Origin of the sequence: Sorangium sp. So ce281 (assembly GCF_051527395.1) — a bacterium.
In the GTDB taxonomy this organism is placed as follows: domain Bacteria; phylum Myxococcota_A; class Polyangia; order Polyangiales; family Polyangiaceae; genus Sorangium; species Sorangium cellulosum_B.
The window spans coordinates 10416842-10472189 of sequence record NZ_CP150322.1 but is presented as its reverse complement, the minus strand read 5'-3'; the positions used below and the strand labels follow the sequence as shown (position 1 = coordinate 10472189).

General features: G+C 70.5%; 59 protein-coding genes and 1 pseudogene (2 of these 60 cut by a window edge). 37 read left to right on the top strand and 23 right to left on the bottom strand.

Annotated elements, in window-relative coordinates; all coding sequences use genetic code 11:
- Window positions 1-546: the start of a DNA translocase FtsK 4TM domain-containing protein gene (locus WMF27_RS40080; RefSeq protein ID WP_437763646.1), read on the bottom strand. Its footprint begins 2787 nt before the window's first position; only the first 546 of its 3333 coding nucleotides appear in the window; it begins with the start codon at window positions 544-546; its stop codon lies off the left edge, out of view.
- A 361-nt stretch (window positions 547-907) separates the two neighbouring features.
- On the opposite strand from WMF27_RS40080, the gene WMF27_RS40075 reads away from it, so the two are divergent.
- The 3 genes from WMF27_RS40075 to WMF27_RS40065 all read left to right on the top strand — a co-directional run bounded on the left by WMF27_RS40075 (window position 908) and on the right by WMF27_RS40065 (window position 5219).
- Window positions 908-2521: a hypothetical protein gene (locus WMF27_RS40075; protein ID WP_437763647.1), complete on the top strand. Its 1614-nt coding sequence runs from the start codon at window positions 908-910 to the stop codon at window positions 2519-2521.
- A gap of 118 nt (window positions 2522-2639) precedes the next feature.
- Window positions 2640-3788, top strand: a complete 1149-nt coding sequence (locus WMF27_RS40070) for an FHA domain-containing protein (protein ID WP_437763648.1) — start codon at window positions 2640-2642, stop codon at window positions 3786-3788.
- 72 nt (window positions 3789-3860) lie between these two features.
- Window positions 3861-5219: a L,D-transpeptidase gene (locus WMF27_RS40065; RefSeq protein WP_437763649.1), complete on the top strand. Its 1359-nt coding sequence runs from the start codon at window positions 3861-3863 to the stop codon at window positions 5217-5219.
- Between the two features lie 93 nt (window positions 5220-5312).
- On the opposite strand, the gene WMF27_RS40060 is transcribed toward WMF27_RS40065, so the two are convergent.
- From WMF27_RS40060 to WMF27_RS40020, 9 genes are all read right to left on the bottom strand, one after another.
- On the bottom strand, window positions 5313-5651 hold the full coding sequence (locus WMF27_RS40060; protein ID WP_012240589.1) for an ATP synthase F0 subunit C: 339 nt from the start codon (window positions 5649-5651) through the stop codon (window positions 5313-5315).
- Window positions 5652-5940: 289 nt separating this feature from the next.
- Window positions 5941-6708 (bottom strand): F0F1 ATP synthase subunit A, encoded by a 768-nt coding sequence (gene atpB / locus WMF27_RS40055; protein WP_272102099.1) that lies wholly within the window; start codon window positions 6706-6708, stop codon window positions 5941-5943.
- Window positions 6709-6908: 200 nt separating this feature from the next.
- Entirely contained in the window at window positions 6909-7373 is a 465-nt protein-coding gene (locus tag WMF27_RS40050) for an ATP synthase subunit I (protein WP_437742286.1), read from the bottom strand.
- Window positions 7363-7731 carry an AtpZ/AtpI family protein gene (locus WMF27_RS40045; RefSeq protein WP_437763650.1) on the bottom strand — a complete coding sequence of 123 codons (369 nt, stop codon included), beginning with the start codon at window positions 7729-7731 and terminating at the stop codon, window positions 7363-7365. The genes WMF27_RS40050 and WMF27_RS40045 overlap by 11 nt, the downstream gene beginning before the upstream one ends.
- 132 nt (window positions 7732-7863) lie before the next feature.
- Window positions 7864-8487, bottom strand: a complete 624-nt coding sequence (gene rdgB / locus WMF27_RS40040) for an RdgB/HAM1 family non-canonical purine NTP pyrophosphatase (RefSeq protein WP_437763651.1) — start codon at window positions 8485-8487, stop codon at window positions 7864-7866.
- Window positions 8484-9257 carry a ribonuclease PH gene (rph, locus tag WMF27_RS40035; protein ID WP_437763652.1) on the bottom strand — a complete coding sequence of 258 codons (774 nt, stop codon included), beginning with the start codon at window positions 9255-9257 and terminating at the stop codon, window positions 8484-8486. The genes rdgB and rph overlap by 4 nt, the downstream gene beginning before the upstream one ends.
- 70 nt (window positions 9258-9327) lie before the next feature.
- Window positions 9328-10332 carry a murein hydrolase activator EnvC family protein gene (locus WMF27_RS40030; protein ID WP_437763653.1) on the bottom strand — a complete coding sequence of 335 codons (1005 nt, stop codon included), beginning with the start codon at window positions 10330-10332 and terminating at the stop codon, window positions 9328-9330.
- Window positions 10329-11222 carry a cell division protein FtsX gene (locus WMF27_RS40025; protein WP_437763654.1) on the bottom strand — a complete coding sequence of 298 codons (894 nt, stop codon included), beginning with the start codon at window positions 11220-11222 and terminating at the stop codon, window positions 10329-10331. Before WMF27_RS40025 ends, WMF27_RS40030 begins: the two co-directional genes overlap by 4 nt.
- A gap of 41 nt (window positions 11223-11263) precedes the next feature.
- The gene (locus tag WMF27_RS40020; protein ID WP_012240581.1) at window positions 11264-12082 is read right to left on the bottom strand and encodes a cell division ATP-binding protein FtsE; all 819 of its coding nucleotides are present in this window, start codon (window positions 12080-12082) and stop codon (window positions 11264-11266) included.
- 104 nt (window positions 12083-12186) lie between these two features.
- Between WMF27_RS40020 and WMF27_RS40015 the strand changes: the two genes are divergently transcribed.
- The 4 genes from WMF27_RS40015 (at window position 12187) to WMF27_RS40000 (ending at window position 17988) form a co-directional block, all read left to right on the top strand.
- Window positions 12187-13035 carry a methionyl-tRNA formyltransferase gene (locus WMF27_RS40015; protein WP_437763655.1) on the top strand — a complete coding sequence of 283 codons (849 nt, stop codon included), beginning with the start codon at window positions 12187-12189 and terminating at the stop codon, window positions 13033-13035.
- Window positions 13036-13159: 124 nt separating this feature from the next.
- The gene (locus WMF27_RS40010; RefSeq protein WP_437763656.1) at window positions 13160-14332 is read left to right on the top strand and encodes a hypothetical protein; all 1173 of its coding nucleotides are present in this window, start codon (window positions 13160-13162) and stop codon (window positions 14330-14332) included.
- Window positions 14333-14356: 24 nt separating this feature from the next.
- Window positions 14357-17407 carry a BamA/TamA family outer membrane protein gene (locus tag WMF27_RS40005; protein ID WP_437763657.1) on the top strand — a complete coding sequence of 1017 codons (3051 nt, stop codon included), beginning with the start codon at window positions 14357-14359 and terminating at the stop codon, window positions 17405-17407.
- Window positions 17408-17466: 59 nt separating this feature from the next.
- Window positions 17467-17988: a hypothetical protein gene (locus WMF27_RS40000; protein WP_437763658.1), complete on the top strand. Its 522-nt coding sequence runs from the start codon at window positions 17467-17469 to the stop codon at window positions 17986-17988.
- A 164-nt stretch (window positions 17989-18152) separates the two neighbouring features.
- Here WMF27_RS40000 and WMF27_RS39995 read toward each other — a convergent pair whose 3' ends face one another.
- From WMF27_RS39995 to WMF27_RS39980, 4 genes are all read right to left on the bottom strand, one after another.
- On the bottom strand, window positions 18153-18332 hold the full coding sequence (locus WMF27_RS39995) for a hypothetical protein (protein WP_044967002.1): 180 nt from the start codon (window positions 18330-18332) through the stop codon (window positions 18153-18155).
- Between the two features lie 325 nt (window positions 18333-18657).
- Window positions 18658-18963: a hypothetical protein gene (locus WMF27_RS39990; protein WP_157907252.1), complete on the bottom strand. Its 306-nt coding sequence runs from the start codon at window positions 18961-18963 to the stop codon at window positions 18658-18660.
- A gap of 423 nt (window positions 18964-19386) precedes the next feature.
- Complete coding sequence (locus WMF27_RS39985; protein WP_437763659.1) at window positions 19387-20670, bottom strand: penicillin-binding transpeptidase domain-containing protein; 1284 nt, start codon at window positions 20668-20670, stop codon at window positions 19387-19389.
- Window positions 20671-20829: 159 nt separating this feature from the next.
- A complete protein-coding gene (locus WMF27_RS39980; protein ID WP_437763660.1) occupies window positions 20830-22281 on the bottom strand; it encodes a porin in 1452 nt (483 codons plus the stop codon).
- A gap of 536 nt (window positions 22282-22817) precedes the next feature.
- On the opposite strand from WMF27_RS39980, the gene WMF27_RS39975 reads away from it, so the two are divergent.
- A complete protein-coding gene (locus tag WMF27_RS39975) occupies window positions 22818-23930 on the top strand; it encodes a PhoH family protein (protein ID WP_437763661.1) in 1113 nt (370 codons plus the stop codon).
- A 55-nt stretch (window positions 23931-23985) separates the two neighbouring features.
- Here WMF27_RS39975 and WMF27_RS39970 read toward each other — a convergent pair whose 3' ends face one another.
- A complete protein-coding gene (locus WMF27_RS39970) occupies window positions 23986-24609 on the bottom strand; it encodes a hypothetical protein (protein ID WP_437763662.1) in 624 nt (207 codons plus the stop codon).
- Window positions 24610-24785: 176 nt separating this feature from the next.
- Window positions 24786-25097 carry a methyltransferase domain-containing protein gene (locus WMF27_RS39965; RefSeq protein ID WP_437763663.1) on the bottom strand — a complete coding sequence of 104 codons (312 nt, stop codon included), beginning with the start codon at window positions 25095-25097 and terminating at the stop codon, window positions 24786-24788.
- A 1251-nt stretch (window positions 25098-26348) separates the two neighbouring features.
- Here WMF27_RS39965 and WMF27_RS39960 point away from each other — a divergent pair.
- Window positions 26349-26921 carry a hypothetical protein gene (locus WMF27_RS39960; protein WP_437943442.1) on the top strand — a complete coding sequence of 191 codons (573 nt, stop codon included), beginning with the start codon at window positions 26349-26351 and terminating at the stop codon, window positions 26919-26921.
- 99 nt (window positions 26922-27020) lie between these two features.
- Here WMF27_RS39960 and WMF27_RS39955 read toward each other — a convergent pair whose 3' ends face one another.
- From WMF27_RS39955 to WMF27_RS39945, 3 genes are all read right to left on the bottom strand, one after another.
- A complete protein-coding gene (locus tag WMF27_RS39955) occupies window positions 27021-28448 on the bottom strand; it encodes a hypothetical protein (protein ID WP_437763665.1) in 1428 nt (475 codons plus the stop codon).
- A 354-nt stretch (window positions 28449-28802) separates the two neighbouring features.
- Window positions 28803-29699, bottom strand: a complete 897-nt coding sequence (locus tag WMF27_RS39950; protein ID WP_437763666.1) for an SUMF1/EgtB/PvdO family nonheme iron enzyme — start codon at window positions 29697-29699, stop codon at window positions 28803-28805.
- A gap of 322 nt (window positions 29700-30021) precedes the next feature.
- Window positions 30022-30750 (bottom strand): hypothetical protein, encoded by a 729-nt coding sequence (locus WMF27_RS39945; protein ID WP_437769951.1) that lies wholly within the window; start codon window positions 30748-30750, stop codon window positions 30022-30024.
- Between the two features lie 630 nt (window positions 30751-31380).
- Here WMF27_RS39945 and rplV point away from each other — a divergent pair.
- The 24 genes and pseudogenes from rplV to rplQ all read left to right on the top strand — a co-directional run bounded on the left by rplV (window position 31381) and on the right by rplQ (window position 43602).
- Window positions 31381-31719, top strand: coding sequence for a 50S ribosomal protein L22 (gene rplV, locus WMF27_RS39940; RefSeq protein ID WP_012240567.1), 339 nt, complete (start codon window positions 31381-31383; stop codon window positions 31717-31719).
- Between the two features lie 17 nt (window positions 31720-31736).
- Complete coding sequence (rpsC, locus tag WMF27_RS39935) at window positions 31737-32429, top strand: 30S ribosomal protein S3 (RefSeq protein ID WP_020740980.1); 693 nt, start codon at window positions 31737-31739, stop codon at window positions 32427-32429.
- A 12-nt stretch (window positions 32430-32441) separates the two neighbouring features.
- Window positions 32442-32855 carry a 50S ribosomal protein L16 gene (gene rplP, locus WMF27_RS39930; protein ID WP_012240565.1) on the top strand — a complete coding sequence of 138 codons (414 nt, stop codon included), beginning with the start codon at window positions 32442-32444 and terminating at the stop codon, window positions 32853-32855.
- Between the two features lie 8 nt (window positions 32856-32863).
- Window positions 32864-33067, top strand: coding sequence for a 50S ribosomal protein L29 (rpmC, locus tag WMF27_RS39925; RefSeq protein ID WP_012240564.1), 204 nt, complete (start codon window positions 32864-32866; stop codon window positions 33065-33067).
- Between the two features lie 53 nt (window positions 33068-33120).
- Complete coding sequence (gene rpsQ, locus WMF27_RS39920) at window positions 33121-33420, top strand: 30S ribosomal protein S17 (protein WP_272102908.1); 300 nt, start codon at window positions 33121-33123, stop codon at window positions 33418-33420.
- A gap of 4 nt (window positions 33421-33424) precedes the next feature.
- The gene (rplN, locus tag WMF27_RS39915; protein WP_012240562.1) at window positions 33425-33793 is read left to right on the top strand and encodes a 50S ribosomal protein L14; all 369 of its coding nucleotides are present in this window, start codon (window positions 33425-33427) and stop codon (window positions 33791-33793) included.
- Entirely contained in the window at window positions 33793-34110 is a 318-nt protein-coding gene (gene rplX, locus WMF27_RS39910; RefSeq protein WP_437763667.1) for a 50S ribosomal protein L24, read from the top strand. Before rplN ends, rplX begins: the two co-directional genes overlap by 1 nt.
- A gap of 2 nt (window positions 34111-34112) precedes the next feature.
- Window positions 34113-34838 carry a 50S ribosomal protein L5 gene (rplE, locus tag WMF27_RS39905; protein ID WP_437763668.1) on the top strand — a complete coding sequence of 242 codons (726 nt, stop codon included), beginning with the start codon at window positions 34113-34115 and terminating at the stop codon, window positions 34836-34838.
- A 10-nt stretch (window positions 34839-34848) separates the two neighbouring features.
- A complete protein-coding gene (locus tag WMF27_RS39900; RefSeq protein WP_012240559.1) occupies window positions 34849-35034 on the top strand; it encodes a type Z 30S ribosomal protein S14 in 186 nt (61 codons plus the stop codon).
- A 4-nt stretch (window positions 35035-35038) separates the two neighbouring features.
- A complete protein-coding gene (gene rpsH / locus WMF27_RS39895) occupies window positions 35039-35434 on the top strand; it encodes a 30S ribosomal protein S8 (protein ID WP_012240558.1) in 396 nt (131 codons plus the stop codon).
- Window positions 35434-36051 (top strand): 50S ribosomal protein L6, encoded by a 618-nt coding sequence (gene rplF, locus WMF27_RS39890; protein WP_437763669.1) that lies wholly within the window; start codon window positions 35434-35436, stop codon window positions 36049-36051. The genes rpsH and rplF overlap by 1 nt, the downstream gene beginning before the upstream one ends.
- Window positions 36052-36098: 47 nt before the next feature.
- Window positions 36099-36458 (top strand): 50S ribosomal protein L18, encoded by a 360-nt coding sequence (gene rplR, locus WMF27_RS39885; protein ID WP_437763670.1) that lies wholly within the window; start codon window positions 36099-36101, stop codon window positions 36456-36458.
- A gap of 79 nt (window positions 36459-36537) precedes the next feature.
- A pseudogene (rpsE, locus tag WMF27_RS39880) lies at window positions 36538-37017 on the top strand (30S ribosomal protein S5); the annotation flags it as partial.
- A 134-nt stretch (window positions 37018-37151) separates the two neighbouring features.
- Window positions 37152-37355 carry a 50S ribosomal protein L30 gene (gene rpmD / locus WMF27_RS39875; protein WP_437295775.1) on the top strand — a complete coding sequence of 68 codons (204 nt, stop codon included), beginning with the start codon at window positions 37152-37154 and terminating at the stop codon, window positions 37353-37355.
- A gap of 50 nt (window positions 37356-37405) precedes the next feature.
- The gene (gene rplO, locus WMF27_RS39870; protein WP_012240553.1) at window positions 37406-37897 is read left to right on the top strand and encodes a 50S ribosomal protein L15; all 492 of its coding nucleotides are present in this window, start codon (window positions 37406-37408) and stop codon (window positions 37895-37897) included.
- 44 nt (window positions 37898-37941) lie between these two features.
- Complete coding sequence (secY, locus tag WMF27_RS39865; RefSeq protein ID WP_437763671.1) at window positions 37942-39270, top strand: preprotein translocase subunit SecY; 1329 nt, start codon at window positions 37942-37944, stop codon at window positions 39268-39270.
- Between the two features lie 10 nt (window positions 39271-39280).
- Window positions 39281-39922: an adenylate kinase gene (locus WMF27_RS39860; RefSeq protein ID WP_437763672.1), complete on the top strand. Its 642-nt coding sequence runs from the start codon at window positions 39281-39283 to the stop codon at window positions 39920-39922.
- On the top strand, window positions 39919-40170 hold the full coding sequence (infA, locus tag WMF27_RS39855) for a translation initiation factor IF-1 (protein ID WP_012240550.1): 252 nt from the start codon (window positions 39919-39921) through the stop codon (window positions 40168-40170). Before WMF27_RS39860 ends, infA begins: the two co-directional genes overlap by 4 nt.
- A gap of 31 nt (window positions 40171-40201) precedes the next feature.
- Window positions 40202-40318, top strand: a complete 117-nt coding sequence (gene rpmJ, locus WMF27_RS39850; protein WP_012240549.1) for a 50S ribosomal protein L36 — start codon at window positions 40202-40204, stop codon at window positions 40316-40318.
- A gap of 43 nt (window positions 40319-40361) precedes the next feature.
- A complete protein-coding gene (gene rpsM / locus WMF27_RS39845) occupies window positions 40362-40742 on the top strand; it encodes a 30S ribosomal protein S13 (RefSeq protein ID WP_437763673.1) in 381 nt (126 codons plus the stop codon).
- A 20-nt stretch (window positions 40743-40762) separates the two neighbouring features.
- The gene (gene rpsK, locus WMF27_RS39840; RefSeq protein WP_437277599.1) at window positions 40763-41173 is read left to right on the top strand and encodes a 30S ribosomal protein S11; all 411 of its coding nucleotides are present in this window, start codon (window positions 40763-40765) and stop codon (window positions 41171-41173) included.
- Window positions 41174-41184: 11 nt separating this feature from the next.
- Window positions 41185-41814: a 30S ribosomal protein S4 gene (gene rpsD, locus WMF27_RS39835; protein ID WP_272102129.1), complete on the top strand. Its 630-nt coding sequence runs from the start codon at window positions 41185-41187 to the stop codon at window positions 41812-41814.
- A gap of 208 nt (window positions 41815-42022) precedes the next feature.
- Window positions 42023-43063 (top strand): DNA-directed RNA polymerase subunit alpha, encoded by a 1041-nt coding sequence (locus tag WMF27_RS39830; RefSeq protein ID WP_020740962.1) that lies wholly within the window; start codon window positions 42023-42025, stop codon window positions 43061-43063.
- A 20-nt stretch (window positions 43064-43083) separates the two neighbouring features.
- The gene (gene rplQ, locus WMF27_RS39825) at window positions 43084-43602 is read left to right on the top strand and encodes a 50S ribosomal protein L17 (protein WP_437763674.1); all 519 of its coding nucleotides are present in this window, start codon (window positions 43084-43086) and stop codon (window positions 43600-43602) included.
- Between the two features lie 146 nt (window positions 43603-43748).
- Here rplQ and WMF27_RS39820 read toward each other — a convergent pair whose 3' ends face one another.
- The gene (locus WMF27_RS39820; protein WP_437763675.1) at window positions 43749-45824 is read right to left on the bottom strand and encodes a hypothetical protein; all 2076 of its coding nucleotides are present in this window, start codon (window positions 45822-45824) and stop codon (window positions 43749-43751) included.
- Between the two features lie 5 nt (window positions 45825-45829).
- On the bottom strand, window positions 45830-46108 hold the full coding sequence (yccX, locus tag WMF27_RS39815; RefSeq protein WP_012240542.1) for an acylphosphatase: 279 nt from the start codon (window positions 46106-46108) through the stop codon (window positions 45830-45832).
- Window positions 46109-46527: 419 nt separating this feature from the next.
- Here yccX and rho point away from each other — a divergent pair, with 419 nt between their 5' ends.
- The 4 genes from rho to WMF27_RS39795 all read left to right on the top strand — a co-directional run bounded on the left by rho (window position 46528) and on the right by WMF27_RS39795 (window position 52797).
- Window positions 46528-47775 (top strand): transcription termination factor Rho, encoded by a 1248-nt coding sequence (rho, locus tag WMF27_RS39810; RefSeq protein ID WP_012240541.1) that lies wholly within the window; start codon window positions 46528-46530, stop codon window positions 47773-47775.
- A 120-nt stretch (window positions 47776-47895) separates the two neighbouring features.
- Window positions 47896-49983: a GAF domain-containing protein gene (locus tag WMF27_RS39805; RefSeq protein WP_437763676.1), complete on the top strand. Its 2088-nt coding sequence runs from the start codon at window positions 47896-47898 to the stop codon at window positions 49981-49983.
- Between the two features lie 49 nt (window positions 49984-50032).
- On the top strand, window positions 50033-51121 hold the full coding sequence (locus WMF27_RS39800; protein WP_437763677.1) for a (Fe-S)-binding protein: 1089 nt from the start codon (window positions 50033-50035) through the stop codon (window positions 51119-51121).
- Window positions 51118-52797 (top strand): ATP-binding protein, encoded by a 1680-nt coding sequence (locus tag WMF27_RS39795; RefSeq protein WP_437763678.1) that lies wholly within the window; start codon window positions 51118-51120, stop codon window positions 52795-52797. Before WMF27_RS39800 ends, WMF27_RS39795 begins: the two co-directional genes overlap by 4 nt.
- Window positions 52798-52866: 69 nt before the next feature.
- Here WMF27_RS39795 and WMF27_RS39790 read toward each other — a convergent pair whose 3' ends face one another.
- Together WMF27_RS39790 and acs are read right to left on the bottom strand one after the other, a co-directional pair.
- Entirely contained in the window at window positions 52867-54429 is a 1563-nt protein-coding gene (locus WMF27_RS39790) for a serine/threonine protein kinase (RefSeq protein WP_437763679.1), read from the bottom strand.
- Between the two features lie 267 nt (window positions 54430-54696).
- Window positions 54697-55348, bottom strand: the end of a protein-coding gene (acs, locus tag WMF27_RS39785; RefSeq protein ID WP_437763680.1) for an acetate--CoA ligase. 1316 nt of this gene lie beyond the right edge of the window; only the last 652 of its 1968 coding nucleotides appear in the window; its start codon lies beyond the right edge, outside the window — the gene reads right to left on this strand; it ends in the stop codon at window positions 54697-54699.

Genomic DNA, 55348 nt, shown 5'->3' with positions numbered 1-55348 from the left:
GTAGGACCCGATGTTCGAGAAGAGCGCGCGCAGCACCTCCCCGAACAGCTCGCCCACGGCCCCGCCGAGCGGCATCGCGCCGAACGCGACCGCGCTCGGGAACGCGACGTGCGCGAGCGCCGCGAGCACGATGACCACCACGATGTCGCCGCTCAGCCGGAACAGGCTGGCGATCGAGCGCTTCGCCCCCAGGAGCGGCATCGCGAGCAGCGCGAGCTCGAGCGGGACGAACCACGCGACGACGCCGATCGCCTCGATCGACGTCCCCGCGAGCGCAGCGCCCACGGGGCCCACCCAGTCGTCGCCGGACACCTCCGGCCGCAGCGGATCCCCGCGAAAGGACGCGAGCGCCAGCGCGCTGTACAGGGCGGAGACCAGCAGAACCAGCGCCGCCGCATCCCGGGCGTAGCTATGGCCTGGCGGCACAGCAGGACCCGCGATCCCTGCTGGGCTGGTCCGCGCGGCGCCGCGCGCCCCGGACCGCAGGGGCTCGCCAAGGCCGGCGGCGGGCTGGGCGCGGCGAGGAGCGAACAAGGGGACGTGCATACCTACCTGTACCTACTTTGCTCACATATGCGCACTGCGCTCGGGGGGCAAGAAGTATGGGAGGACTGCAAGAAGTGGAAGAGACCGGAAGAGGCGGGGCGGACAAGGAAGGGGCGAGGCGGCGTGAGCGCTGCGCTGCGCGCGCGGGCTTGGCTCGCCCGGGAAGGCGAAACGCAGCCGCTTTCGGGCAGCGTGGGCGAGGGGGAGGGCGCCGGGAGGGCGGGGATCGCCGGCCGCCTGCGCGCTGGAGTTCTGGCCAGATTTCGCGCAGACTTTGGAAAGGCTCCTCGCTATTCCGGCCTTGAAATTCTTTCAAACAGAGCGCTGCGGGCGGTACCATCCCGACCCTCCTGGGACGTGCATGGAAACTGTCGAACGAGCAGGGCGGCGCGTCGGCGCTGCGGGCCTTCTTTTGCTGTGCCTCGCGACCGCGGGCGCAGGGCTCGCGACGAGCGGGTGCCGCGTCAACGAGAACGACATCCACCGGTGGGAGAGCACGGCGCACGGCCCGGACAAGCTCAGGGCGGTGCTGTTTCACGATAAGTACGACAGCTCGCTCCGCGTCGAGGCGGCCACCTCGCTCATCCGCATGAAGCCGCGGCAGGGCCGGCGCGTGGGCATCGGCATCATGGTCGAGACCCTCGCGACCCTGGCGCCGGAGGCCCGGCAAACCATCGTGGCGGCGCTCGTTCCGTCGATCATCGCCGAGCTGAGGAAGCCGCCGCCCGTCGCGCAGCCAGGGCAGCCGCTGCCGCAGGACACGTCGTTCCCTTACAAGGACGCGGCGTACGCCATGCTCACGTCGGATCGGACCGTGATCATCGCGGACGAGGGGCTGAAGGAGGGGCTCAAGGCCGCCCTCATCGACTGGGCGATGGCGGACTTCGAGCACCGGCTCGAGGACCGCTCGCAGGCCTACGGGATGGAGCAGCTCCTGCGCTTCATCGGCCCCGCCGCGGTGGCCGGCCTGCCGAAGCTGATGACCCGCGAGGCGAAGCGGCTCGACCAGCTGGCGTCGCTCGTGGCCGAGTACGGCGACCCGCCGACGAAGGAGGCCGCCTCGGCGAACCTGGTCGCCATCGCCAGGTTCGTCACCTCCGGCGAGTGGACCGCCGTCAAGAAGCCCGAGCTCCAGGCGGCGAACGCCGCGTCGAAGCTCGCGCCGACCGAGAAGCAGTTCGAGGCGCAGCTCGCGCAGTACCAGGAGGAGGAGCTGTTCCGGGTCTTCGGGTCGATGAAGAAGCTCGGCGGCCGGCCGTCGGTGGACTTCCTCCTCGGGTTCGCGGCGGACAAGGAGCAGCCGGAGAAGCGCCGCCAGGCCGCCCTCGCCGCGCTCGAAGGCCGGCTCGATCGCAACAACCCGAGCGACATCCAGCGTATCCTCGAGATCGCGACCGCGGACGCGCCCGACGCGGTGCTCGACCAGGCCTTCCGCCGCGTCGGCGAGATGCCGCGCGAGCTCGTCGTCGAGAAGCTCTACGGCCTCTTCAAGACCGACAAGTGGAAGATCCGCCGCGCCGCCGCCGCGACCATCCTGAAGATGTCGACGGTGAAGCACATCGACGAGTTCATGAGCAGGCTCCCCGACGGCAAGGACAGCAAGGGGTTCGCCATGCCGGAGGCGCTCACGTACGGCGCGGCGCTCGGCGACCTGAAGGAGGGCTCGCCCGTCGAGGCGCTGAAGAAGCACTTCGCCGCGGGCCCGGCGGCGGCGCGGACGAGCGCGATCGCCTACTACTTCACGTTCGGCACGGCGGCCGATCTCCCGGCGGTCAAGCCGCTCGAGGGCGACACCACGCGCGTGCCGGTCTGCGAGGCCGACCCGGACTGCAAGTGGGCGTGCGAGGTGCAGAAAGAGGGATCGACCGAGCGTGAGCTCAGGGACGTGAAGACCGTCGGCGAGTTCGTTCAGTACTGCATCGAGCCGGCCATGCAGGACAGGAAGCCGGAGCTCGAGAAGGGCGAGAAGAAGTGACGCGCTTCTTCGTCCGCCGCGCGCGTCACGCGCGGCCCAGAGCCGTCAGTTGCTTGCAGGGAAGAGGCCGGGAGGAGGCTTCCCAGCGCAATTCATCCTCCATTATCGTTGGGTAGAGATGAGCGCGGATCCGAACAAGAAAAGCGCACGGACGTTCCAGTGTCGCGATGTCCTTTGGGAGACGTTCGAGCAGATGGCGCGCGAGCTCGAGTGCTCCATCGACTACCTCATCAACGAGTCGATGAAGCAGTACGCGCGGCAGCGAAGCTACAGCCCGCGCACGCCGTTCCCGCCGCCCGCCAGGGGCGACGCGGTGCCCCCCTCCGGGCACATGGCGGTCCCGCACGCTCATCAGGCCAGCGCGCCACCTCCCCTCGCGACGTCCCAGCCGCCCGGGCTGGCGATGTCCGGCTCGGCGCCGCCCCTGGGAGGCTTGCAGCAGCAGCCTGCAGCCGGGATGCCCTACGGCGCCTCGGCGCCTGCGTATGGCGCGCCGTCGCCGCAGTACGGCGTGGCGCCCGTCGGGCCAGGGCCGACGCCGGTCCCGGCGATCACGCCGCCTCCTCCGCCTCCGGGGCAGGTCCGCCCGGGCGCGCCGCCGCCGCCCCCGCCGCCCCCCGGCAGCAGCAGCGCGGGCGGCAAGCGGCCCAGCCTGCCTGTGCCGCCGCCCATTCCGGGTCGCGTCGGCGGCCCGCCGCCTCCACCGACCAGCGTGACGCGCCTCGGCGCGCCGCCGCCGCTCCCGTCGCAGGTCACGAACCCCGGCGGGCGCCAGAGCCTCCCCGGCGCCTCGGCGAGCCGCTCGGGGCCGCCGCCGCCGCCGCTGAGCAACGCCGGCGGTTATGCCTCGCCGATGGGGCCGCCGGTGGCGCCGCCCCTCGCGCCCCCGCTGTCGCCGCCGCCGTATGTCGCTCCGCCGCAGGCCTCCAGCAGCGTGCCGGGGCCGCCGCCGATGGCCATGGGGATGCCGAGTCAGGTCCCCATCGGCCCGACGCTCGCCGCGTTCTACGCGGGGCAGCGGTTCGTGGTGAACAAGGATCGGTTCATCATCGGGCGCGGCAAGCAGTCGAGCGACCTGACGATCAAGGACCCGAACGTGTCGCGCCAGCACGCCATGGTCGAGTTCCTGAACGGCCAGTACTACATGGTCGACATGGGCTCGACGAACGGCGTCGAGTACAACGGCCAGCGCATCGCCCGGAAGGCCATCGTCGAGGGCGATCTCTTCCGGATCTGCGATCACGAAGTGCGCTTCTCCTACCGCTGAACCCGCCGGCCGCGGGCGCGCAGGCGGGAGTTTGGCTGGAGCGCAGGCGAAGGCTTAGGATCTCGCCGCAGGATGACGAAGCGTGGATGCGCCGAGGCCGGCTCGCAGGAACGGCGGCGCGGCGCGCTGCGACGAGCGCGCCGCGGCGCGCTGCGCGGCGGCGCCGCGGCGCTCGCCCTCGGCGTGGCGATCTGGGGCGGAGCGGTCCTCGCTTCGCAGCTGCCGCCGTGGGTCGCCGCGGGCGACGCCCCGCTGCCGGCGTGGGTCAGGAGCGCGCGCGTGCTCAAGCGCGACCAGCCGCTGTTCGACGCCCCCGGCGAGGGCGCGCGCCGGCGCGGCTCTGTCGATCGCAACGTGCAGCTGCCCCTCTTTGCGGCCAGGCGCGCCGGCGGATGCCTCGGGCGCTGGCTCGAGGTGGGCGCCGCGGCCTGGGTCTGCGACGACGCCGTCGAGCTGTCCGCCGCGGGTCCGATCAGCCCGCTGGTGCGGACGTGGCGCGAGATGCCCGATGGGCTCCCTTACCGCTACTACTTCGTCGGCCCCGACGGGACCTTCGGCTACCGGCGGGCCGAGGCGGCCGACATCGACGCGCCGGACGCGCAGCTCGAGCCCGGCTTCGCGGTGGCGATCGTCGAGGAGCGGAGCGAGGGAGGCGCCCGGTACGGCCGCACGAACAGCGGCTTCTGGTTGCCGATGCGCGATCTCGTTCCGGTGCGCGCGTTCGCGTTCCACGGGGTGGACGTCGCGCCGGGCGCCGCGCAGATCGCGGCCGCGTGGGTCGTGTCGGAGCGGGCTCCGCTCTACACGCGGACGGGGGCGGGCTTCACGCGGACCGAGGAGAGCAAGGTGCGGTTCGAGGTCGTCCCCTACCTGGAGGAGGCGCAGGGCGCCTCGGGGAAGCTCGCGCGCGTCGCGGAGGGCGACGTCGCGGCGTGGATCTCGACCCGCGATCTCCGGCGCCCCTCGGTGGCGCCGCCGCCCGAGGTCGACGTCGAGGCGGGTGAGCGCTGGATCGACGTCGAGCGCTCGACGCAGACGCTCGTGGCCTACGAAGGGCCTCGTCCCGTGTTCGCGACGCTCGTCTCGACCGGCAAGGGCGCGCCCGGGTCGCAGCGCGCCACGCCCGCCGGCACCTTCCGGATCTGGGCCAAGCTGCTCACCTCGGACATGGACAACCTCGAGGACGAGGCCGCCGAGCGGTACTACCGGATGGAGGACGTCCCCTACGTCCAGTACTTCTCGAAGGGGATCGGGCTTCACGGCGCGTTCTGGCATCGCTCGTTCGGCCAGGTGCGGAGCCACGGCTGCGTGAACCTGGCCCCGCTCGATGCGCAGCGGCTGTTCTGGTGGACGTCGCCCCGGCTCCCCGCCGGCTGGACGGCCGTCCTCCCCACGGCGCACGAGCCGGGCACCGTCGTGCGCGTGAGGTAGCGGCAGGCGCGAGGCCCGTCAGGGTGGCGGGGAGGGGGGAGGGGGCGGGAGGGAGCAGCGGAGCCGGGCGCGGTAGGCGCGGCGAGCGCTGGCTCAGGGGGCGATCTTGCCCTGGAGGAAGAACGCGATAACCCAGGAGAGGAGCACGAGCGACTCGATGAGCGCCAGGCCGAGGATCATCGGGGTCTGGATCCGGGCAGCGGCGCCCGGGTTCCGGGAGATGCCCTCCAGGGCGGCGGCTGCCGCGCGCCCCTGGCCCATGGTGCCGCCGAGGGCAGCGATGCCGATCGCGAATCCGGCAGCGACGGCGAGCCACGAGTTCGCGTCGTACTTGTTCGACGCCGCGCCATCCTGCGCCAGCGCCATAGCGGGAACCAGTACCAGCGCAGTGCCGACAACGGCGGACAGCGACAGCTTGCTCTTCAGCGACATCCGAATCTGCTCCTTTCAAGCCACACAGCCCGCGGGGCTGCATGCGAAACATCTGCTTGGGTCGGGGGCCGCGGGGCGGTCCCCCATCGAGATCCGGGGATCGCTCCAGGGACCTCTGCTACTGCTCGGCAGGGGCCGCGCTTCCGCGATCCACCACCGCTGTGGGGCAACCCATCGACAGCGGGGCCCCTCTAATCCGATTTTCGAGGGCTGGCTAGCCTTCTCTTCACCTCCAGCGCCATTCTCCGCGGCGCCGGTGGGCGGCTGACCAGGCGGTCAGGCGAAGCGGTCAGTGGTGGTCTGCCTTCTCGGTCGCGAGCCCGATGTAGATGCAGCTCAGCAGGCAAAACACCAGCGTCTGCACGACGATGACGATGATCGCCAGGAACATCAGGGGCACCGGGACGAACAGCGCGACGAGCCCCAGGAAGATGCTCGCCACGAGGTGATCGACGCCGATGTTGAGCATGAGCCGGATCGAGAGCGTGACCGGGCGGACGCAGGTGGAGATGACCTCGATGGGGAAGATGAGCGGCGCCAGGTACCACTTCGGCCCGGCGAGGTGAGCGAGGTAGCTCCAGCCGTTCTCCTTCAGCCCGTAGTAATTGAACAGGACGAACACCACGACCGCGCACCCGATCGTGATGTTCAGGTTCGAGGTCGGCGGGTTCACCCCCGGGATGAGCGCCGACGCGTTCGAGAAGAAGATGAACGCGGCCGAGCCCCCGATGAGCGGGAAGTACCGCTTCGCGTTCGCGGGCCCCATCACGTCCCGGGCCATGCCGTAGAAGTAGCCGAAGAACGCCTCGAAGAACGTGCGCAGCGTGAGCTTGTCCTCCGGGATCACGGACTCGTTCAGGCGCCGGTACTGGCCGCGGACCTCGCTGGCGAGGAGCACGAACAGCACCATGATCAGAAGGCTCATGAAGATCGGCTCGGTCCCGCGGTAGTCCACGGTGTGGTGACCGATGAACGTCTTGCCGATGTTGCGAGCGTTCTCCCGGAGTCCGGGGAGCTGCGCCAGGAGGTACGTGAGGAACCCTGTGTGCTCAGGCATGGCTTTCGTCGTCGATGCGCCGCGCCGGCAGCCGCGCGGCTGTGCCGGCACGGCCGCGAGCGCTGGCGCGCCTTGTGGGAGTTCGCCCTCGATCGAGGGGCCTCGCCTCTACCACAACTCGTTTACGGTGGGCACCCTGGAGCGCTCCAAGTCGCCTCACGCCGCGCGGGTCGCTCCCGGAGGCCGGTTCCAGCGGGAGCTCAGCCGTGAGCGCCCGGCGGGCTTCCGTCCGCCGGGGGCTTCGGTCCGAACAGCGTCCCCAGGGTGATGCCGACGACGAGCGAGGCGTAGCCGACCATCAAGGCGACGCCCGAGACCACGTCGCTCTTCAGGAGGAGCCACACGCCGCCCATCAGGCCGAGCAGCTTGATCATCGCGATCAGCGTCCACGACACCGTGTGGCCCCGGCGCGAGAGGAACGCGTCGACGATGCGCGCGAAGACGTACAGGTTCACCGTCGCGATGGCGCCTCCGATGCACACGCCGAGCGCCGCGCGCGCGCCGTACGCGAGCAGCGCGGCCACGGACAGGACCGCGGCCGTGCCGGCGACCCAGCGGAGCACAGACCGCATGGTGGCGTCCCCGACGCCGGGCCGCTCCTCCGCGTCGGGCTCCTCGTGCGGCGGGTCGCTACCGGGCGCCCCGGGCCTTCGCTCAGCGCTCATCGTTCCCCTTCGCGTCCTGCAGCCCGTCGGGATCGCGGACGCCGTCGCTCGAGTCTCTCCGGCGCTCGTCGTCCGGCGCGCGCTCGTCCTGCCGTGCCTTCCGGTCGTCGAACCTCGGCGCAGGGTTCCCCTGCTCGCGCTCCTCGCGCTCGGCCACGGCCTGCATTTCCTTCCACGCCCGGAAGACCGCCTTGCCGGCGGCGCCGAGCCCGAAGAAGAACCAGAGCACCGAGAGGTACGGATCGGTCCCGAGCTTCCCGTCGAGCCAGCGGCCGATGAACAGGCCGACCAGCATGCACAGCACCACCTCGAGACCGACGGTCCCGTAGCTTCCGACGGCCTTCCAGTCCTGCTTCATCAGGGGATCCGATCACCGGGCAGTACGTGGGTGCCTCCGGTCGCGATTACAAGCGGTCCCGGACGGGGTCAACCGCCGTCCGGGGCCGCTCGATCGGCACCCACCGCGCACCGCCTGTCGTCCTACCGTCGCTTACCGTCGCGCGACCAGCGCCTCGAGCGAGGAGCGCATCTCCCGCGCGGCCTTGCCGCGGTGGCTCACGAGGTTCTTCTCGGCCTCGCCGAGCTCGGCCATCGTCCGTCCGTAGTCCTCCACGACGAACAGCGGATCATATCCGAAGCCGCCCGCGCCCCTGGGCTGCCTGCCGATCCGCCCCTCGCAGCGCCCTTCGGTCACGATGGGCTGCGCCTCGGACCGCGGATCGAGCAGCACCATCACGCAGCGGAAGCGCGCTCGGCGCCGGTCGTCCGTGACGTCCGCGAGCGCCGCGAGCAGGGCCTCGTTGTTCTCCGCGTCGGTCGCGCCCTCCCTCGCGAAGCGGGCGGACAGGACGCCCGGCCGCCCGTCGAGCGCGTCCACCTCGAGCCCCGAGTCCTCGGCGAGCGTCACCATCGCCGACCGGAGCGCCCCGGCGCGCACCTTGAGGAGCGCGTTGTCCAGGAACGTCGCGCCGTCCTCGACCACCGGCGGCGCGCCCGGCAGCACCTCCGCCAGCGAGAGCACCTCGATCGGGAGGTCGGAGAGCAGCGAGCGCAGCTCCACGAGCTTTCCTCGGTTCGAGGTCGCGGCGAGCAGGCGCAGCGGCTCTCGGCTCACGCGACCCTCCAGCGATCCGTCTGGAAGAGCGCGGAGAAATCGACGCCGGCGCTCGACAGCGCCCGGTGCTGCGCGCTCGCGAGCGACGCCACGCCCGCGAGCGCGAGGTCGGTCATGCGATCGAGCTCCGCCCGGGGGATGGCCTCGTCCTCGGCCGTCGCCTGGACCTCGACGATCGAGCCGACCGCCGTCGCCACGACGTTCATGTCGACGCGCGCCGAGCTGTCCTCGGTGTAGACGAGGTCGAGCGCGAGCCCGCCCGGGAGGTGGCCCACGCTGATCGCCGCCACCTGATCGCGGAGCACCGGCGCATCGAGCGATCCGGCCGCGCGCATCCGATCGAGCGCCAGCGCGAGCGCCACGAACCCGGCGGTGATCGACGCGGTCCGCGTGCCCCCGTCCGCCTCGAGGACGTCGCAGTCGATCGCGATCGTCTGCTCGCCGAGCTCCTTGAGATCGATCGCCGCCCGGAGCGCGCGGCCGATGAGCCGCTGGATCTCCTGCGTGCGTCCGCTCGGGGCCTTGCCCCGCCCGTCGCGCGGCTCCCTGCGGGCTGGGCTCGATCGCGGGTGCATCTGGTACTCGGCCGTGAGCCAGCCCGCGCCCTTGCCCATCATCCAGGCGGGCACGGTGGGCTCGACCGACGCCGTGCAGAGCACGACCGTCCTCCCGGCGCGGTAGAGGACGGATCCCTCTGCGTTGCGGTGGAACCCGAGGATCATCTCCACGGGGCGGTGGACATCGAGGGCGCGGCCGTCAGGGCGATTCACGGGGCCGCCTTAGCACACTTCGCGCGTCGCGCGGGCTCGCCTCGCGGCGGCGCGCTGCGGGCCCGGGCCGCTACATCCCGAACCAGGGGCCCGGGTCGATCACCTCGGCGCCGCGCCTCAGCTCGAAGTAGAGCTTCGCGCCGCCCGGTCCGCTCGCGACCGTGCCCACCCGCGCCCCGCCCGCGAGCTGATCGCCGGCGCGCACGTCCGCGGCGCCGAGGTTCGCGTACACCGAGTAGAGCCGCTCGCCGTGATCGACGATCACGGTGAGCCCGTAGTCCGCGTACGTGTCGGCGAAGGCCACTCGCCCCGCGGCCACGCTGCGGACCGGCGCGCCGTCGAGCGCGGTGAGCTCGACGCCGGGGCCGCCGGCGCCGCGGCGCGACACCTTGCGCACCTCCGCGCGGCCGGCGATCGGGAAGGGGAGCCGCCCCATGAGCGAGCGGAAGCCGGCGCGGCGATCGAGCTCGGCGGGCCCGGTGTCCGCGCCGTAGATCGCGAGGTAGTCGGGGCGCACGCTCGTCTCGAACGCGCGCGAGAACGCGGCGCGGCGCTCTTCCTCCTGGGCCAGCGCGACCCGGGCGCGGTTCATCGCCTCGCGGTGCACCTCGAGGGGCGCCCGCTCCGCTCCGAGGTGCGTGAGCCGGTCCGCGAGCTCGGCGCTGCGCCGGGTCAGCTCCGCCTCGCGGGCGAGGTCGCGCTCGAGGGCGAGCCGGGTGCGCTCCACGCGGGCGGCGTGGTCCACCAGCGCGTCGAACCCGCCGCCCACCGGGAGGAAGCCGGCGCGGACGTGGCGGTAGTACGCGCGCCCGCGCGCGATCATCCGGCGGCGGGTGAGCTCCAGCGCGGGGCCGATCGCGTCGAGCTCCGCGCGCAGCGCCTTCTCCTCGGCGTCGAGTTTCGCGAGCAGGCGATCGAGATCGTTCTCGGCCAGCGCGGAGCCCGGGCGCGCCGCCGGGGCCCTGGCCGCCCAGGCGGACGTGGGCGCCGGGGCGCCCGGCACCTCGGCGCCGCTCGTGGCGGCGCCGGTGAGGAGCGCCAGCGCGAGCGGCGCGAGCCGGGCGCGGCGCCTCACACGGCCACCATCTTGCGCAGCGTGAGCAGCGCGGTCGTGGCGCCGAGCGCGGCCCCGAGGGTGATCATCCCGAACGCGACCTCCCACGGCAGGAACGACGGCGAGACGCCGAGCAGGTTGGCGAGCTCGTGATCGAAGCGGCCGCGCACCATCATGAACAGGGCGCCCAGCACGAGCAGCGCGCCGACCGCGCCCGCGGCGCCCTGCGTGGCGCCCTCGACGATGAACGGCCGGCGCACGAAGCCGTCGGTCGCGCCGACCAGCTTCAGCACCTCGACCTCCATCTTCCGGCGATGCAAGAGCAGGCGCATCGTCGAGCCGATGACGCTCACGACGGCGCAGAGGACGATCGCGGCGAGGCACGCGCTCGCGGCGACGCCGCCGCTGAGGAGGGACGACAGCCGCTCCGTCCAGCGCTGGTACGTCTCCACCGTGTCCACGGCCGGCAGGGCGCGCAGCTTCACCGTCATCGAGGCGAGCGCCTCGTCGGACACCTCCTCGGTGAAGCCGACCTCGAGCGACGCGGGGAACGCGCTCGGCGGGAGCGCGGCGAGGGCCTTGTCGCCGTCGTCGTGCACCACCTCGCGGCGCGCCTCGGCGCTCGTCACGAGCCGCACCTTCTTCACGCCCTCGGTGCCCTCGAGCGCGCGGGTGAGCTCCGCGGTCTGCGCCTCGGTCGCGTTGTCGCGCAGGTAGACCGTGGCGCGGCCGGCGCGCGACCAGCGATCGCGCACCGCCATGAGGTTCGTGACCACGAGGAGGGCCGACGCGAGGCAGACGAACGCGACCGCGAGCGAGAAGATCGACAGCGCCTGCAGCCGCCAATCGCTCCTCCCTGCCCGCCAGGTGCGAAGCCATCTCCGCCGATCGTCACGCTCGCTGGTCTGCATCCGGTTCCCTCTATCCGTCTCGTGAGGCGGAGCCCTCGGCGCTACGCCGCGCCGCGCACGCCGCTATCCATCTCGTCCTCGTCGCCGTCCGCGAGCTCGCCGCCGGACCCGAGGCCGTGCGGTACGTCGGTCGCCTTCCCGTCGTCGAGCACGACCACGCGCCGGGGGCGCACGTCGAGCAGCGTCCGATCGTGCGTCGCGAACAGGACGGTCGTGCCGGTCTCGTGGATGTCCTCGAACAGCCCGAGCAGATCGATCGCGAGCTGCGGGTCGAGGTTGCCCGTCGGCTCGTCCGCGAGGATCAGCGTCGGCTCCCCGACGATCGCCCGCGCGATCGAGACGCGCTGCTGCTCGCCGCCGCTCAGCACCTGCGCTCGGTCGCCGCCGCGCCCCGCCAGGCCGACGCGCTCGAGCGCCTCGCCGACCCGGGTCCGGAGCAGGCGCGACGGGAGGCCGAGCACCTCCAGCGTGATGGCCACGTTGTCGAACACGGTCCAGCTCGGGACCAGCTTGAAATCCTGGAAGACGAAGCCGATGTTGCGCCGGAGCGCGGGGATCGACGCGTCGGTCAGGCGCGCGATGTCCCGGCCGAGGAAGAGGATCCGGCCATCGTCGACGCGCTCGGTGCGGTGCACGAGGCGGAGGAGCGTGCTCTTGCCCGAGCCGCTCGGGCCCGTGATGAACACGAACTCGCCGCGCTCGATCGAGAGCGACATCCCGCGCAGCACCGGCTGATCGGCGCGGTACGACTTGTAGACGTCCTCGAAGACGAGGATCGGCCGGCGCGCGGCGGACGCGTCGTAGCGGTGGCCGGGCCGGAGCGCCGGACGAAATGAGCCTTGCAGAGGGGGCGCCGCCATCGGAGCCTTCACCTATCAGCCTGCTCGCACACGGAAAACTTTTCGGCCGACGCTCGGGCGAGCGCCCTCTGCGGGTCGCCTTTTTTGGCCTCCCGCTGGCGGCGTTGCTGCTCCACGGCGACGGTCACGAGATCGCCCTCGCCGCGATCAGCCGCGCCGACGCGGTGGGGCTCCGCCGGGCCCGCCGGCTCTTCGGCTCGCGCCTCCTGCTGCGTCCCGACGTCGATCGCCCGGAGCTCGCGTCGCGCGTCGAGGCGCTCGCGCCCGATCTCCTGGTGAGCTGGTTCTGGACCACGCGCCTGCCGATGTCGCTCGTGAGGGCGGCGCGGCTCGGCGGGATCGGCGTGCACCCCTCGCTGCTCCCCCGTCATCGCGGGCCGGACCCCACCTACTGGGCGATCGCCTCGGGGGACGCCGAGAGCGGCGTCACGGCGCACCGGATCGAGGCGGAGTACGACACCGGCGACATCCTGGAACAGGAGAGGCTCCCCATCGATCCGGGGTGGACCGCGTGGCAGCTCGCCCGGGCGCTCGACCGGCCGAGCCTCCGGGTCCTGCGGCGCGCGGTCGCCCGGTTCGCGCGCGGCGAGGAGGTGGCGGGCCTCGCCCAGGATCCGGCGCTCGCGACGCAGGCGCCTGCGCCGGACGACGAGGCGTGCGCCATCTGCTGGTCCTGGCCGACGGAGCGCGTCCTCCGGCACGTCCGCGCCCTCGCGCCGGCCCCGGGAGCGTGGACCGAGATCGAGGGCGCCTGCGTCATCGTCCTGCGGGCCGCGCCGGCGGCGGGCTTCCCCGAAGCGCTCGCGCCCGGCGAGGCGGTGGTCGAGGGCGGGGTGGTCCTGGTGCGGACCGGCGACACGGCCGTCGCGCTGCTGGAGGGGGAGATCGACGGAGAGCCGGCGTCGATGGGTGAGCTCGCGGCCCTCGTGGCGTCGGGGGCGTCGCGCGGGTGACCGCCGGCAGGGGGGCGCTTGGCGGCCGGCCGCGTCGCCGGCGGGGTCGCCTGGCCGGCTCGCGGCCATCGAATCCTGAACCGATGCGCGCGCGACCGCGTAGGATGCGCCCTTCGGAGGATTCATGTCGGAACCCGCGCAGCTTGCGAAAAGCGCCCGCGAACTGCTCGCCGCGGCGCTCAATGCGCTCCAGTCGAACGGGGGGGTGTCGCCTGAGATCGAGGCGCTCGCCGAGCCGATAGCGCAGGCGATGGGCATCATGCACCGCATCGAGCGCTCCGGGGGTCAGGCCCTCGACGGCAGCGAGATCGCGCTCGGCCATGTGCGCGACGTCCTGAACCGCCTGCAGAGGATCACCGCGGCCGATCCGGTGGTGGACGTGCTGATGGAGCACGTCGCCTCCTCGCTGAGCAAGGTCAACGCGCTGAGCAGGGCGCAGGCCGCCGGCGCCTCCGCGCAGGCGCGTGCGCCCGTAGCGGCGGCCGCGCCGGCGCCGGTCGCGCCGGCGCCCGTCGTGGCGGTGGCCGCGCCAGCGCCGTTCGCGCCTGTGCCCGTCGCTGCGCCGCCCGCGCCTGCACCTGCGGCGGTGGCCGCGCCCGCGCCGTTCGCGCCTGCGCCTGCACCCGCGGCGATGGCTGCGCCCGCGCCGTTCGCGCCTGCGCCTGCACCCGCGGCGATGGCTGCGCCCGCGCCGTTCGCGCCTGCGCCTGCACCCGCGGCGATGGCCGCGCCCGCGCCGTTCGCGCCCGCGCCTGCGGCGGTGGCCGCGCCCGCGCAGGTCGCTCCTGTGCCCGCGGTGGCCGTGTCTGCGCCCCTCCAGCACACGCTCCCCTCGCCGCAGCAGCCGCGGCGTGCGCCGGCGCCCGCCTCGCCCGCTTACGCCGCCGCATCGCACCCGGCCGCGGACCCACGCGGCGCTCCGCCGCCCCAGGCCATGCCGCAGCCCGTCGACCACCGCGCGCACGCGGCGGTCGTCGATGTCGAGCTCGGCGCTCTGACACCGTCGAATTTTTACAAGGGACTGGCAGGCAACGACGTCATCGAGCACGGGGGCATCTTCGTCGCGACCTACAAGATCCCGCCGACGGGCTCCGTCGTGACCCTGCGTGTCCGCCTGCCGGGCAACTACGAGTTCACCGCGCAGGCCGCGGTCCGGTGGACGCGCGAGGCAGGCGGCTCGAGGGACTCGGCCGAGCCAGGCTTCGGCGCCCGGATCACGCAGATCTCGGCGGAGGGCCGGCAGCTCGTGTCCCGGTTCACGCGGAACAGGGAGCCGCTCTTTTACGACGACCTCTGAGGTCGCCGCGCCGCCTCGGTCTTGGTGAACTCTTCTCCCGTGCGCGCCGGCTCGAGAGCGACCCCGCCGCTCCACCGCGCAGCGTCCGTCCTCTCTGCCGTCGCCCTCGCGGCGCTGCTGCTCCTCGCGCCGCGGCCGGCCCGGGCGACGGGCGACCCCGATCTCGCCTTCTGGACGTTCGAGACCGCCCACTTCCGCGTGCACTACCCGCAGGGCCTCGAGCCCATCGCGGCGCGCATCGCCTCGCTCGCCGAGACGATCTACGGGCGCGTCGAGGACGCGCTCGGCTACGCCCCGCAGGGCCGCACGGAGATCCTGATCACCGACGACTCCGAGATGGCGAACGGGTCGGCCGGCACGCTCCCCTACAACTCGATCCACCTCCTCGCATCCGGTCCGGACGACCTGTCGACGCTCGGCGACTACGACGACTGGTACCTCGATCTCCTCACGCACGAGTTCACGCACATCGCGCACATCGATAACACGTCGGGGATCCCGGCGATCCTGAACGCGATCGTGGGCAAGACGTTCTCGCCGAACCAGGTGCAGCCGCGGTGGATCATCGAGGGGCTCGCCGTGGTGAGCGAGAGCCACCACTCGAGTGGTGGCCGGATGCGCTCGAGCATGTTCGACATGTACCTGCGCGCCGACGTGCTCGAGGACAACATCGCGGGGCTCGATCAGATCTCGAGCTCCGCGTACCGCTGGCCGCAGGGGAACCTCTGGTATCTCTACGGATCGAGGTTCCTGGGCTGGATCATCGACGTCTACGGGCCCAACACGATGCGCGCCGTCTCCGCCGACTACGGGGCGTCGCTCCTCCCGTGGGGGATCAACCGCGCCATCCGCCGCGTGACCGGCAGGACCTACGTCGAGCTGTACGAGGGCTGGAAGGACCACCTCCGCCGGCTCTACCGAGAGCAGATGGCGGCCGTCGAGGCGCGCGGGCTCCGCGAGGGCGCGCGGCTCACCTACCACGGGCGCAACGTGCTCTACCCGCGGTTCGTCCCGCCCGCCGCGCGCCGGACCGCTGCAGACGAGATCGTCTACTTCCGCGACGACGGCAGGGAGCGCCCCGGTATCTACCGCGTCCCTCTCGCCGCGCCCGCGCCCGGGAGCGAGCGCCACGAAGCGCTGGTCGCGCGCACCAACGCGCCCTCGCGACCGGCGTTCACGCCGGCAGGTGACCTGATCTTCACGGCGCTCCTGCCGTGGCGCAACCACTACTACCGAAACGATCTGGTCTCGCTCCCGCGCGGCGAGGCGGCGCCCGACGGCGACGAGCCCTGGCGGCGCCGGTTGACGCACGGCCTCCGATCCGCGGCCCCGGACGTGAGCCCGACCGGAGATCTCGTCGCCTTCTCCCTCAACAGCAAGGGCACCCGCTACCTGGAGATCGCGCGGCTCTCCAGGGATGGCGCCCTGTCCGAGCGGCGCGATCTCGTCCCGAGCGCCCGCTTCGAGCAGGCCTACTCCCCGTCGTTCTCGCCCGACGGCAAGCGCCTCGCGTACAGCGTCTGGACCGCCGGCGGCTATCGCGACATCCGCGTGGTGGACGTCGCCACCGGCGGCTTCCGACAGGTGACCCGCGATCGCGCCATCGACATGAACCCCGTCTGGTCGCCCGACGGCGAGACGCTCTATTTCACCTCCGATCGCACCGGCATCCACAACGTCTACGCCTACGGCGTCTCGTCCGGCGCGTTGCGCCAGGTCACGAACGTGAGACTCGGGGCCTTGCACCCGGCGATCAGCCCCGATGGCAAGACGCTTGTCTATGTCGGATATACCTCTCGGGGCCACGACCTCTTCGCCATGCCGCTCGATCCGGCGCGCTTCCTCCCGGCGCCGCCGCCCCCGGGCGATCGCCCCGATCCCGCCGCCGAGCCTTCGGCGGCGCGGCTCGAGCGCGTCCCTTACAACCCGCTTCCCACGCTCGCGCCGCGCGCGATCACGCTCGACTACGCGCCCGGGAGCTATGGCTCGAACGCGCTCACGGTGAGCGTGACCGGCACCGACATCGTCGGTCGCCACACGATCTTCGGCGAGCTCACCGTGCAGCCGGACGCGCCGGCCCCGAACGTCCTGCTCGGGTACAACTACGGCCGGCTGCCCGTCGACCTCGGCGTCCGCGCGTACCACAACATCTCGCCGCGCGGCGGCTACCGCCTCAACGGCCGAAACGTCGTCTACGACGAGCGAACGATCGGGATCTCCTCCGGCATCAGCTATCCGATCCGCGGCGAGTTCTCTCGGCATACCCTGAGCGCGTCGTTCGGCAGCGCCGCGTTCAAGGGGCAGCTCCCCATCGGCGACAAGCTCGACCCGTACGCGCCCCGGACCATCCTCCCGCCGCGGGGCACCCTGAACCTCGCGCACCTCGGCTACGCATTCTCGAACGCCGAGGGCTCGCTCGACGCCGCCGGCGCGTCGCGCGGGGTGTCGCTGAGCGCTGGGCTCGATTACGCCGGCCCGGAGACGGGCAGCAGCTATACGACCTACGCGTTCTCGACGGGCCTCACCGCCTACGTCGCCATGCCCTGGTCAGGCGATCACACCCTCGCGTTTCGCGTCGCCGGGGCGGTGTCTGGCGGCAACTTCCCCCGGGGCGCCAGCTATGGCGTGGGCGGGTACGATCTCGAGAACCTCACCCTCGTCGACACATTGCTCACCGGGGTCACGAATAGCTCGTTCACGCTCCGTGGCTACGCGCCGGGCGCGATGTTCGGCCGCTCCTACTTCTCGCAGACGTTCGAGTACCGCGTGCCCGTCCTGCAACCCGACCGCGGCCTCGTGACGCTGCCGATCTACCTGCGCCGCGTCGACGCGAGCCTCTTCCTCGACCACGGCGGCGCATTCAACCGCTTCGACATGGACGACCTCGCCCTCTTCACGCGGAAGAGCCTGCTCTACTCGCCCCAGCTGCACGCCTCGGTCGGCGGCGAGCTGTGGCTGAGCTTGAGCATCGGGTACGTCCTCTCCTCGCAGCTGCGCTTCGGGTACGCCTACGGCCTGAGCGATCCCGCGATCCCTGGCGGTCAGTTTTACTTCGTCGCGACGAACTCGTTCTGAGCGCCGCGCGCTTGCTGGAAATTTTGCCCGCGCCGACCCCTTCGCCCAGGGTGCTCGGCATGCGCCGCATCCTCCTCGCCCTGAGCCTCTTGCCCCTCGCCGGCTGCGGCATCGCCCCGAGCACGTCCCAGCGCCTCACCGAAGCGGCGCTCGAGATGAACACGGCCGCCCGGTTCGGCCGCATGGATGTCGCGCTCGAGCGCGTCGGCTCGAGCGCGCGCCAGGATTTCATGAATCGTCACGCCGGTTGGGGCACGCGCCTCCGGGTCGTCGACGTGGAGTTCGGCGGCTTCGAGATGACCCAGCGCGAGGAAGCCGAGGTCTACCTCGACGTCCTCTGGCTGCGGAACGACGAGGCCACGGTCCGCAGCACCCGGGTGGCGCAGCGCTGGCGCGACGAGCGGGGCCATTGGGAGCTCATCGGCGAGGAGCGAAGGGAGGGCGACACTGGGCTCCTCGGCGAGCCCCCGGCCAAGGAGCCCCAGCCCACGCAGAATGGGGCTGGCGATTCGGCGAGCGGGACCGACATGGGCCGGCAGCCCGGCCTGAGCCTCCACACGCGCGTGATTCGCGACGAGTGAACGCCGCCGCTGACGAGGTGTGCGGCCGCGCGCCGAGGGCGCGCCGGGCCGAGCACAACGCCGGCGTGCGACGACGGTGAGCGACGGGATCGCAACAGCGCGGCGATGCGATAGGTGGCGCGTGGCGCGTGGCGCGCGGTCGATCGACCGCGCCTCGCACCACGTCAAGCAGCCGGCGAAGGGCTCGCAGGAGCGGCGCTCTTGGGAGCGCGGGGCTTCTTGGCCTTGCCAGCGACCTCCGCCGGGGCCTTCGCCAGCTTGCTGCGCTTGGCGCGCTCCTTCTTGGCAGCCTGCGCCTTGCGGCGCCTCATCTTCATCGACTGGCGGCGATCGCGCTTGCCCATCTGCTTCAATCTCCTCACGGTCGGGGGCGCGGCATCATGACGACAGCTCGCCAGGCGAGCCCCATCCTGCACCGGTGGATGGCCTACCGCGGGGCCCCTCAAAGGGAGCGGGACTCTGCCCAAGAGCGAATGGAAGCGCAAGGGGCAATGCGCGCGGACATGCAGTTCTCGTGCTAGACGAGTGTGCAGTGCATCGCGCCGTCGTGAGGCGTTAACCTCGGCCTCCCCGCGCGGTCACGTCAGAGGCGCGTGGTCACATCAGCGGCGCGCGCTCGTTCTGAAGGATCCGGAGGATCCGCGCCGCCCGAGCCGCACCTGGCAGGGCTCAGCCGCCGACCGCGCCGTCCAGCGCGACTTCGCGGCCGCGCACCTCGAGGCGGTACCGGGAGTTCACGGTCTCTATGTAGAAGACCTCGCGCCCGGCGAGGCGCAACACGCGCTTGACCGGCGTCGTGACATATTCATGCATTCCGTCGGAGAACTCGATGACGATGACCGAGCCTTTCCGTGGTGCACGGACGAGCCGGCCAACGACTGCGCGTGATCCCCGGCCGAGCTTGCGGAGCACAACCTGCACAACAGAGATGCTAGCACGCGGATCTCGGCCGAGCACAAGCTGCACAAGCAGCACCGCTCGCAACTAGGTCCCACCCTGGCCCAGGGTGTCCGGCTGCATCGGAGCCGTCCGGACCTTCGCGCCGCGGACGGCGAGCCGGCGGGAAGGGTCGCCCCCCCGGCGGAAAGTTTCCATGAATCGATCGCCGCCGCGGCCTGTACGTTGAGCCTGCACACCTGCCGCAACCAGGCAGGCACACAGGTCCATGACGCACCGTCATCGCCGGATCCTGGTGAGGGCGGAAATCACGACGAACGATTTCGGCCTTACGGAGGCCTCGTGAAGGCTGCGCGGTGGTCCTGCTGACGGGCCGACAATGCGCAGCCGTCGTCGGCCGAGGGACCTCGCCGGGGGCACGGCGCCGCGTTCAGGTGCATCTGCGCAGCGCGGCGCCGATCGGCCTGGCGCGCTGCGGCTCGTCGGCTCGTCGGCCCCGCGTCAGCGGCGGAGCGCTGTCGCGCCCGTCCGGTTGTTCGGATCGCGCACGCCGGGCGCGCCCTTGTCGGCGAAGTAGGTGCGGAGCATGTCGCAGGCGACGTTCGTCGCCTTCACCCGCCATTTCGCGCCGTTGGCGACCATCACGGAGATGGCGACCTCGGGCTTGCGGCTCGGCGCGAACCCGACGAACCAGGTGTAGAAGGGCCCCTCGGGCGTCGGCTTCGTGAGCGTCCCCGTCTTGCCCGCGACGCGGATATCCGGGAGGTAGGGGCGGCCGTTGCGATCATGGAACGAACGGTAGCTCGTGCCGTTATCCACCGTCGCCTCCATCATCGCGGTCACCGCGTTGGCCGTGCTCTCGTCCATCACCCGCTTGAGCACCTGGCGCTCGCTCGGGCCCTGGTAGATGTCGCCGATCTCGTCCTTGACGCTCGACACGACGTGGAGCCGGATCATCTCGCCGCCATTGGCGATCGTGGTCGCCAGGTTCGCCCCCTGGAACGGCGACAGCGTCGTGTTCCAGAAGCCCGCCGCGGTCCGCGCGAAGCCGAGATCGTCTTCCGGGAGCGAGATCGTGCTCGTCGCGACCTTCACGTCGAACGGCGTGTCCTGACCCCAGCCGAGCTTCTCGGCCACGGCGCCGAGCTTCTCGTGGTCGAGGTTCTTCGCGGCGAGCCGCGCGAACACCGTGTTGATGCTCCGGCCCATCGCCTGCGCGAGCGTCGCGCAGTACTTGTCGCGGCGCTTGTTGTCGACCATGTCCGCCGGCCGGATCGAGTGCTCGCCGCCCGAATAACACTGCTTGGTGTTCGGGCTCAGGCCCGCCTCGACGAGGGCGGTGCCGGTCACGACCTTGAAGACGCTCGCCGACGGCGCGGTGGCCTCTGCGGCGACGTCGTGCATCGCCCCCTCGTTCACGTAGCTCGCCCAGACCAGCACCTTCCCGGTGCGGATATCGGTCATGACGACCGCGCCCTCCGGGACCTGGCCTGCCCGCAGGAAGCCGAGCGCCGCCCGCTGGTACAGCGGGTCGACGGTCAGCTCCGCGACGCGGTCGCCGTGCGCCGGCGCCGTGGGCGGGGTCCTCCGGTCGTCGATGCGCGTCAGATCGAGGTCCGTGAGCGGCGGCGGCGTCACGGTCCGCGTGATCGTCGGGCCCCCGGCGGTCGTCTTCTTGGCGAGCAGCCCCCCGAGCCGGACGTCGTGCTCGCGCAGCATGGGGAGGGTCACAGCCACGAGCCCCACGGCTGCACCGACGGCGATCCACTGACGCATGTCGCGCATGGCCCGACGGGTACCCCGCCGCGCTGCCCTGGGCCAAAATTGAGGCGCGCGACCTTGTCGGCGAGGCGCCCGCGCTGGAGCGCCCGCGGCGCGGATCGTTGGAGGCCAAAAGGATGAGGGGCGCGGCCGGGACGCCGGCCGCGGTGGGGCGGGGGCGCGTCAGAACGACATGCCGAGCCTGGCGCCGAGCTCGTGCAGCGCGTGCGCGTCCGGATCGGCGGGGGTCACCGTATTGCCGGGCACCCGGAGGAGGTTCTCGCTGGAGCCGCTGCCGGGCGTCAGGTAGGCGCTGTAATTCACGCCGAGCCGTATGTTTTTCGTGTACCAGTAGTTCGCGGCGAGGCCGATCTGCATGACGTTGAGGTCGGTGCCCGGCCCCCCGTCGGCGCCCGGCGTCTTCTCGTCGTACGCACCCCCGCGCGACGCGCCGTCGTACGTCGCGTTGATCCCCGCGAGGAGCGCCGCCACCTCGAGCCCCGACTTCGGCTTCTCGAGCTCCTTCGACAGATCGACCTTCGTGGGGCGCGGGGAGAACCCTGGATCGCCGCTGACGAAGGCGTGGCCGACTGGCCACGCCGAGAGCTGCACGTACCAGCCGAGCCCCTTCACCTGCCCGAGCCGTTCGGTGTTGGTCAGCTGAAAGCCCTCCACGGCCTCGCGCGTGTCGTTCGCGACGTAGTACGCCTCGGCCCGGAGCTCGACCATCTCGATGGGCAGCCGGAGCTCGCCGCCGATCGCGGCCTGCGAGGCCGACGGGATGACGTGGATGGGGCGCTTCAGCGAGTCCGTGTAGCCGGCGCCCCAGAGCGTATAGCCCTGCGCCGTCCTGATGGGCGCATAGTCGTAGCCCACGTACCTGTGATCGCGGTCGCCGTAGCGCGCGCTGACGCCGATCTGCGCCTTCGCGAGCAACCCCTTCTTGTCGCTCGCGAACGGGCGCGCGACCACGCGGCCGATGAAATCGAACTCGCTGTCGACGCCCGGCCGGTTCTGCCCGTCGCCGCCGACCATGCTGACGCCGTAGACGACCATCCTGTCGGCGACGTCGCCCCAGATCGTCAGGCCGATGTCCTTGCCCTCGGGGTAGGCGAAGCTCCGGGTCGCGATGTTGCGCTCCATGAACGTCGTGCTGTTGTCGCTCGTCTGGTTATCCATCGAGAAGAACGCCTGGTGCTGCCCGAACAGGAAATTGAGCGCGGGCATGACCGAGTAGTTGATCCAGGCGTCGGCGAGCACGGCGTTCGCGGTGGTGCTCTCGACGGGCGCGAAGCGCGCGGTCTCTGCGGTCGGCGCTTGCCCGGCCGCGGCGGCCGCGTTCTCGCTCCGGCCGTTGGCGTTCGCGAGCCCCTGGCCGCCGAAGTCGACGTCGACATCGAAGGAAAACCTCTTCAGGAACTCGCCGGCCACCTCGAGCCGCGCGCGGCGGATGAAGAAGCGCGGCTTGAGCGCGCTCCCACCGCCCGCTGCCGACACGTCCGACACGCCGGCGCCGAAGCTGCTGGCGAAGTCGAAGTTCAGCCTCCCCTTCGGGTAGAGCCGGAAGTTGTCGTTCGCGTCCCGGAGGAAGAAGCCGCCGTGCCAGCCGGCGAGCGGCCGCTGCTCTTCTCTCACGATGGCGGCACCGGCGGTCGGCGCGAACACCTGCGCAGGCGGAGGAGGCGGCGGCGCGGCGGTCGGTGCGGCTCCAGGGGGCGGGGGCGGCGGCAGCTCCTCGGCGGGCGGCGCCGCGTCGGGCGTCGGAGCGGCAGCGGCAGCGGGCGTCGGAGCGGCAGCGGCAGCGGGCGGAACCGCGCCGGCAGGGGCCGCCGGGGCAGCGGCTGGAGGCGGCGGTGGGGCAGGTTGCGCTGGGCCCGGAGGTCCAGGCTGTGCTAGCGCCGAAAGGCCCGACAGCGTAACAGTCATGCCCAGCAGCGCCGATGTAGCTAACCTCATGCAGTTCTCCCTGTGTGCGGCTCGCCCGCTCGCCGGATCTCGCATGCACTGCGACGCGAAATTATGACCAGGACGTTACGATTCTGTGTAGGCCATACGGCGAGCGAGCGCGACGTTCGAGCGGGATGTGAGCCGCGTCAAGGTCCTGCTCATGGAGTGGTGGCGGCACATGCCGGCGACGGAGCGCCGGGGCAGAGGCGGGGAAGGATCACGGGATGACGACCAGCGTGCGGATCACGGCGGATGTCGAGGTGCTCGACAGCACCACCTTGGTGGCCCTCGCCGGGCCGGGAAACGAGCATCTCAAGCTCATCGCGCGCACTCTCGGCATCGAGTCGGGCGTTCGAGGCAACACGATCCGGCTCGCCGGGGACGCCGACAAGGTCGCGCTCGCCGAGCGGTGCCTGGCAGAGGCCGCGCAGATGTTGAGGAGCGGCGCGGTCCTCGATCCCCAGGACTACGTGCGCGGAGTGCAGGCGCTCCGGGACGACCCGGGGATGACCTTGCGGGAGCTGTTCGAGGACGTCGTGCTCATCTCGGCGCGCCGCCGGCCCATCTCGGCGAAGGGGCTGGCGCAGAAGCGCTACATCCAGGCGATCCGATCGCACGACATGACGTTCGGCATCGGGCCGGCGGGGACGGGCAAGACCTACCTCGCGATGGCCATGGCGGTGCACGCGCTGCTCGAGCGTCGCGTGAAGCGGATCATCCTGACCCGTCCTGCCGTCGAGGCGGGAGAGCGGCTCGGCTTCCTCCCCGGCGATCTCGCCGAGAAGGTGAATCCTTACCTGCGCCCGCTCTACGACGCGCTCCATGACATGATGGATGCGGACAAGGCGCAAGGCCTCGTGACGCGCGGTCAGATCGAGGTCGCGCCGCTGGCCTTCATGCGCGGCCGCACGCTCAACGATTGCTTCGTCATCCTCGACGAGGCGCAGAACGCGACGAGCGACCAGATGCGCATGTTCCTCACCCGCCTCGGCTACGCCTCCCGCGCCGTGGTGACGGGCGACGTCACGCAGGTCGATCTCCCGCACGGCGCGCGCAGCGGCCTCGCGGAGGCGCGCGAGCTGCTCGCGGGGATCGACGGGATTGCGATCTGCTCGTTCACCGAGGTCGACGTCGTGCGCCACCCGCTCGTGCAGCGGATCATCGTGGCGTACGAGCAACGGGACGCCGAGGTGGCACGCCAGCGCGAGGAGCGGCGGGCGGAGGCGGGTCGCGGCGGCGCGCGCGGCGGCGCCGCGGGAGAGGCCGGGGCTGCGCCGCAGGAGCCGCAGGGCCGCGCGCCGGCAGGCGAGCCGGGAGGAGCCGGCGCGGCGAGCTGACGCGCGACGCAGCCGGGCGAGGCGCCGGCGTCGGCGTCTCGCCAGGCTGCGCTGATCATTTCTTCTTCAGCTCGATGGGGGACTCGCGCACCAGGAGGGCATCGGGCCCGGTCACCCGGATCCTGCCGTGGATGGCGTTCTCCTTCAGCTCGCCGACCAGGACGCCGGTCATCGCGTTCGGCGCGCGCGGATCGTCGGGGAAGACCGATGCGCGGACCATGCCTTCCTCGACCTTTCCCACGAGCGTCGCGTCGCCGAGCGCTCCCTTCGCGGTGCCTTTCAGCTCACCGCTCGGCTCGATGGTCAGCGTCACCGTCCCAGGGCCGGTGACCTGCTTCCCGTCGTCCTTCTGGCGCGCGGCGTCCTTGACCTTCGGGGGCATCACGACGCTGCCTTTCTTGGCGTCGTAGCGCCCTTCCCAGGTCCCTTGCCATGCGGGCGTGCCCTTCGGCTCGCCCGCGTCTCCCGGCGCGCTTGCGCTCGGGGGCTCTGCTGCGGCCGAGCTGGCCGCGGGCGGCGCGAGCCCCGCGCTCGGCTGGGGCGGCGGGGGCGCGGGCCGCTCCGGCTCGCTCGGGCGAGGCGGGTTCTCCTCGCATGCCGCGAGGACGACGGCGAAGGACAGGAAGAGCGCGGAGGCAACGCCGCGCGCGCGGCGAGCTCGTGTTCCGGTGGCGTTCACGTGGACGCTTTTATTACGAGCCGGGCTGGCCGTCGCGTCGATTTGACGTGCCCGCGCCGCGCCCCGGATCGGCGCGCGGCGCCTCCGGATCAGGAGGCCCTGCGGAGCGCGAGGGTCCGGTGCCGGTCGCTCGTCACTTGAGCGCATTCGGGGGAATCCGGAGCGAGCGCAGCATCTCACGCACCTCGTCGAGCGAGCGCGCCGCGCGCAGCCAGCCCGGCCTGCTCGACATGACGGCGCGCGAGTTCGAGCATCGCCGCGGAGAGATCGATCGCCTCGATCCGCGCGGCGGGGGCGCGCCTGCAAAGCGCGATGGGCAACAGGCACGTCCCTGCGCCGACGTCGAGGGCGGTTGCGAGACCGGGGTTGTGGGAGAGGAGCGCGTCGCAGAACGCCGTGTTCGCGGCGGCGTGGTCCATGCTGTCGTAGGCCCGCGCGTCCTCGTCGGTATCCATGGCCTCTGGCTCGAGCACGCGCACCAGCGACATGCGCGCATCCTTCTCCGCGGCCGAAGCGCGTGTCAACCGATTGTCGGCGGCTGGTCAATCTCGGCCGCCGGTCGGACGGAGGTCGAGCGGGGGCGGGGTGGATCCTGGGCGTCGTAGATATGGACAGGAAGGCGTTTGAAGAAGTCGAGGCGGAGCCGGCCGGCTCCCCGCCGTCGTCCTCCCATTGGAGCAGGCGCCAATGTCGTAGAGGACGTGCCCCCACGGTGGACGCGCGGACGCGCGGACTCGCGCTCGCGAGCGTAGGGCCGAAGGCTGAGCTCTCTCGGAAGGGCTCGATCGGAGAGGCCGAAGAGGACGATGAGCGCGCCTCCGCGCTCTGCTATGTAACGAGGTGTCTTGCGGGATGAGCCTGAGCCGCGCGCGCACGCCGGTCCGCCGGGCACGACGGCCTTCAGGCGCCTACCCAGCGGGAGCGGCGGGCGGCGGCCGCGCGCGTGATGTTGAGAGCGGCACTGCGCGGCCCGAGCGCGCCTCCGGCGGCGGGACCGGCGCCGAGTCGTCATTTCGAAGAGCTCGGCGGGTTGGCGCGCGATCGGGCGGTCAGCGTGGGTCCGCGCAATCCCGGGCGTGATGAGCGGATGTCGTGTCGAGAGCTCGACCCGGACTCCCGTCCCGCCGGCGCTCATAGCGAAGCGTCCGTGCTGCGCCCCACCGCCGAGCGGGGCATCCTATCACGCCTCCGCATAGGTCAGTCGTGCGCCCGGGGCGTGCAATGTAGCCACGCGCCGGCCGCCTGTGGTCGCCAGGCGGTCGCACCCTGCGTGAGGCGCTTCAATGATTGGGGGTGGCGAGGCTCGCGCCGGGTCGCTGCGCCTCGCGGATGTGCGCGCGCCCGCATTGCCGCCCGTGACGGGCGCGGCCCGAGGCGCGGGGTTGCTCGGTTCTCGGACGGTGCTTACCTGACCAGACCCGAGCACCCGAGACACGCAATGCCGCGGTGCATCGTCAAGGGGGCCGAGCGAGGATTGGCGCGGCCCAGGGGCCGTCCTGCGCGGGGGAGGGGTCTCGGCCATCAATCGACGCTGGCGGGCTTCATCGCTCGGCGCCTGTCGAGCAAAGCAGCCCAGCCGTTCGGGGCCGTCCCGTCCAATGAGCTCTCCGATTGAGCCCGCCCGCAGCGCCTATTGAAAGAAAAGACGGCCCTCTATCCTCAATTCGCTTGACCAGGCAAGTGGCAACGGCATAGTCGTATCCAACCGCCGAGCTGGATTCGGCGACGAGGGAGAGCACATGGCAACGGACGCCTTTTCACAGCAGATTGTAAACCTCGTGCGGAAAATGCCGGACGAGGCGATCCTCGCGCTCGTCAAGAATCAGCTGGGCGCCGTGACAGGGGAAGCGCCGTTGGTTCCTCCTGCGGCCCCGCGCCGCAGCCGCGCGCGCGCCCGCGCTGCTGGAGCGGTCCAGTCCAAAACGTCTTCCGTCGCGGCCAAGCGCGGCGCCGCGCCGAAGCGTCGGCCTGGTCGCCCGCGCAAGTCGCCGGCCGCCTCGGCGGAGCGTCAGGAGACGCTGGATGCCGTCGAGCGCGTCGTCAAAGCGAGCTCTGGCGTCAGCGCGAGCGAGGTGGCGAAGCAGGCGGGTATCCCGCAGACCCGCGCCGCCGCCGCGCTGAAGGAGCTGAAGCTGGAGAAGCGGATTTTCCAAGGTGGCGACCGTCGCTTCGCCCGCTATGCAGGCGACGCGAAGACCGCCGAGCAGGCGAGCGCGAACGCGCGCAAGACCGCGGCTGGGCCTGCGCCCGTGAAGAAGCCGAGCGCCAAGGGCCGCAAGCGCGTCGCTCCGGCTGCCGCTCCTCCGAAGTAGAAGTAGGTCTGAGGACCACCGCGCACGTCAGCAACAGATAGGGATGCAAGCTGTGCTGACGCGCCGCGTTTGGAATGACTATCCCGTTCGAGACGGAGCTCAGGGCGGGCTCCAGGTGAGCCCGCCATCATCGGAGGCCGCGACGTACCAGCCGCGGCGCGATGTCCCGGTGACGTCCGCTTGGAGGAGCATCAAGAGTCGATTTCCGAACGAGAGGAGGGTTCCGAGCTCGATACGGCCGCGCTCGCCCGCGCCTTCGCCGATGACCCTGGGGACGTCGTAGATCTTGCCCACTTCCGGCGATTGCGCGATATAGAGCCCCCATCGCGCTGCCGCGCGGGAGGTCAGCACTGCGGTGACGGCTTCGCGTGTGGGCGCCAGGGCGACAGACCGTTCATGCGGCTCCAGCCAGGGTCGAAAGGGCGGTTTCTCGGCGATGACGCAGGTGCCTTGGAGGGTGCACGTCGCGAGCGTGAGCTCTCCGGTTGTGGGCGTCATGACTTCGACCATGATCCGGTCGGCTGCGCAGCCGACCGACGCTCCGGGCGGGGCTTTCGCCGGGAGCTTCAGCACGGCTGTCTGGGCAGCGGAGACGGCGACCACGGCGGTCTTGTCGGGCGGCTGAGGAACGAGCTGGATCGACCAGCCGGCGAAGTCGCATGCTGGTGTCGTGGAGAGCGCGGCGATAGCCGCTGGGCTCATCGCGAGTCCCTCGACGCTCTTCGGTGCGTCGAGCGGCTTCCCCGGCGCGGGGACGGGCCGCACGAGGAGGTTGCGCCCGCGCACCGACAGGAGCGTCGGTGGGCGGCCATAAGGCACGGGCAGCGCTTGTTCCTGCGTGGGGAGCGGGACGGGAGGCACCGGCTCGGCGCCCGCCGGCCCCGCATAAACGAGGGTCGCGTGCCGAGGCTTGGGCTCCACGAGCAGCGCGGCGCTCTCGGCGGAGAGCACCGCGGGCACAGCGTTGACCAGCGGCCGCGCTCCGCGGCTCAGCGCGGGAAGCGTGACCGGTGAAGGCGCCGAGAGGTCGGTCGCCTCGAACGGAGCGAAGAAGAGACTCGGCGGGTCCGGCGCGGACGGCGTCCCTCGATTCCCGCGTGTCTCCGCCGGGAGAGCCGGGCCGCGCGGACCGGTCGTGAGCACCGTGGCGCCGTCTCCGCCGACCGACCAGGTCGACCACCCCTCGCGGACGCGCCGCAGAGATCGCCAGGTCCGGCCTGCGTTCTCGGTCACGAGCGCGATCGCCTCGTTCTCGACCTCTCCTGTCACCACGGCTCGCCTCTCATCGAGCACGAACGCCCGGCGCCATCGGGTCGACGACGGCGCGAGCGCCGAATCGATGCCACGCGCCTGGCCAATGGCGGTGGTGAGCTCATCCGAGGACGCCGCGCCCGGGGGCGGCGGGACGGTGATGGGCGCTGCCTTTTCCTTCTTCCCGCAGCCGAGCGCCAGGAGGGCCGTCAGGGCGGCAAGGGCGGTCGCAGCGGCACGGCGCCGCGTGGGCGCGCTCACTAGGGAGTCGAGCATCGGCAATCTCTCCGCTGGTGGCGCCCTGGCTTGCTGCGCGGCGGCCCTGGCCTCTCCACGACGCGCGCGCTCGCTCGCGCCGCGCCCGAGCCCACTTGTCGGAGCGCCCGTCGCGTCACGGAAAGATGCGCGCGCGGCGATCGCCCGGTCTCCCCGCTGGGTCGCCCCGAGCTCCGCGTTCGATTCACGTCTGCCCCATAGCGGGGTGCAGGTTCGCGCGGTACAGGCTCATCCGCGTCGTTCGGCTCGCTGCGGCGTACCTTCGTACGCCTCACTCGCCTGCCTACCGGCTGAGCCCGTATCACACGAACCTGCACGCCGCTATCGTGCCGGCCGCACGCCGCGCGGCCAGCACTAGTCGGCCTGCTCCGGATCCATGCAGCACCGGAAGCCAGTCGAGTAGTCGTGGTAGCCGAAGGAGTGGGCGGTCGTGGCATATTTGCAGCCCTCGCCGTTGCGCGTCGTGTCCATGAAATAGCCGCCCCGGAAGGTGCCGCTCGGATCATCGACCCACTCGTGGAGGTTGCCTACCATGTCGAACACGCCGTAGGCGTTGGTGCATCCCGCGCGCTCGCCCGTCGGGAGCAGCGCCTGGGACAGCTGGTTGATGAGCGGGTTGTTCATCGCCGTCGTCCAGCGCTCCTCGGGCTTGATGTCGAGCAGCGCGGCGATCTCGGCGACGGGGTGGACCCGTCGCTCGTCATCGTTGCACACGCCCTGCTGGCGGAGCGCGCCGTAGGGGAACATCGTGTCGTCCGGCCCTCGGCAGGCGGCCACCCACTCCTCCGAGGTGCACAGGCGCTTGCCCGATGCCGCGCACGCCAGCTTGGCCTGCCGCCCGCTGATGTAGCCTTGGGGGATGACCCCCTGCCAGGACACGGCGCGGACGCGGCGCTCGTTCCCGTCAATCGGATCGTAGGGCGACCAGGGGCGCTCACCGCTGGGCGTCACCTCGACCAGAGTGCCCTCCCAGCGGTCGACGCACACGCGATCGTCGACGAGGGCCATCTCCGCGGGGCAGCGCGCGCTGGCCGTCGAGGAGGACATCGAGATGGCGCCGATCTCGGACTCCATCCCCGAGGCGAGCGTCGCGCTGTCCTTGACGGCAGCGAGCGCGCTCTCCTTGGCCTTGATGCGCCGTTCCGTCGGGACGGCGGCGGTCCCCTCGAGCGAGGCGCGCACCATCAGGCGCGGCGTGATCTGCTCCGCTGTCGTCGACCCGGGAGCACAGCCGGCCGACGCGACGAGCACGCCGAGCAGCGCTCCACCGAGGAATGGACGCGCCCCCGGCGATCGCGGAACGGAGGCTGCCAGGCGCGGGCGGGAGGAGTCCTTGGCCACGGAGGAGCCGAGGATCCCTTCCCGCGATCTTTTTTGCAACCGAATACCGCGCTCGGGGGCTCCCCGAACCGGCCTACATGAGAGGGTGCGCGCGCCGAGGCGCTAAGGTGGGTATGAGCTGGTGAGAGGCCCAGAGGTCATCTGGTGTGCGTCGAATGCCAGGGGAAAAGGATGGCGAGAGCAGAGCGCGCACGGTGGGCGCGCAGGCCGTGCACCCGCGGCGGCTGCCGGGTCAGTAGAAGGCCATGATCTCCTCGTAGCATGCGTCGTAAGCGTCCTGGCAGGAGACATCGGGGTTGTCGTTCATGCACGCGACGAGCTCGTCCGCTGCATCTCGGTTGAGGGGGTTCATCTGAGCCGCGCACTTGGCGGGGTCGAACGTGCCGGCGTCGCAGAACTCGGAGATGGTGTCGCAGATCTCGTCGGCCTGGTGCGGGCACGCGTTGGCGTACGTGCGGTTCATGCACGCCTGAACGGGATCCACATCGCACGCCCGCTCCACGCCGATGTCGCTCAGGCAGTCCACGAGGTCCGCGGCGTGACCCGGGGAAAAGACGGCGAAGCCGTGCTTGCAGAGCCCGTAGCCGATCGGGTCCTCGTCGCGGTTCGCGCCGCACTGGCTCGTCGCCCCCTGCGCAGGCGAGATGTTGAGCTCGTCGCATGCCGCGACCGTGAGGTCGCCGTCCGACGCCTCGATGCAGGCGTCGCTGCCGCCGGTCCCGCCCTGGCCGCCGTCGCCGCCGGTGCCGCCGGTGCCGCCGGTGCCGCCGGTGCCGCCGTCGCCGCCCTGGCCGCCGGTGCCGCCGTCGCCGCCGCTGCCCGTGGACCCGTGGGTGACGCCGGGGCCGACCGTCTGGTCCACCTCGTTGTCGGTGTCCGCCGTGGTCACGACGCAGCCGGTGTGGATGGCGGGCAAGATGAAGGTAAGCGCGAGGAAAGAATGGCGATGGCGAGCAAGCATGGTCACGTTGCCTCCTACAATGTCAGGGAAGAGTTCCACAGCCTGGTGCGTTCGACTGAACGTGGGGCTCCCCTATTCCCCTCGCAATCCTGCTCTTCGGCCTGGTCCAGCCGTCCGACGCCGACGTTCCGGGGGTGCACCTCCGCCGTCGACGGCTCAGACCGCCGTCGACAGCTTGTTTCAGATGCATTTCGTCAGCGTCAAGAACAGATTTCAGCCTCGTGGTCGCCCGCCCGCCTGCCCGAGCACCAGGCTCGGCGTGCCCGGAGCCCCCCGACGTCCGTTCAGGAAGAACTGAAAAACTGCTCAGCCCGCGGGGACGCGCGAAACAAACTGAAAGGGAGCGGAAGGATCTCGCTTGCGTACCGCGCCTCCCGCTGGTAATCACCGCGCTCCGTTTTCCCGGGCGATCGGGTGTCCTCCCGGTCTCCCAGTAGAAGAGCCGTAACGGCGCTTCGATCCCAGCTCCGCCCCTTCGGCCGCCGCGGGAACCCCCCCGGTGACGCGAAGGGGGCCCACGTCGATGGACGTCGGGCTGGGACCGGAAGCGTACGACGGTGCAACCGGTTCGCAGTGAACCGAAACCCGGTACGGAGTCACTCCGCCCGCCGGTGTCGCGAGGTGTCTCGAATGGTAAGCAAAGCCAGTGCGATGTTTTCGCGGATCGCCCCGCGCAAGGCTCGCATGATCGCCGATCTCGTTCGAGGTCGCGACGCGGACGAGGCGATCCAGCTGCTCTCGTTCACGCAGAAGAGCGGAGCCCCCGTCCTGCGGAAGATCATCGAGAGCGCGGTCGCGAACGCCCAGCAGGCGGGCGCTGACATCGACGCGCTCTTCATCAGCAAGGCCACCGTCGACAAGGGGCCGAACAAGTTCAACCGCCGCTGGCGGCCGCGCGCGATGGGCCGTGCGACCCGGATCACCAAGGGCGTGTCGCACATCGTCATCGAAGTCGACGAGAGAAAGTAAGTAGAGGACCTGCCGCTATGGGACAAAAGACCCATCCGTATGGCTTCCGCGTCGGTGTCATCAAGACGTGGAGCAGCAAGTGGTACGAGGACGGCGCTGCGTATCAGAAGTGGCTCCACCAGGACATCCGCATCAAGCGCGCGATCAAGCAGTACCTCTACAACGCCAACATCGCCGGCGTGGAGATCGAGCGCGCCGCCAACCGCGCGAAGGTGATCGTCTTCACCGCCCGCCCCGGCATGGTGATCGGCAAGGGCGGCAAGGGCATCGAGACGCTGAAGAGCGGGAACGTCGGCACCGCGTCCAAGGGCGAGACGCTCTTCCCGGGCGTGTCGTCGTTCACCGACAACGAGGTGTTCATCGACGTGCAGGAGGTCCGGAAGGCCGAGACCAACGCGCAGCTCGTCGCCGAGAACATCGCGACGCAGCTCGAGCGCCGGATCGCGTTCCGCCGGGCGATGAAGAAGGCGGTGTCCACCGCGATGAAGTTCGGCGCGAAGGGCATCCGCGTGCGCTGCGCCGGCAGGCTCGGTGGCAGCGAGATGAGCCGCGTCGAGACCTACCGTGAGGGCCGGGTGCCGCTGCACACGCTCCGCGCCGACATCGAGTTCGGCCTGGCCGAGGCGAAGACCAAGGTCGGCATCATCGGCGTGAAGGTCTGGATGTTCAAGGGCGAGGTCCTGCAGCGTAAGGCGCGCCGGATCCAGTAGAGGGATTGCAGAATGCTGTCTCCGAAGCGAACCAAGTTCCGCAAGATGCAGAAGGGGAACAACCGCGGCCTCGCCATGACGGGCAGCGACGTCTCCTTCGGCGACTTTGCGCTCCAGTGCGTCGAGCCTGCCCGCGTGACCTCGCGGCAGATCGAGGCGGCTCGTATGGCGATCCAGCGGCACGTGAAGCGCGCGGGCAAGCTCTGGATCCGCATCTTCCCGGACCGTCCGGTGACGAAGAAGCCGCTCGAGGTCCGCATGGGTGGGGGCAAGGGCGCGCCCGAGGAGTGGTGCGCGCTCGTGCAGCCGGGCCGCGTGATGTACGAGATCAGCGGCGTGAGCGAGGAGACTGCGAAGGAGGCGTTCCGCCTCGCGTCGCACAAGCTCCCGATGCAGTGCAAGTTCCTCGCCCGCGGGCTGACGTGAGGTAGGCGATGAAGGCGAAGGATTTGCGTGAACGCACCACCGAGCACCTGCGCGAGCTCGAGAAGTCTCTGGCGGCGGGCCTGTTCGAGGCGCGGTTCAAGAATTTCACGAACCGGCTGAACGACACGGCGACGATCCGCAAGGCGAAGCGGGATCTCGCGCGGGTGAAGACGATCCTCACGCAGCGTGCGCGTGCCGAGGAGAAGGCGTAGCCATGGCGAAGAAGAAGGCAGAGATCCAGCAGCCGGCCGCTGCGGCGCCCGAGCTGGCAGCCGCGGCGCCTGCGCAGGCCGAGACCGAGGCGAAGGCGCACGGCTTCCGGCGCAAGCTGGTCGGCAAGGTGACCAGCGACAAGATGAACAAGACGGTCACCGTCGAGGTCATCCGGAACGCGCTCGACCCTGTGTACAAGAAGTACGTCCGTCAGCGGGAGCGCTACAAGGCGCACGACGAGACGAACCAGTACAAGGTGGGCGATCGCGTCGAGATTACGGAGCACAGGCCGATCTCCCGCGACAAGCGGTGGCTCGTGACCAAGCTCGTTGCCCGCCCGGTGGAGGAGTAGCGCCATGATCCAGGTGTCGACGCATCTCGAGGTCGCGGACAACTCCGGCGCCCGAATCGTGAAGTGCATCAAGGTGCTCGGCGGCTCGCGCCGCAAGTACGCCGCCCTCGGCGACGTCATCGTCGTCTCGATCAAGGAGGCGTTGCCGGGCACCAAGGTGAAGAAGGGCGAGACGGCGCGCGCCGTCGTCGTCCGCACCGCCCGGGAGTACCAGCGCTCGGACGGCAGCTACATCAAGTTCGACGGGAACAGCGCGGTCCTCATCAACAAGGAGAAGGAGCCGATCGGTACCCGTATCTTCGGGCCGGTCGCTCGTGAGCTCCGCGCGAAGAAGTTCATGAAGATCATCTCTCTCGCTCCGGAGGTCCTCTGATGAAGCGCCTCAGGGTCGGTGACCTCGTGCAGGTCATCAGCGGCAAGGAGGAGGGGAAGCAGGGCCGGATCACCAAGATCCTCGCTGACGAGGATCGCGTGGTCGTGGAAGGCCTGAACACGGTGACCCGCCACCAGCGGCCCACGCCGCGCAACCAGGAGGGTGGGAAGATCACCAAGGAGGCGCCGATGCACGCCTCGAAGGTCATGCCGGTCGATCCGGCGACGGGCAAGCCGACGCGCGTGAAGATCCGCGTCGGTGAGGACGGCAAGAAGACGCGCGTCGGCAAGAGCGGCAGCGCGATCGGTGTGGGCTAGCCATGGCGGACAAGAAGGACAAGGACAAGGCGGCCAAGGACGCCGGCAAGGGCAAGGACAAGCCCAAGTCGCAGCAGGCCAAGCCGCAGGCGCCCGCCAAGAGCAAGGAAGCCAAGGGCGCGAAGGCCAAGGGCGCCGAGGCCGAGGCCTCCGGGCCGGCCGAGGAGCGCCCGCGCGACCCGAACTACGCGCCGCGGCTCCGCACGCACTACAGGAAGAGCGTGACGGCCGCGCTCGCGAAGAAGTTCGGCTACAAGAACCCGATGATGGTGCCCCGCCTGCAGAAGGTGGTCATCAACATGGGGCTCGGCGCCGCGGTGCAGAACCCGAAGATCATCGACTCCGCCGTCGAGGACATGCGGGCGATCTCCGGCCAGAAGCCGGTGGTGACCCGGGCCCGGAAGTCGATCGCGACCTTCAAGCTGCGCGAGAACCTGCCCATCGGGGTGATGGTGACCCTGCGTGCCGAGCGGATGTGGGAGTTCGTGGATCGCCTGATCGCGTTCTCTCTCCCGCGTGTTCGCGACTTCAAGGGCGTGAGCCCGAAGGGGTTCGACGGCAAGGGCAACTTCACGATGGGCCTGCGCGAGCAGATCATCTTCCCCGAGATCGACTACGACAAGATCGATGTCGTGAAGGGGCTCAACATCTCGTTCGTGACGACGGCGAAGACGGACGAAGAAGGACGCGCGCTCCTGACCGAGCTTGGCATCCCGTTCCGGCATTGAGGGATTATCGATGGCCCGTGCAAAAGAGTTTGCGAAGCTGAACCGTCCGCCGAAGTTTTCTACGCGGCACAAGAACCGTTGCAAGGTGTGCGGGCGCGCGCGCGCTTACTACCGCGACTTCGAGCTCTGCCGCGTCTGCCTTCGGTTGTTCGCGCTCCGTGGTGAGCTCCCTGGTGTGATCAAGGCCAGCTGGTGATTCTATGATGACCGATCCCATCGCCGACATGCTGACCCGCATTCGCAACGCGGCGCTCGCGCGGCACGACCGGACCGAGGTCCCCGCGAGCCGCATCAAGGCCGCGGTCGCGGAGATCCTCAAGTCCGAGGGCTTCATCGCCGACGTGCGCGAGACCGAGGGCGAGGGTCCCAAGAAGCTCACGATCGTGCTCAAGTACGGGCGCGATCGACAGAGCGCGATCGACGGCGTGCGCCGCGTCTCCCGCCCCGGGCGCCGCGTGTACGTGCGTCACGACAGGATCCCGCGCGTGTTCAGCGGTCTCGGGATCTCGATCCTGAGCACGTCCCGCGGGCTCATGAGCGACAGGGATGCGCGCCGCCTCAAGATGGGTGGCGAGCTGATCTGCGAGGTGTGGTGATGGAAGCTCAGGCGAACGCAGCCCAGCCCGCGAACGGTGATAGCCGGCTCGCTCCGAAGACGTCGCGCGTCGGCAAGCGCCCGATCGACCTGCCGAAGGGGGTCACCGCGACCGTCAACGGCCGGAAGATCGACGTCAAGGGCCCGAAGGGCCAGCTCTCCCGCGCGATCACCGACAAGGTGGACGTCAAGCTCGAGGGCAGCAAGCTGCACGTGAGCTCGGCGGCGCCGGGGCGCGACGGGTCGCGCCTCCAGGGCCTCACGCGGGCGCTCGTGGCCGCGATGGTGAAGGGCGTCGCCGAGGGCTACGAGCGGACGCTCGAGCTCAAGGGGACGGGCTATCGCGTCGAGCTCAAGGGCACGACGCTGAACTTCGCCCTCGGCTTCTCCCACCCGGTGACGTTCCCGGTGCCGACGGGGCTCACGGCGACGATCCCGGCGGACTCGAAGGGCACCGTCCTCGTCCTGACGGGCGCGGACAAGGAGCTCATCGGGCAGACGGCCGCGACGATCCGTGGCTTCAGGCCGCCGGAGCCGTACGGCGGCAAGGGCGTCCGTTACCGCGGTGAGCGCGTGCGGGAGAAGGCTGGCAAGGCCGGCAAGGGCGGCAAGAAGTAAAGGCGAGCGGCGGCGGCGACGCCGCTGCACCGAGGGACGAGACGGTCATGGGCATGAAAATCGTCGGTCGGGAGCGCCGGAAGCTCCGCATCCGCAAGAAGGTCGAGGGGACGCCGGAGCGCCCGCGCCTCAGCGTCTTCCGCAGCTCGAAGCACATTTACGCGCAGGTCATCGACGACGTGAGCGGCAAGACCCTCGCCCACGCTTCGACGCTGTCGAAGGACCTCAAGGGCTCCCTCGACGAGGACAACAAGGTCGAGGCGGCGAAGAAGGTCGGGGCGCTGATCGCGAGGATCTGCAAGGAGAGGCAGATCGGCAAGGTCGTCTTCGACCGCAACGGCTATCTGTATCATGGGCGCGTCAGCGCCCTCGCCCAGGCGGCGCGCGAGGCAGGTCTCGATTTCTGACTCCCACAGCCGCTGCCCTGATGGTGAGGGCGGCGGGCGCGGTCAACTGCCGCGGCGGAGAACGTGATAGAGGACGGTTATGGCGTTCGATCATGTCGACGAAGAGAAGCTGAAAGAGCGAGTCATCCACATCAACCGCGTCGCCAAGGTCGTCAAGGGCGGCCGGCGCTTCAGCTTCTCGGCGCTGGTCGTGGTGGGCGACGAAGCGGGGCACGTGGGCATCGGCCTGGGCAAGGCCAACGAGGTGCCGGAGGCCATCCGCAAGGGGAACGATCAGGCTCGCAAGAACCTGTTCCGCATTCCCCTGGACGGCGTGACCATCCCGCACGACTCGTTCGGCCACGTCGGGGCGGGCAAGGTCCTGCTGAAGCCGGCCAGCCCCGGGACGGGCGTCATCGCGGGCGGCGCGGTGCGCGCCGTCGTCGAGTCGGCGGGGATCCACGACGTGCTGTCGAAGTCGCTCGGCACGAGCAACCCGCACAACGTCGTGCACGCGACCGTCGCGGCGCTCCGTGGGCTCAAGAGCCCGGAGAGCGTCGCCGGCAAGCGGTCGATGCAGCTCGACTCGCTCGACTACCAGCGCCGCGGTAGCACGAACACCGCGGGTCGACGGCGCGCGAGCGTGGCGCCGCCCCCCGGGAAGCCGGGCGGCGGCGGTGGTGCACCGAGCGGCGGCGGTGAAGGAGGCTCGCAGTGAAGCTCCGGGTACGTCAGAAGGCCAGCAACATCGGCCAGGTCGAGCACACCCGCAAGATCATCAAGGGGCTCGGCCTGCGTGGGCCGGGGTCCGTGGTGGTCGTCGCGAACACGCCCTCGTTCCGTGGCATGGTGAAGAAGGTCCTCCACCTCGTCGAGGTCGAGGAGGTCGCCGACGGAGCGACCTCGTCGAAGGCCTGAGAAGCGAGATCGTCATTCCAGCGGAGTCGCCGCGTACGGAAGTGTGAAACATGGACATTCTTTCTAAGCTCCAAGCCCCTGAAGGCGCCGTAACCAAGAGGCTCCGCGTTGGCCGTGGCGTGGGGTCGGGCGTCGGCAAGACGTCTGGCCGCGGACAAAAAGGGCAGAAGGCGCGGGCCGGCGGCAACATCAACAAGAAGCACTTTCAGGGCGGGCAGACGCCGATCCAGCGTCGCCTCCCGAAGCGTGGCTTCCGCAACCCGCTCGCGGACATCGTCGTCAACGTCAACGTCGGCGACCTCGAGGCGTTCGATGATGGCGCCCAGGTCGATCTGATCGCGCTCCACGAGCGCCGCCTCGTGCAGGGGCGGTTCGACGTGCTGAAGATCCTCGGCGACGGTGAGCTCACGAAGAAGCTCACGGTGACGGCGCACCGCTTCTCCAAGGGAGCGGTCGAGAAGATCGAGAAGGCGGGGGGCAAGGCGGTCGTGCTCGCGGCGCCTGCACCCCAGGGCAACTCGACGGACTCCTCGTCCTCGTAGTCAGCGCGCACGCGCACCCACCAAGCCGGAGTCCAGGATCGCCTATGGCCAGCCTCGCGGGAATCACCAACTTCCACAAGATCCCCGAGCTCCGGCGACGCGTGATCTTCACCCTGGTGATGCTCGCGGTCTACCGGGTTGGCGTCTTCGTGACGACGCCGGGCGTCGACCGGAACGCGATGCGGCAGTACGTCGCGAAGCAGTCCGGCGGCCTCCTGAGCTTCTTCAACATGTTCTCGGGCGGCGCGCTGGAGAACCTGTCGATCTTCGCGCTCGGGATCATGCCGTACATCTCGGCCTCGATCATCATGCAGCTCATGGGCATGGTCTACAAGCCCATCGACGAGCTGCGGAAAGAGGGCGAGCAGGGGCGCCGGCGGATCGATCAGTACACGCGGTACGGCACGGTCGCGCTCTCGCTGTTCCAGGCCTTCTCGATCGCGAAGATGCTCGAGGGCCTGTCGAGCAGCGAGACCGGGGCCGGGATCGTGAACCACCCCGGCATCGGCTTCCAGCTGATGACGGTCATCACGCTGACGACCGGGACCGCGTTCCTGATGTGGATCGGCGAGCAGATCACGGAGCGCGGCGTCTCGAACGGCGTCTCGCTCCTGATCTTCGCGAGCATCGTCACGCGCATCCCGGAGGAGATCGGCAACTACTTCGCCCAGAACGCCGGCGATCTCCAGCCCCTGACGATGGCCGCGACCGTCGCGTTCATCGTGTTCGTCATCGCCATCATCGCCTTCTTCGAGAACGGCAGGCGTCAGATCCCGATCGTGTACTCGCGGCGCCAGGTCGGTCGTCGCGTCTACGGCGGGCAGACGGCGCACCTGCCGCTGAAGGTGAACACGTCCGGCACCATCCCCCCCATCTTCGCGTCGTCGCTGCTGATGTTCCCGCAGACGCTCGCGAACATGAACGTCCCCGGGGCCGAGCAGATTCAGGCGATCATCAACCGGGGGGACTGGGTCTTCAACACCGGCTACGCGCTGCTCATCATCTTCTTCTGCTTCTTCTACACGAACGTCACGTTCCAGCCGGTGGACGTCGCGGAGAACCTGAAGAAGCAACAGGCAAATATCCCCGGGATCAGGCCAGGCAAGCAGACGGCGGACTACATTCACCGCGTGATCCAGCGGATCACCGTGGGCGGCGCGCTCTATGTCGCCGCGGTGTGCGTGGTGCCCTCGATCGTCGGCAACCTGCTGCGTGTTCCCTTCGGCTTCGGAGGCACGTCGCTCATGATCGTCGTCGGCGTCGCGCTCGACACCGTGAACCAGCTGGAGGCGCACCTGATCACGCGGAGCTACGAGGGGCTGACGGGCCCCGGTGCCACCCGCATCCGGGGCCGCAGGCTCCCGGAAGCGTGATGGAGGGCAAATGATCTTGGTTCTGGTAGGGCCTCCTGGAGCTGGGAAGGGTACGCAGGCGAAGCTGCTGTGCGCACGCTTCGGCATCCCGCAAATCTCGACCGGCGACATGCTGCGCGAGGCGAAGCGGTCGGGGACCTTGGAGAAGCGCTATCTGGACATCATGGACTCTGGCGGACTCCTGCCGGATGAGGCCGTCATCGGCCTCATCGCGCGCAGGACGGTCGAGCCCGACTGCAGTGATGGCTTCCTGCTGGACGGATTTCCCAGGACTGTGCCTCAGGCGGACGCGCTCGACGAGCTCCTGGCCAACCAGGACGGCAGGCGGATTGATGCGGTGATCCAGCTGGACGTGGCGCGTCCCCTGCTCGAGGAACGGCTGATCCACCGCCGAACTGACAAACGCAGTGGACAGATATATCATCTCGTCTATAATCCGCCGCCCCCCGGTGCGGAGCTAGAGCATCGGGCCGATGATCGGCCCGAGGCTGTTGCAAAGCGTCTCGACGCCTACGAGGCGATGACGGCCGCCCTTCTTCCGTTCTACGAGGAGAAGAAGCTGCTGCATCGCGTCGATGGAGTCGGGAAGCCTGAGGAAGTGACGCACAGGGTGCTGTCGGCCATTGGCCGGCCGGGCTCGGGTGGAGAATGAGGCGTAAGAATCAGACCAGACCGCCGAAAGAACCGAAGGGCGACAAGCTCGAGTTCGACGGCGTGGTTCAAGAGGCCCTGCCGAACGCCATGTTTCGCGTGAAGGCGGACAACGGCCTCGGCGTCCTCGCGACCATCAGCGGCCGGATGCGGCAGTACTACATCAAGATCCTGCCGGGCGACCGCGTGACCGTCGAGGTCTCGCCGTATGACCCGAGCCGAGGCCGGATCACGTACCGGCATAAGTAACGTAGTTTTTTGAGGAATCTGGAGGCTCCCCGTGAAGGTGCGCCCGAGCGTCAAGAAGATCTGCGACAAGTGCAAGGTGGTCCGGCGGCGTGGTGTCGTTCGAATCATCTGCGAGAACCCCCGCCACAAGCAGCGCCAGGGGAACTAGCTCTTTCGGCGGAAGCCCGCCCTCGTTTCGGTTTGGAGTAACCATGGCTCGTATCGCTGGTGTCGATCTCCCGCGTCGGAAGCATGTCGCCTACGCCCTGCCGTACCTGTTCGGTATCGGGCGGACTCTCGCCTTGCAAATCTGCGAAAAGACCAACATTCCGCAGAACAAGCGGGTCGACGAGCTCAGCGACGCTGAGGTGAAGGCGATCCGCGACCTCCTGGACGCCGAGTACAAGGTCGAGGGCGACCTGCGGCGCGAGGTGCAGCTCAACATCAAGCGGCTCATGGACCTCGGCTGCTACCGGGGGCTCCGCCACCGGCGCGGGCTCCCGGCGAACGGGCAGAGGACGCATACGAACGCGCGCACCCGGAAGGGACCGCGCAAGGGCATGTTGCAGCGGCGTCCTGCCGCGACCAAGTGACGAGCGGGGATTAGGACGCCATGGCGCAAGCGAAGACGGCTGCCAGTACCACGAAGGCCAAGCAGAAGAAGAAGGTCAAGAAGAATGTCTCCGCGGGCATCGCGCACATTCAGTCGACCTTCAACAACACGGTCGTGACGATCACGGACATCAACGGCAACGCGATCGCGTGGTCGTCCGCTGGCGCTCGCGGCTTCAAGGGATCGCGCAAGTCGACGCCGTTCGCCGCGCAGCTCGCGGCGGAAGAGGCGGCGCGCCGGGCGCAGGAGCATGGGATGCGCTCGGTCGCCGTGTTCGTGAAGGGGCCGGGGGCCGGGCGTGAGAGTGCGCTCCGCGCGCTCCAGACCGCTGGCTTCAAGGTGACGCTGATCCGCGACGTCACGCCGATCCCCCACAACGGTTGCCGGCCGCCCAAGCGGCGCAGGGTTTGAGGTAATTCACGATGGCTCGCTACATTGGTCCGGTCTGCAAGCTCTGCCGCCGCGAGGGGATGAAGCTCTACCTCAAGGGCGAGCGGTGCTACTCCGAGAAGTGCGCGTACACGCGGCGCCCGTATCCCCCCGGCCAGCACGGCCAGGGGCGCATCAAGCTGAGCGAGTACGCGGTGCGCCTGCGCGAGAAGCAAAAGGTGCGTCGCATCTACGGCGTGCTCGAGCGGCAGTTCAGCGGGTATTTCCAGGAGGCCAACCGGCGCAAGGGCCGGACGGGCGAGGAGATGCTCGGGCTGCTGGAGCGGCGGCTCGACAACGTGGTGCACCGGATGGGCTTCGGCTCGTCCCGCGCCGAGGCGCGCCAGCTCGTCCGGCACGGGCACGTGCACGTGAACGGCAAGCGGCTCGACATCCCGAGCTACGTCGTTCGGGCGGGTGACCGGGTCGAGCTCACCGAGGGGGCGCGCAAATTCAAGAGCGTCCTCGCCTCCGTCGGCGGCGCGGACAAGCGCCCGGTCGCGAGCTGGATCGACGTGGATCGCGCGGCGTTCACCGGCGCGATCAAGGGCGCGCCGATCCGCGAGGATCTCAACGAGCCGGAGATCCGCGAGCAGCTCGTCGTCGAGTACTACTCGCGCTGATCGCGCGAGTGCGGCGCGGAGGAGGGCGGCGTCGCGAGCGCACCTTGCAGGGCGCGCTCGCTCGCTGCGGGCTCCCCTCGGCGCCGCCGTCCCGCGCTCGCGCGCGGGGGCATGGAGCCTAGGATGCGGGCAGGAGGCGGCGCCGATCGGCCGAGTGCGGCCACGGCGTGAGACTTCCGCGCAAACCTCATGAAGGAAGGAGATCGCCATGACGATGAACAACCCGAACCTCACGATGATCGCCCGTAACTGGCGCGACCTGATCCGGCCGAAGGGCATCTCGATCGACGCGGAGAGCGGGACCCAGTTCTACGCCAAGTTCACGTGTGAGCCCCTGGAGCGCGGCTTCGGGATCACGATCGGCAACTCGCTGCGCCGCGTGCTGCTCTCCTCCCTCCAGGGGGCGGCCGCGACGGCCATCCGCATCGAGGGCGCGCTGCACGAGTTCACCACCGTGCCGGACGTGGTCGAGGACGTCAGCGACATCATCCTCAACGTGAAGGAGGTCGTCTTCAAGGCGGCCACCCCGAAGACGTACTCGGTGCGGATCGATCGCGAGGGGCCCGGGCCCGTGTACGCGCGCGACATCCAGCTGGTCGATGGCCTGTCGGTGCTCAACCCCGACCACCTCATCGCCGTGCTCGACAAGAAGGGCCCGCTCTCGATGGAGCTCACGGTCAACGTGGGCCGCGGCTACGTGCCCGCCGAGCGCAACAAGACGCCGACCATGCCGATCGGGACGATCCCGATCGACGCGCTGTTCTCGCCGATCCGCAAGGTGAACTACACCGTGCAGAACGCCCGCGTCGGGCAGGTGACCGACTACGACAAGCTCACGCTCGAGGTCTGGACCAACGGGTCCGTCTCGCCGGCGGACGCGGTCGCCTTCGCCGCGAAGATCCTCAAGGAGCAGCTCTCCATCTGGGTCAACTTCGAGGAGAGCGAGGAGACGAGCTACCAGGCGGTGATGAGCGACGACGAGCCGCTCAACGAGAACCTGTTCCGCTCCGTCGAGGAGCTCGAGCTGAGCGTCCGCTCCGCGAACTGCTTGCAGAACGCGAACATCACGCTCATCGGGGAGCTCGTGCAGCGGACCGAGCAGGACATGCTCAAGACCAAGAACTTCGGTCGCAAGTCGCTGAAGGAAATCAAAGAGATCCTCGCGAACATGGGGCTCTCGCTCGGGATGAAGATCGACAACTGGCCGCAGCTCCTCGAGCGCTGGAAGGCGCAGCAGGCGCAGGCGTGAGTCGGTACTGAGGGAACGTCATGCGTCACAAGAAAGCGGGCAGGCAGTTTGGTCGGGATACCTCCAGCCGCAGGGCGATGCTTCGCAACCTGACGGCGAACCTGATCACCCACGAGCGGATCGAGACGACCGACGCCAAGGCGAAGGAGCTGCGGCGCGTGGCCGAGCGGCTCATCACCAAGGCGACGCGGCTCGGCAAGGTCGCGTACACCGCGCACGGGGAGCTCAGCCCCGGCGACAGAGCGCGCCGTCTCCACGCCGAGCGGCTGGTGGGCAGCTACATCCCTCGCTGGGGGGTCGCGACCGACGGCAAGAAGGTCGACATCATCGCGAAGGTGATGATCGATCTCTCGAAGCGCTTCGAGGGGCGGCCGGGCGGCTACACGCGGATCATCAAGCTCGGTCCGCGCCGCGGTGACTGCGCGCAGATGAGCCTCATCGAGTTCGTCGACGCGCCGCCGGTCGCGGACGCGCCTGCGCAGGCCGCCGAGCCGGTCGCCGCGGCGGAGCCGGCCACCCCGGCGACGACCGCCGGCTGAGCCGGAACCAGGCCGGCGCAGCGCGGCGCCGGCGCAGTCGCAGACAGGACGCCGGGAGAGCGCTCAGCTCGCCCGGCGTTTCTGCGTTGTGAGCCCGGCCGGCGCTCGGGGACCGACCGCTGCGTGGGCCTGGTGCTCGCGACGGCTCAGCGGTCGTGCGCGCCGGCTTCAGGGGCGTCGTCGCTCCGCGATTCCGCCTCCTCGATAGGCTGTGCTGGCAAGTCGGGGTCCGCCTTCGAAATGGCGGCCGGGGCCGGCTCGGGAGACGTCTGGGGCTGCGGAAGAGCGGCGCTGTCCTGCCCTCGGGGCGGCGCCGAGGCCGGTGATGCGGTCGGCTGCGAAGGGGGCGGCGCCGAGGTCGGTGATGCGGTCGGCTGCGAAGGGGGCGGCGCCGAGGCAGGAGACGCCGGCGGGTGCGCAGGAACGGTGCCGGCTTGCGCTCGAGCGGGCGACGGAGCGCTCCGCCGCCGGGCGATGAAGAACATCGAGAGCACCGCGGCCAGACCTACGGCTCCCGCGGCGATGTGGCGGTTCGTCTGGCTCTTCCGCTCCGCGACCTTGTCCCCGAGGGAGGTGAGCGCAGCCCTCGCGTCGGCGTGGGAAGGGTCGAGCTCGATCGCGCGCTCCAGCACGAACTTGTCCGGCGTGCCGCGCTCGATGAGGAGCGCGCCCTCGAGGTAGGCGATCTCCGCTTCGATCTTCTTCGCGCGCTCGCCTGGCGCGTCGAGGCGCAGCGCCTTGCGCAGCATGGCGAGCGCGTCGTCGCGCCGGTCGGCAGGCAGCGATTTCGCCCGCTCCACGTAGGCGTCCACCATCTCCTTGCGGCGCTCGAAGAGCGGCGCGCGGGCGAGCACCTTGTCGAACGCGTCGGTCGCCTCGGCGGGCTTGCCCGCGCTCGCCGCGGCGACGCCCTCGTCCATCAGCTTGTACACCTCCGCGAGGCGCGCGCGATCGTACGTCCCGAAGAGCTCGCGCGCGACACGGTCCCACGACCACTCGCGCGGCGGCTTCGCGCCGGTGAGGTCCAGGTAGGCGTCGCGGAGTTGCCAGATGCCGGGCTCGCCGATTGCGGAGATCGCCTCCCGCGCGGCGTCGCGCAGCCGCGCGCGGTCGCTGTTGCAGAAGCTCAGGATCACGCGCATGGCGTCCACGTCCCGGACGCGGCCGTAGGCGCGGAGGACGTCGGCCAGGATCTGCGTGTCATTCGACGCGATCGCCTCGCCGGGGATCGCCCGGCCGAGCAGGTCGAGCTGCTTGTTGGCCCACCGCTGGACGATCTTGGCGTCGTGCTGGCGCGCCTCGATCAGCGCGGGGACCGCCTTGTCGCGCAGCTTGGCCACCTGCCGCTGGAGATCGATGCGGAGCAGCTCGCCGAAATAGGCGTGCAGCGCGATGAGCTCGCGGACCGCAGGCGTCGTGCCTGCAGCGACGAGCATCCGCTCCATCGCGAGCAGCTTGACGACGTCGCGCCACGCGCTGTCCCGCGGCCGCGCCACGGCCAGCATGAAATCCAGCCAGTCCCCCTCGTCCTTCTCGTCGTCAGCGCCCTTCTTGTTGGCGCTCTGGTCGGCCTTGATGTCCTTCTTCGCGCCCTTCGCGTCGCCGGCGGCCTTCTTCGCGCCCTGGTCGGCCTTCGCGTCCTTCTTTGCGTCCTTCGCGTCACCGGCGCTCTTCTTTGCGTCACCAGCGCCCTTCTTTGCGTCGCCAGCGCCCTTTTTCGCGCCCTTGTCGGCCTTCGCGTCTGCGGTCTTCTTCCGGTTGCCGTCGCGCTCGCCCTCCCCCTTCATGGCCTTGCGGCCTTCTCTGCGCGCGTCCGCGAGCACGCGAGGCGCCGCGCTCCGATCGAGCGAGCCGCGGATGTCCTGAACGCGCAGCCGCACCGCATCGACGATGCCAGGGATCGGCTCATCGAGGGCCGCGCGGGCGTCCTCCCGCGAGCGCGCGTCCTCCGACGTGATCTGGTCGAGTATCCGGTCGAGCTCGCGGACCGCGGCGATGTCTGGCTCCGGGCGGGCGATCGGGGCGAGGCGCGGGAGCTCAGGGAGCGCGGAGGAGGCCGGCGCGGAAGTGCCGGCGTCGCGCTCGCCGGCGGCGCGCGCCGGAGGCGTCGCGAGCGGCGCCGCTGCGAGCAGGCCAATCAGGACGAGCCACGCGCACGCCGGCGTGCGTCGCCGCGCCCATCGCGCGCCTGCGCCCCTCGGATCCGTCGTGTGCCGTGCCAAGCGCCTCAATCCGTGATGCGAAAGTCGAAGAAATCGCCGGAGAAGCCGCGCCACCGGACGTCGACGCGCTCGACCCGCGCGGCGCTCGGGCCGCGGTTCGCCCAGGCGATGAGCTCCTTCAGCTCGTCCTCCTCCCCCTCGGCGAGGACCTCGACGCTGCCGTCGGAGCGGTTTTTCACCCAGCCGGTGAGGCCGAGCCGCTTGGCCTCGCGCTGCGTGGAGGCACGAAAGAAGACGCCCTGGACGCGACCGCGGACGAACAGCTGAACCTGTTTGAGCCCCATGGAACCAGCTTGACTTAGCCGCGCGTTCCGGGGGAGGCAACTTCAGGCAACACCTGGGAGCCACGGGCAGTTCGCCCGCGTCGTTCTTCGTACGGACGGCGCGGGCGCCCTGTATCCGTGGCGCGCCCCACGACGCGCGCGCATCGTCCGTGCCCCCCGCCGCGCATTGACAGAGCAGACGCGCTTGATAGAGTCGCCGCCCGATCGGCAAGCACAGCCCGCCGATCGAGCGACATGAACGTGAGGGGCGCCGGTTGCGAGGCGAGCCCTCTTCCCTCTGGCGACCCGCCGACATCGACGACATGCTCGGCCCCGCCTCGGGTCCGACCCGCTAGTCCCCCCCAACAAAAAACCAACGACCGACGGCCTCCACGCCCTTGACAGGGCACGCGCCGTCGCATCCTGGAGCTTTCCGACTCATGCACCTCAGGGAACTGAAGCAGAAACCGATGGCCGAGCTCGTCCAGATGGCGAAGGGGCTCAACATCGAGGGCGCTGCCGGGCTGCGCAAGCAGGAGGTCATCTTCGCTCTCCTGCAGGCCCACGCGGCGCAGGACCAGCCGGTCTACGGCGAGGGTGTGCTCGAATGCCTGCCCGACGGCTTCGGCTTCCTCCGGGCGCCGGACTACAACTACCTGCCGGGTCCGGACGACATCTACGTCTCGCCGTCCCAGATCCGGCGCTTCAACCTCCGCACCGGCGACAGCGTGAGCGGCTCCATCCGGCCGCCCAAGGAGCGCGAGGCGTACTTCGCGCTGCTCAAGGTCGACAAGATCAACGGCGAGCCCCCCGAGGTCGCCCGCGACAAGATCCTGTTCGACAACCTCACGCCCCTCTACCCGCAGCAGAAGTTCAACATCGAGAACGGGACGAAGAGCTTCTCGACCCGCATCATCGACATGCTCTGCCCCATCGGGAAGGGGCAGCGCTGCCTCATCGTCTCGCCGCCCCGCGCGGGCAAGACGGTGCTGCTCCAGCAGATCGCCAACGCCATCTCCGCGAACCACCCGGACACGACGCTGATCGTGCTGCTCATCGACGAGCGCCCGGAGGAGGTGACCGACATGCAGCGCACCGTGAAGGGCGAGGTGATCAGCTCGACCTTCGACGAGCCCCCGACGCGGCACGTGCAGGTCGCCGAGATGGTGATCGAGAAGGCGAAGCGCCTCGTCGAGCACAAGCACGACGTCGTGATCTTGCTGGACTCGATCACCCGCCTGGCGCGCGCGTACAACACGGTCGTCCCGCCGAGCGGCAAGATCCTCTCCGGCGGCGTCGACTCGAACGCGCTGCACAAGCCGAAGCGGTTCTTCGGCGCCGCGCGCAACGTCGAGGAGGGCGGCTCGCTGACGATCGTCGCCACCGCGCTCGTCGACACGGGCTCGCGCATGGACGAGGTCATCTTCGAGGAGTTCAAGGGCACGGGTAACAGCGAGATCCACCTGGATCGCAAGCTGATGGAGAAGCGGATCTTCCCCTGCCTCGACATCAACAAGAGCGCGACCCGCAAGGAAGAGCTGCTGCTGCCGGAGTGGATCCTCCAGCGCGTGTGGCTGCTCCGCCAGCTGCTGCACCCCCTCAACGTCATCGACTCGATGGAATTCCTCCTGGACAAGGTGAGCCGCACCGAGACCAATCAGGAATTCCTCGAGAGCATGAACCAGTAGCGGCGCGTCCTAGGGGCGTTCCCGGCGGTCGTCGGGAGCGCTCTCTATCTATCGCGCGAACGGCCCGCGCAGGGGCCCGCGCGCGCGCTCCTCCGGGCGAAGTCGTGTTAGCGTCTTCTGGTGACCGCGAAGGCGGAACAACGCACGAAGGCGCTGCAGGCTCGCAACCAGGAGCTCGAGGCGCGCCTCGCCCACGCCGACAAGACGGTGCGGGCGCTCCGGGATGTCGGGCTGGCCCTCGGCAGCACCCTGGATCTCGACCAGCTCCTCGCGCTGATCCTGAACAAGATCACCGAGCTGCTCGACGCGGACCGAGCCACCCTCTACCTGCTCGACGAGCAGCGGCAGCGGCTTTTGTCGCGCATCGTCATCGGCGAGGAGGCGCGCGCGATCGAGCTGCCCGTCGGCGCGGGGATCGCGGGCCATGTCGCCAAGATGGGGCGCACCGTCCGCGTCAAGGACGCCTACCGGGATCGCCGGTTCCAGCGCGACTGGGACGAGGTCACGGGGTACCGCACCCGCTCGATCCTCGCCGCGCCGATGAAGAACCACGTCGGCCGGACCATCGGGGTCATCCAGGTCCTGAACAAGCACGGGGAAGGGGAGTTCTCGGTCCACGACGAGGAGCTCCTGAGCGCGCTGGCGACGCAGGCGGCCGTCTCGATCGACAACTCGCGGCTGTTCCTCTCGGTGATCCAGAAGAACACGCAGCTCGTGGAGACCAAGGAGCAGCTCGAGCACCGCGTGAGCGACCTCAAGCTGCTCTTCGACCTCGAGAGCGCGATGGGCCGCGCGACCACGATGGAGGACCTCGCGCGCGCGGTCATCACGGAGGCCGGCAGGGCGTGCGAGGCGCGGGCGGGGGGGATGCTCGTCGACGAGATCGAGGGCGGGCTGTTCCTCTACTTCTTCGATCTCACGGCGTTCGACGGGGGCAGCGCGCCGCCCCGCGCGCCCGCCCTCGAAGAGGAGCCGGAGGGCGTCGTGAGCGGGGCCCCCCCGAGGCCGGCGGTGAAGCGCATCGCGATGCGCCGCGGCGAAGGGGTGGTCGGGCGCGCCATGGTGAACAACGAGGCGGTGTGCTTCTCGCGCGAGGGCGGGGGCCGGGATCCGGACGACACGCTCGTGTCGCCGCGGCTCGCCCAGCTCGTCGGCGCGGAGCTCAGGACGGCGATCGCCGTGCCGCTCGAGGGCGAGGACGCGGTGCCGATCGGCTCCATGGCCCTCTACAACTCCAGGAACCCCCACGGCTTCTCGAAGGACGATCGCGCGCTGCTGCGGCTCGTGTCGGCGAACGCGTCGACCGCGCTGCGCCTGTTCCGGTCGCGCCTCGAGCGGGAGCAGAGCGAGCGGCTCACCACGATCGGGCGCCTGCTCTCGGGCGTGATGCACGACATGCGCACGCCGCTCACGGTGATCAGCGGTTACGTCCAGCTCATGGCCGGCGCTCCCGACGCGGCGACGAGGGAGGACCACGCGCGGCTGATCCTCAAGCAGTTCGACGTCATCAGCGCGATGCAGCGCGAGGTGCTGGAGTTCGCGCGCGGCGAGCGGAGCATCCTCGTGCGCAAGGTGTACTTGATCAAGTTCTTCGGCGACATCGAGAAGCAGCTGGAGCACGAGCTCGCCGGGACCGGCGTCTCGCTCTCCCTGGAGCTCGAGGACCGAGGGACCGCGCGGTTCGACGAGGCGAAGATGACGCGGCTCCTGCACAACCTGGTCCGCAACGCGGTCGAGGCGATGCGGCCAGGCGGGGGCACGGTGACGATCCGCGCCTACCGCGACGGGGGCGACCTCGCGATCTGCGTCGCGGACACCGGGAAGGGGATCCCCAAGGAGATCCAGGGCCGCCTCTTCCAGTCGTTCGTCACCTCCGGCAAGCGCGGCGGCACCGGCCTCGGGCTCGCGATCGTGAAGAAGATCGTCGACGAGCACGCCGGGACGATCACGGTCGCGTCGTCCGACAAGGGCGCGAAGTTCACCATCCGCCTGCCCCAGGAGAGCGCGCCGTCGCGGTCTCCCGGGACCGCAGGGGGGCAGCCCCAGCTGGTGTCGACGGACGGCAGCCCGGCGACCAAGGCGGGCGCGAGCGTCGCGCCGGTCGTCCACGAGGGCATCCCCCGCCGCAGGCCGGCGGGCTCAGCTCCCTCCGTCACCCCCGTGAACGAGCGGGGTCGACGCTCGTCCAGCAACGGCTCGGGCGCCTGACGCGCTCCCGCCGCTTGCGCGAGGCGCACCGGATGGAGAGACTCGAACGGTGTCCCAGCTCCGCCTGAAGCTCCTCGAGCCGCACCGGACGTCGCTCGAGAAGTGCGTCTACTGCCCCAAGCTCTCCCGCGCCGCCTGCCCCGTGTCGAACGTCGAGGCGAACGAGACGGTGACGCCCTGGGGGAAGATGTCGATGGCGTACTTCGCCGCGCGCGGCGACGTGCCGCTCGACGCAGGCCACGCGGAGCCGGCCTGGGCGTGCTCCGCGTGCTTCGGGTGCCGCGAGCGCTGCGATCACAAGAACGAGGTGGCCACCGTGCTGACGGACGCGCGCGCGGAGCTCTTCGCGCGCGATCTCGCGCCGGAGGGGGCCAGGCGCGTGGCGGAGCGCTTCGCGGCCCGCGAGGCGGGCCGCGCCGGTGAGCTCGACGCGCGCTCTCGATCGGCCGCGCCCGACGCGGTCCACGTGCTGCTCGGCTGCGGCTACGAACGTCACGCGCCGGACGTCGCCCGCGACGCGCTCGACGCGACCGAAGCGCTGGCGGGCGCCCCGACCCGCCCGGTGCGCGCCTGCTGCGGGTTGCCGCTCCTGTACGCCGGCGATCGCCCGGGCTTCGAGGCCGCCGCGCGGCGGCTCGCCGCGGAGGTCGCGCCCGGGGGGCGCTTCGTCGCCGTCGATCCCGGGTGCGCGCGCGCCGTGCGCGTCGAGTACCCGCGCGTGGGGGTGAGCGTGAAGGCCCCGGAGCTGTTCGTCGATCTCGCGCGCTCGTCGCTCGACAGGCTGCAGCGATCGGCGTCGGAGCGGCGGGTGCGCTACCACGATCCCTGCCAGCTCGGGCGCGGCCTCGATCGCTACGACGCGCCCCGGGAGATCCTCGCCCGCATCACGGGGCGCCCGCCGGAGGAGTTCATCCACCGCCGCGAGCACGCCGATTGCAGCGGCGGCGGCGGCCTCCTGCCCGCCACGCGTCCCGCGTCGTCCGCCGCCATCGCCGACGCCAGGATCGCGGAGCACCGCGCGCTCGGCGGCGGGCTGCTCGTGACGCACTGCGCGCAGAGCCTCCGGCGTTTCAGGACGCAGGGCGAGCCGGCGGAGGACCTCGCGAGCCTCGTCGCGCGGGCCGTCGCGCCGCGATGAGCGCGCCGCCGCCGCCAGCCGCGGACGAGGCGCGCGGCGGCGCCGCGGGGCCGGAGGAGCGCGCGCCCCAGAAGCGGCGCACGGTCGCGGGGAGGCTGCTCGCGAGCTACCTCGTGGTGCTCGCCGCCTTCGCGCTGACCGTCGGCTGGAGCGTCCAGGCGCTGCGGGCAGCCTCGCGCGACGCTCAGCTGCTGCGCGCCGGGTACGTCCCGCTGCTGCTCCGCATCGGCGAGGTCCTGGCCGAGCAGAACGTCTTCAACGCCCAGCTCAACCACATCACCGCCGCGAAGAACCCGGGGGACGTGCGCGAGTGGATCGAGACCGCGAGGCGGACCCGTCCGCTCGCGTTCTCGATCGTCAAGGACGCCGCCCGGGCGCTCGCCGGCGCGGATGAGAAGGCGACCGGCGGGGACGCCCGCGTCGGGCAGGCGGCCGCGTCGTCCGGCGTCCGCCGGTTCAGCGACGAGGTCGCGGACGAGGTGGCGGCGATCGAGCGGCTCGTCGGCGCCAGCCCGGAGCGGTTCGCGCAGCTGTTCCAGGCGCTCGCCGTCGGCGATCGCGACCTCGCCGAGCGCACGCGCGACGAGCTGGTCAAGCGAGAGGTCGAGGGCGCCCAGCGGCTGCGGGCGATCAGGAGCCGCGTCGAGGAGCAGATGGAGAGCCTCACCGACGAGGCGGAGCTGCGTGAGCAGCGCTCGATGCACCTGCTCGTCGGGCTCGGCGTGCTGACGCTCCTCGTCGGCGTGATGATGTCGTTGTATGCGCGGCGCGTGCTCGCCCCGCTGACCGCGGTCACCGAGCGGGCCAACGCCGTCGCGCGCGGCGACCTCACCCCGAAGCAGGCGCTCGCGACGAACGACGAGATCGGCGAGCTCGCGACGACGTTCGAGGACATGGTCGCCGCGATCCGCCGCGCGCGCGCCGAGCTCGTGAACGCCGAGCGGCTGGCGGCGATCGGGAAGATGGCCGCGCACGTCACGCACGAGATCAGGAACCCGCTGTCGTCGATCGGGCTGAACCTGGAGCTGCTCGAGGAGGAGGTGGCGCGCGCCTCCGCCGCGGACACCCCTGACGCGGCGCTCAGGCCGGTGATGAAGGAGTCGGCGCAGCTCGTCACCGCCATCCGGGCCGAGGTGGACCGCCTGTCTCGCATCGCGGAGCAGTACCTCAGCGTCGCCCGCCGCCCCCGCCCGCGCCTCGAGCCGGAGCGGGTGGACGACCTGGTGCAGGAGCTGGTGGCGTTCGTGAGGCCCGAGCTCGACCGCGCCGGCGTCGCGGTTCGCGTCGAGGTGGAGGAGGCGGGGCCCGAGATCCTCCTCGACGAGTCGCAGATCCGTCAGGCGCTCCTGAATTTGCTCCGCAACGCGCGCGAGGCGATGCCGAAGGGCGGCGAGATCGTCGTGAGCGTCAGCTTCTCGAGCGGCGCCGCGACCATCGCGGTCGACGACACGGGCCCCGGCGTGCCGGAGGAGCTGCGGGCGTCGATCTTCGACCCCTTCTTCACGACGAAGCAGCGCGGTACGGGGCTCGGGCTCGCGGTCACGCGGGACATCATCGAGGCGCACGGCGGCACGATCTCGTGCGAGCCGCGCGAGGCGGGGGGAACGCGGTTCCGGATCGCGCTGCCCGCCGGGCGCTCGCCGGCCCAGGGCCGCGCCGCGGACGCGGTGCTGTGAGCCGCGCCGGCCGCGGCGCGCTCGCGCGCTGGAGAGCGGCACGTCCGACGCGGAGCCGCTGCGCGCGGCCTATTTCGGCATGTCCAGGTACTCGAGGGCATACCCCATGAGGAGGAAGCCCACGACGGCGAACAGGATCGCCGCGAGCACATAGACGATGGTTCGAAGCGTCCGCGCCGGCGGCGGCGCCGGAGGCCGCTGCTCGATCGGCTCTGGCGCACCGGCGGTGGGCCCCAGGCTCGCCGAGTCCATGCTTGGCCGCACGGGTTTGTAGACGAGCGTCGGCCCCTGGCCGGTCGTCGACCCGCCCGAGCTGTCCTCGGAGAAATCCGGGAGCGTCCGCGGCGTCACGGGGTGGGACACGAGCGGGGGCACGAGCTCTCGGGCCGCGTTGTTGAGCACCATGGTGCCGTTCGGGCCGGTCCATTGGACGGGCGTCACCGCCGCCTGCCCGCCCGGCGCGCGCCCGCCGGGCATGTACGGCGGGAGCTGGCCCTCGTTCTGCGTGAGCGGCGGCTCCCCGACAGGGCGGGCCGGCCGCTCAGGCTCGCCGTGCGGGCGCACCACGGTCTCGACCCGCGGTTGCGCCCCCGGGTCGGTCGCCGTGCGGATCAAGATGGGGTCGAGCGGCGGCACCGGGAGCTTGACCGCGCCGGAGGACGGGGGCTTGTAGCTCGGGTGCGCCGGCGGGATGGGCGAGCTGCGCGCATGGCCGGAGGCGCTGCTTGCCGGCAGCGTGGAGATGGGTGAGCCGCTGACCGGATGGCTGGAGCTCCTCGCCGGCCGCAGCTCCCGCCACGCGGTGAGCCCCTCGAGCGCGCTCTGGAAGCGGTCCGCGGGCTCCCGCGCCAGCCCCTTCGCGAGGAACGCCTCGAGCCGCGGGTCGACGGGCCCGTCCATCGCCTCGGCCAGCGTCCGCGCGTCGGTCTTCTGCTTCATCTCGACCATGATGAGCAGGTTGCGCGCCTGGTAAGGCAGCTGGCCGCTCATCGACTGGTAGATCATCGTGGCGCAGGCGTAGATGTCCGCGCGGTGGTCGACCGTCTTCGCCTTGCCGATCTGCTCGGGCGGCATGAACGAGAACGTGCCCAGGCTCTGGCCCATCTCGGTCAGGGTCTCCGCTCCCATCTCCTTCGGCAGCTTGGAGATGCCGAAGTCGAGGATCTTGACCCGCCTCGACCCGTCGGGGCGCGCCTCGATGTACACGTTCGACGGCTTCAGATCGCGGTGGATGATCCCGGCGCGGTGCGCGTCGGCGAGCCCCATCCAGACCTGCTCGATGATCGGGTGAAGCTCCTCGAAATCGATCGGTCCCGTCCGCTTCAGCCGATCGATCAGCGACTCGCCCTCGAGCAGCTCGAACACGAGGACGATGCCGTGCTCGGGGTCCTCCTCGACGTCGAGGATCTCGGTGACGTGATCGCTGTTGATGGATCCGGCGGCGCGCGCCTCGCGCCGGAACCGCTCGGCCGCGGACGACTTGGCCTTCGACTCGGCGCGCAGGAGCTTGACCGCCACCTGGCGGCCGGTGCGGATGTTCTCCGCGGCGAACACCTCGCCCATGCCGCCGCGGCCGAGCTGGCGGATGATGCGATACCGGTTCGCAACGACGGTTCCAGCTTCGAGCTCCAAGCGCGCCCTCGCCACAGAGTATCCTCCGCGCGGATGCGGAGGATCAAATTCTCCGGCGCGAACGAGGTGATCCGACCGTAAGCTGCGGGGTGCCGGTCGTGGGCCGCCGTCGCTCTTCCCAGGGCCGGGCGCGGCGAAAGAGCCGCAGGATCGAGCTCTTCCGTGGGTTCTCCTCCCCTTCGCCGAGGAGCAGGCGCTGCGCCGTCGCGCGCGCTGTCCTCGCGTCGGTCGCAGGGGCACGGCCGCGCCCCTGCGCCGCCGCGGGGCTCACTCCTCTTCTTGCTGGCGGAGCTTCGCCATGACGCTCAGGTCCTCGAGCGTCGAGGTATCGCCGGTCAGCTCTCGACCAGCGGCGACGTCCTTCAGGAGCCGGCGCATGATCTTGCCGCTGCGGGTCTTCGGCAGGGCGTCCGCGAAGCGGATGGCGTCGGGGCGCGCGAACTTGCCGATCTCCTTGGCGACGTGCTCGGCGAGCTTTGCCTGAAGCTCCGGCCCGGCCTTCACCCCCGGCCGGAGCGAGACGAACACCACGAGCGCCTGTCCCTTGAGGTCGTCCGGGCGACCGACCGCGGCCGCCTCTGCGACGGAGGGGTGAGACACGAGCGCGCTCTCGATCTCGGCCGTCCCGATGCGGTGGCCGGCCACGTTCAGCACGTCGTCGATGCGGCCGACGACCCAGAAGTAGCCGTCCTCGTCGCGGCGCGCGCCGTCGCCGGTGAAGTAGCAGCCCTCGACGTCGCTGAAGTATGTCTTGCGGAAGCGCTCGTCGTCGCCCCACACCGTGCGCAGCATCGACGGCCACGCCTGCTTCAGGACGAGCAGCCCGCCCTCGCCCGCCGCGACGGGCTTGCCGTCCTTCGTCACGACCTCGGGCACGACGCCGAACATCGGCAGCCCGGTCGACCCCGGCTTCGAGAAC

Coding starts and splice junctions, on each gene's coding strand:
- WMF27_RS40075 (WP_437763647.1), top strand. CDS start 908: ATGGAAACTGTCGAACGAGCAGGGCGGCGCGTCGGCGCTGCGGGCCTT.
- WMF27_RS40070 (WP_437763648.1), top strand. CDS start 2,640: ATGAGCGCGGATCCGAACAAGAAAAGCGCACGGACGTTCCAGTGTCGC.
- WMF27_RS40065 (WP_437763649.1), top strand. CDS start 3,861: ATGACGAAGCGTGGATGCGCCGAGGCCGGCTCGCAGGAACGGCGGCGC.
- WMF27_RS40060 (WP_012240589.1), bottom strand. CDS start 5,651: ATGTCGCTGAAGAGCAAGCTGTCGCTGTCCGCCGTTGTCGGCACTGCG.
- atpB (WP_272102099.1), bottom strand. CDS start 6,708: ATGCCTGAGCACACAGGGTTCCTCACGTACCTCCTGGCGCAGCTCCCC.
- WMF27_RS40050 (WP_437742286.1), bottom strand. CDS start 7,373: ATGAGCGCTGAGCGAAGGCCCGGGGCGCCCGGTAGCGACCCGCCGCAC.
- WMF27_RS40045 (WP_437763650.1), bottom strand. CDS start 7,731: ATGAAGCAGGACTGGAAGGCCGTCGGAAGCTACGGGACCGTCGGTCTC.
- WMF27_RS40025 (WP_437763654.1), bottom strand. CDS start 11,222: ATGCAGACCAGCGAGCGTGACGATCGGCGGAGATGGCTTCGCACCTGG.
- WMF27_RS40020 (WP_012240581.1), bottom strand. CDS start 12,082: ATGGCGGCGCCCCCTCTGCAAGGCTCATTTCGTCCGGCGCTCCGGCCC.
- WMF27_RS40010 (WP_437763656.1), top strand. CDS start 13,160: ATGTCGGAACCCGCGCAGCTTGCGAAAAGCGCCCGCGAACTGCTCGCC.
- WMF27_RS40000 (WP_437763658.1), top strand. CDS start 17,467: ATGCGCCGCATCCTCCTCGCCCTGAGCCTCTTGCCCCTCGCCGGCTGC.
- WMF27_RS39995 (WP_044967002.1), bottom strand. CDS start 18,332: ATGGGCAAGCGCGATCGCCGCCAGTCGATGAAGATGAGGCGCCGCAAG.
- WMF27_RS39985 (WP_437763659.1), bottom strand. CDS start 20,670: ATGCGCGACATGCGTCAGTGGATCGCCGTCGGTGCAGCCGTGGGGCTC.
- WMF27_RS39975 (WP_437763661.1), top strand. CDS start 22,818: ATGACGACCAGCGTGCGGATCACGGCGGATGTCGAGGTGCTCGACAGC.
- WMF27_RS39965 (WP_437763663.1), bottom strand. CDS start 25,097: ATGTCGCTGGTGCGCGTGCTCGAGCCAGAGGCCATGGATACCGACGAG.
- WMF27_RS39960 (WP_437943442.1), top strand. CDS start 26,349: ATGGCAACGGACGCCTTTTCACAGCAGATTGTAAACCTCGTGCGGAAA.
- WMF27_RS39955 (WP_437763665.1), bottom strand. CDS start 28,448: ATGCTCGACTCCCTAGTGAGCGCGCCCACGCGGCGCCGTGCCGCTGCG.
- WMF27_RS39945 (WP_437769951.1), bottom strand. CDS start 30,750: ATGCTTGCTCGCCATCGCCATTCTTTCCTCGCGCTTACCTTCATCTTG.
- rplV (WP_012240567.1), top strand. CDS start 31,381: ATGGTAAGCAAAGCCAGTGCGATGTTTTCGCGGATCGCCCCGCGCAAG.
- rpsC (WP_020740980.1), top strand. CDS start 31,737: ATGGGACAAAAGACCCATCCGTATGGCTTCCGCGTCGGTGTCATCAAG.
- rplP (WP_012240565.1), top strand. CDS start 32,442: ATGCTGTCTCCGAAGCGAACCAAGTTCCGCAAGATGCAGAAGGGGAAC.
- rpmC (WP_012240564.1), top strand. CDS start 32,864: ATGAAGGCGAAGGATTTGCGTGAACGCACCACCGAGCACCTGCGCGAG.
- rplN (WP_012240562.1), top strand. CDS start 33,425: ATGATCCAGGTGTCGACGCATCTCGAGGTCGCGGACAACTCCGGCGCC.
- rplX (WP_437763667.1), top strand. CDS start 33,793: ATGAAGCGCCTCAGGGTCGGTGACCTCGTGCAGGTCATCAGCGGCAAG.
- rplE (WP_437763668.1), top strand. CDS start 34,113: ATGGCGGACAAGAAGGACAAGGACAAGGCGGCCAAGGACGCCGGCAAG.
- WMF27_RS39900 (WP_012240559.1), top strand. CDS start 34,849: ATGGCCCGTGCAAAAGAGTTTGCGAAGCTGAACCGTCCGCCGAAGTTT.
- rpsH (WP_012240558.1), top strand. CDS start 35,039: ATGATGACCGATCCCATCGCCGACATGCTGACCCGCATTCGCAACGCG.
- rplF (WP_437763669.1), top strand. CDS start 35,434: ATGGAAGCTCAGGCGAACGCAGCCCAGCCCGCGAACGGTGATAGCCGG.
- rplR (WP_437763670.1), top strand. CDS start 36,099: ATGGGCATGAAAATCGTCGGTCGGGAGCGCCGGAAGCTCCGCATCCGC.
- rplO (WP_012240553.1), top strand. CDS start 37,406: ATGGACATTCTTTCTAAGCTCCAAGCCCCTGAAGGCGCCGTAACCAAG.
- secY (WP_437763671.1), top strand. CDS start 37,942: ATGGCCAGCCTCGCGGGAATCACCAACTTCCACAAGATCCCCGAGCTC.
- WMF27_RS39860 (WP_437763672.1), top strand. CDS start 39,281: ATGATCTTGGTTCTGGTAGGGCCTCCTGGAGCTGGGAAGGGTACGCAG.
- infA (WP_012240550.1), top strand. CDS start 39,919: ATGAGGCGTAAGAATCAGACCAGACCGCCGAAAGAACCGAAGGGCGAC.
- rpsM (WP_437763673.1), top strand. CDS start 40,362: ATGGCTCGTATCGCTGGTGTCGATCTCCCGCGTCGGAAGCATGTCGCC.
- rpsK (WP_437277599.1), top strand. CDS start 40,763: ATGGCGCAAGCGAAGACGGCTGCCAGTACCACGAAGGCCAAGCAGAAG.
- rpsD (WP_272102129.1), top strand. CDS start 41,185: ATGGCTCGCTACATTGGTCCGGTCTGCAAGCTCTGCCGCCGCGAGGGG.
- WMF27_RS39830 (WP_020740962.1), top strand. CDS start 42,023: ATGACGATGAACAACCCGAACCTCACGATGATCGCCCGTAACTGGCGC.
- rplQ (WP_437763674.1), top strand. CDS start 43,084: ATGCGTCACAAGAAAGCGGGCAGGCAGTTTGGTCGGGATACCTCCAGC.
- yccX (WP_012240542.1), bottom strand. CDS start 46,108: ATGGGGCTCAAACAGGTTCAGCTGTTCGTCCGCGGTCGCGTCCAGGGC.
- rho (WP_012240541.1), top strand. CDS start 46,528: ATGCACCTCAGGGAACTGAAGCAGAAACCGATGGCCGAGCTCGTCCAG.
- WMF27_RS39795 (WP_437763678.1), top strand. CDS start 51,118: ATGAGCGCGCCGCCGCCGCCAGCCGCGGACGAGGCGCGCGGCGGCGCC.